Origin of the sequence: Halapricum hydrolyticum, assembly GCF_025517535.1 — an archaeon.
GTDB classification, from domain to species: domain Archaea; phylum Halobacteriota; class Halobacteria; order Halobacteriales; family Haloarculaceae; genus Halapricum; species Halapricum hydrolyticum.
In genome coordinates this window covers 1-54,930 of sequence record NZ_JAOPKC010000009.1, presented here as the reverse complement: position 1 = coordinate 54,930, position 54,930 = coordinate 1, and the positions used below count along the sequence as shown (strand labels likewise).

General features: G+C 64.8%; 56 protein-coding genes, 2 tRNA genes and 1 pseudogene (1 of these 59 only partly in view). 21 read left to right on the top strand and 38 right to left on the bottom strand.

Annotation, left to right across the window (positions count from 1 at the left end; genetic code table 11):
• From eno to moaA, 13 genes are all read right to left on the bottom strand, one after another.
• Nucleotides 1-160 carry the 5' end (the start) of a phosphopyruvate hydratase gene (gene eno / locus OB916_RS09540; RefSeq protein ID WP_315909063.1) on the bottom strand. 1,040 nt of this gene lie to the left of the window's left edge, so the window shows 160 of its 1,200 coding nt (coding positions 1-160); the start codon lies at nt 158-160; its stop codon lies beyond the left edge, outside the window.
• A complete protein-coding gene (locus tag OB916_RS09535) occupies nt 157-339 on the bottom strand; it encodes a DNA-directed RNA polymerase subunit K (RefSeq protein WP_229120856.1) in 183 nt (60 codons plus the stop codon). Before OB916_RS09535 ends, eno begins: the two co-directional genes overlap by 4 nt.
• Nucleotides 339-533, bottom strand: coding sequence for a DNA-directed RNA polymerase subunit N (locus OB916_RS09530; RefSeq protein ID WP_315909062.1), 195 nt, complete (start codon nt 531-533; stop codon nt 339-341). The genes OB916_RS09535 and OB916_RS09530 overlap by 1 nt, the downstream gene beginning before the upstream one ends.
• 12 nt (nt 534-545) lie before the next feature.
• Nucleotides 546-944 (bottom strand): 30S ribosomal protein S9, encoded by a 399-nt coding sequence (locus OB916_RS09525; RefSeq protein WP_315909061.1) that lies wholly within the window; start codon nt 942-944, stop codon nt 546-548.
• The gene (locus tag OB916_RS09520) at nt 938-1,375 is read right to left on the bottom strand and encodes a 50S ribosomal protein L13 (RefSeq protein ID WP_315909060.1); all 438 of its coding nucleotides are present in this window, start codon (nt 1,373-1,375) and stop codon (nt 938-940) included. Before OB916_RS09520 ends, OB916_RS09525 begins: the two co-directional genes overlap by 7 nt.
• Nucleotides 1,372-1,722: a 50S ribosomal protein L18e gene (locus tag OB916_RS09515; protein WP_315909059.1), complete on the bottom strand. Its 351-nt coding sequence runs from the start codon at nt 1,720-1,722 to the stop codon at nt 1,372-1,374. Before OB916_RS09515 ends, OB916_RS09520 begins: the two co-directional genes overlap by 4 nt.
• 18 nt (nt 1,723-1,740) lie before the next feature.
• Nucleotides 1,741-1,825: transfer RNA gene (locus OB916_RS09510), tRNA-Leu, on the bottom strand.
• Nucleotides 1,826-1,942: 117 nt separating this feature from the next.
• Nucleotides 1,943-2,692, bottom strand: a complete 750-nt coding sequence (locus tag OB916_RS09505; protein WP_315909058.1) for a DNA-directed RNA polymerase subunit D — start codon at nt 2,690-2,692, stop codon at nt 1,943-1,945.
• A 6-nt stretch (nt 2,693-2,698) separates the two neighbouring features.
• Nucleotides 2,699-3,085, bottom strand: coding sequence for a 30S ribosomal protein S11 (locus OB916_RS09500; RefSeq protein ID WP_315909057.1), 387 nt, complete (start codon nt 3,083-3,085; stop codon nt 2,699-2,701).
• Between the two features lies 1 nt (nt 3,086).
• Nucleotides 3,087-3,599 carry a 30S ribosomal protein S4 gene (locus tag OB916_RS09495; protein WP_315909056.1) on the bottom strand — a complete coding sequence of 171 codons (513 nt, stop codon included), beginning with the start codon at nt 3,597-3,599 and terminating at the stop codon, nt 3,087-3,089.
• On the bottom strand, nt 3,599-4,120 hold the full coding sequence (locus OB916_RS09490) for a 30S ribosomal protein S13 (RefSeq protein WP_315909055.1): 522 nt from the start codon (nt 4,118-4,120) through the stop codon (nt 3,599-3,601). The genes OB916_RS09495 and OB916_RS09490 overlap by 1 nt, the downstream gene beginning before the upstream one ends.
• A 17-nt stretch (nt 4,121-4,137) precedes the next feature.
• Nucleotides 4,138-4,220: transfer RNA gene (locus OB916_RS09485), tRNA-Ser, on the bottom strand.
• A 299-nt stretch (nt 4,221-4,519) separates the two neighbouring features.
• Nucleotides 4,520-5,533, bottom strand: a complete 1,014-nt coding sequence (moaA, locus tag OB916_RS09480) for a GTP 3',8-cyclase MoaA (protein ID WP_315909054.1) — start codon at nt 5,531-5,533, stop codon at nt 4,520-4,522.
• Nucleotides 5,534-5,670: 137 nt separating this feature from the next.
• On the opposite strand from moaA, the gene OB916_RS09475 reads away from it, so the two are divergent.
• The gene (locus tag OB916_RS09475) at nt 5,671-6,708 is read left to right on the top strand and encodes an Mrp/NBP35 family ATP-binding protein (protein ID WP_315909053.1); all 1,038 of its coding nucleotides are present in this window, start codon (nt 5,671-5,673) and stop codon (nt 6,706-6,708) included.
• Nucleotides 6,709-6,724: 16 nt separating this feature from the next.
• Here OB916_RS09475 and lysS read toward each other — a convergent pair whose 3' ends face one another.
• Both lysS and pyrH read right to left on the bottom strand, forming a co-directional pair.
• A complete protein-coding gene (gene lysS / locus OB916_RS09470) occupies nt 6,725-8,386 on the bottom strand; it encodes a lysine--tRNA ligase (RefSeq protein WP_315909052.1) in 1,662 nt (553 codons plus the stop codon).
• Entirely contained in the window at nt 8,379-9,077 is a 699-nt protein-coding gene (pyrH, locus tag OB916_RS09465) for a UMP kinase (RefSeq protein ID WP_315909051.1), read from the bottom strand. Before pyrH ends, lysS begins: the two co-directional genes overlap by 8 nt.
• A gap of 152 nt (nt 9,078-9,229) precedes the next feature.
• Between pyrH and OB916_RS09460 the strand changes: the two genes are divergently transcribed.
• The 3 genes from OB916_RS09460 to OB916_RS09450 all read left to right on the top strand — a co-directional run bounded on the left by OB916_RS09460 (nt 9,230) and on the right by OB916_RS09450 (nt 11,865).
• Nucleotides 9,230-10,054 carry a molybdopterin synthase gene (locus OB916_RS09460; protein WP_315909050.1) on the top strand — a complete coding sequence of 275 codons (825 nt, stop codon included), beginning with the start codon at nt 9,230-9,232 and terminating at the stop codon, nt 10,052-10,054.
• A gap of 247 nt (nt 10,055-10,301) precedes the next feature.
• The gene (locus OB916_RS09455; RefSeq protein ID WP_315909049.1) at nt 10,302-10,568 is read left to right on the top strand and encodes a DUF7123 family protein; all 267 of its coding nucleotides are present in this window, start codon (nt 10,302-10,304) and stop codon (nt 10,566-10,568) included.
• A 172-nt stretch (nt 10,569-10,740) separates the two neighbouring features.
• Entirely contained in the window at nt 10,741-11,865 is a 1,125-nt protein-coding gene (locus OB916_RS09450; RefSeq protein WP_315909048.1) for a site-2 protease family protein, read from the top strand.
• A 44-nt stretch (nt 11,866-11,909) separates the two neighbouring features.
• On the opposite strand, the gene thiL is transcribed toward OB916_RS09450, so the two are convergent.
• A complete protein-coding gene (thiL, locus tag OB916_RS09445) occupies nt 11,910-12,779 on the bottom strand; it encodes a thiamine-phosphate kinase (protein WP_315909047.1) in 870 nt (289 codons plus the stop codon).
• 89 nt (nt 12,780-12,868) lie between these two features.
• On the opposite strand from thiL, the gene OB916_RS09440 reads away from it, so the two are divergent.
• Nucleotides 12,869-13,900, top strand: coding sequence for a lysylphosphatidylglycerol synthase transmembrane domain-containing protein (locus tag OB916_RS09440; RefSeq protein ID WP_315909046.1), 1,032 nt, complete (start codon nt 12,869-12,871; stop codon nt 13,898-13,900).
• Here OB916_RS09440 and OB916_RS09435 read toward each other — a convergent pair.
• A complete protein-coding gene (locus tag OB916_RS09435) occupies nt 13,897-14,499 on the bottom strand; it encodes a hypothetical protein (RefSeq protein ID WP_315909045.1) in 603 nt (200 codons plus the stop codon). The genes OB916_RS09440 and OB916_RS09435 overlap by 4 nt on opposite strands.
• Nucleotides 14,500-15,003: a hypothetical protein gene (locus tag OB916_RS09430; protein WP_315909044.1), complete on the bottom strand. Its 504-nt coding sequence runs from the start codon at nt 15,001-15,003 to the stop codon at nt 14,500-14,502.
• Nucleotides 15,004-15,124: 121 nt separating this feature from the next.
• Between OB916_RS09430 and OB916_RS09425 the strand changes: the two genes are divergently transcribed.
• Nucleotides 15,125-15,370, top strand: coding sequence for a hypothetical protein (locus tag OB916_RS09425; RefSeq protein ID WP_315909043.1), 246 nt, complete (start codon nt 15,125-15,127; stop codon nt 15,368-15,370).
• Nucleotides 15,371-15,426: 56 nt separating this feature from the next.
• Here the strand turns inward: OB916_RS09425 and OB916_RS09420 are convergent, their stop codons facing one another.
• Entirely contained in the window at nt 15,427-15,600 is a 174-nt protein-coding gene (locus tag OB916_RS09420; protein WP_315909042.1) for a hypothetical protein, read from the bottom strand.
• 118 nt (nt 15,601-15,718) lie between these two features.
• Here OB916_RS09420 and OB916_RS09415 point away from each other — a divergent pair, with 118 nt between their 5' ends.
• From OB916_RS09415 to OB916_RS09385, 7 genes are all read left to right on the top strand, one after another.
• Nucleotides 15,719-16,318: a helix-turn-helix domain-containing protein gene (locus OB916_RS09415; RefSeq protein ID WP_315909041.1), complete on the top strand. Its 600-nt coding sequence runs from the start codon at nt 15,719-15,721 to the stop codon at nt 16,316-16,318.
• A 195-nt stretch (nt 16,319-16,513) separates the two neighbouring features.
• Nucleotides 16,514-16,735, top strand: coding sequence for a 4Fe-4S ferredoxin N-terminal domain-containing protein (locus tag OB916_RS09410; RefSeq protein WP_315909040.1), 222 nt, complete (start codon nt 16,514-16,516; stop codon nt 16,733-16,735).
• A complete protein-coding gene (locus tag OB916_RS09405; RefSeq protein ID WP_315909039.1) occupies nt 16,728-19,016 on the top strand; it encodes a molybdopterin-containing oxidoreductase family protein in 2,289 nt (762 codons plus the stop codon). Before OB916_RS09410 ends, OB916_RS09405 begins: the two co-directional genes overlap by 8 nt.
• On the top strand, nt 19,016-19,612 hold the full coding sequence (locus OB916_RS09400) for a 4Fe-4S dicluster domain-containing protein (protein ID WP_315909038.1): 597 nt from the start codon (nt 19,016-19,018) through the stop codon (nt 19,610-19,612). The genes OB916_RS09405 and OB916_RS09400 overlap by 1 nt, the downstream gene beginning before the upstream one ends.
• Nucleotides 19,613-19,617: 5 nt before the next feature.
• Nucleotides 19,618-19,932: a hypothetical protein gene (locus tag OB916_RS09395; RefSeq protein WP_315909037.1), complete on the top strand. Its 315-nt coding sequence runs from the start codon at nt 19,618-19,620 to the stop codon at nt 19,930-19,932.
• Nucleotides 19,929-20,894 carry a formate dehydrogenase subunit gamma gene (locus OB916_RS09390; RefSeq protein WP_315909036.1) on the top strand — a complete coding sequence of 322 codons (966 nt, stop codon included), beginning with the start codon at nt 19,929-19,931 and terminating at the stop codon, nt 20,892-20,894. The genes OB916_RS09395 and OB916_RS09390 overlap by 4 nt, the downstream gene beginning before the upstream one ends.
• Before the next feature lie 14 nt (nt 20,895-20,908).
• Nucleotides 20,909-21,601, top strand: coding sequence for a TorD/DmsD family molecular chaperone (locus OB916_RS09385; protein WP_315909035.1), 693 nt, complete (start codon nt 20,909-20,911; stop codon nt 21,599-21,601).
• Between the two features lie 53 nt (nt 21,602-21,654).
• Here the strand turns inward: OB916_RS09385 and OB916_RS09380 are convergent, their stop codons facing one another.
• From OB916_RS09380 to OB916_RS09365, 4 genes are read right to left on the bottom strand one after another with little or no spacing between them, the layout of a single operon-like run.
• On the bottom strand, nt 21,655-22,428 hold the full coding sequence (locus OB916_RS09380) for a TorD/DmsD family molecular chaperone (protein ID WP_315909034.1): 774 nt from the start codon (nt 22,426-22,428) through the stop codon (nt 21,655-21,657).
• 1 nt (nt 22,429) lies between these two features.
• On the bottom strand, nt 22,430-25,807 hold the full coding sequence (locus tag OB916_RS09375) for a molybdopterin-dependent oxidoreductase (protein ID WP_315909033.1): 3,378 nt from the start codon (nt 25,805-25,807) through the stop codon (nt 22,430-22,432).
• On the bottom strand, nt 25,804-27,078 hold the full coding sequence (gene nrfD, locus OB916_RS09370) for an NrfD/PsrC family molybdoenzyme membrane anchor subunit (RefSeq protein WP_315909032.1): 1,275 nt from the start codon (nt 27,076-27,078) through the stop codon (nt 25,804-25,806). Before nrfD ends, OB916_RS09375 begins: the two co-directional genes overlap by 4 nt.
• 2 nt (nt 27,079-27,080) lie before the next feature.
• A complete protein-coding gene (locus tag OB916_RS09365) occupies nt 27,081-28,115 on the bottom strand; it encodes a 4Fe-4S dicluster domain-containing protein (protein WP_315909031.1) in 1,035 nt (344 codons plus the stop codon).
• A gap of 232 nt (nt 28,116-28,347) precedes the next feature.
• Between OB916_RS09365 and OB916_RS09360 the strand changes: the two genes are divergently transcribed.
• Complete coding sequence (locus OB916_RS09360) at nt 28,348-30,249, top strand: bacterio-opsin activator domain-containing protein (protein ID WP_315909030.1); 1,902 nt, start codon at nt 28,348-28,350, stop codon at nt 30,247-30,249.
• On the opposite strand, the gene OB916_RS09355 is transcribed toward OB916_RS09360, so the two are convergent.
• Nucleotides 30,242-30,838, bottom strand: a complete 597-nt coding sequence (locus OB916_RS09355; RefSeq protein ID WP_315909029.1) for a DUF7110 family protein — start codon at nt 30,836-30,838, stop codon at nt 30,242-30,244. The genes OB916_RS09360 and OB916_RS09355 overlap by 8 nt on opposite strands.
• A gap of 358 nt (nt 30,839-31,196) precedes the next feature.
• Entirely contained in the window at nt 31,197-33,170 is a 1,974-nt protein-coding gene (locus OB916_RS09350; RefSeq protein ID WP_315909028.1) for an aconitate hydratase, read from the bottom strand.
• A gap of 214 nt (nt 33,171-33,384) precedes the next feature.
• On the opposite strand from OB916_RS09350, the gene OB916_RS09345 reads away from it, so the two are divergent.
• A complete protein-coding gene (locus OB916_RS09345; RefSeq protein WP_315909027.1) occupies nt 33,385-33,849 on the top strand; it encodes a deoxyuridine 5'-triphosphate nucleotidohydrolase in 465 nt (154 codons plus the stop codon).
• Nucleotides 33,850-33,866: 17 nt separating this feature from the next.
• Here OB916_RS09345 and OB916_RS09340 read toward each other — a convergent pair whose 3' ends face one another.
• Genes OB916_RS09340 through OB916_RS09330 form a run of 3 tightly spaced genes read right to left on the bottom strand, consistent with a single transcriptional unit; the run spans nt 33,867 to nt 39,417 of the window.
• Entirely contained in the window at nt 33,867-35,489 is a 1,623-nt protein-coding gene (locus OB916_RS09340; RefSeq protein ID WP_315909026.1) for an Ig-like domain-containing protein, read from the bottom strand.
• A gap of 2 nt (nt 35,490-35,491) precedes the next feature.
• Entirely contained in the window at nt 35,492-37,594 is a 2,103-nt protein-coding gene (locus OB916_RS09335) for a type II secretion system F family protein (RefSeq protein WP_315909025.1), read from the bottom strand.
• Nucleotides 37,591-39,417, bottom strand: coding sequence for a type II/IV secretion system ATPase subunit (locus OB916_RS09330; RefSeq protein WP_315909024.1), 1,827 nt, complete (start codon nt 39,415-39,417; stop codon nt 37,591-37,593). Before OB916_RS09330 ends, OB916_RS09335 begins: the two co-directional genes overlap by 4 nt.
• A gap of 457 nt (nt 39,418-39,874) precedes the next feature.
• Here OB916_RS09330 and OB916_RS09325 point away from each other — a divergent pair, with 457 nt between their 5' ends.
• The 3 genes from OB916_RS09325 (at nt 39,875) to OB916_RS09315 (ending at nt 42,509) form a co-directional block, all read left to right on the top strand.
• Nucleotides 39,875-40,159 (top strand): HalOD1 output domain-containing protein, encoded by a 285-nt coding sequence (locus tag OB916_RS09325; protein ID WP_315909023.1) that lies wholly within the window; start codon nt 39,875-39,877, stop codon nt 40,157-40,159.
• 67 nt (nt 40,160-40,226) lie between these two features.
• Nucleotides 40,227-40,616 (top strand): methylglyoxal synthase, encoded by a 390-nt coding sequence (locus OB916_RS09320; RefSeq protein ID WP_315909022.1) that lies wholly within the window; start codon nt 40,227-40,229, stop codon nt 40,614-40,616.
• A gap of 60 nt (nt 40,617-40,676) precedes the next feature.
• On the top strand, nt 40,677-42,509 hold the full coding sequence (locus OB916_RS09315; protein WP_315909021.1) for a flippase-like domain-containing protein: 1,833 nt from the start codon (nt 40,677-40,679) through the stop codon (nt 42,507-42,509).
• A gap of 111 nt (nt 42,510-42,620) precedes the next feature.
• Here OB916_RS09315 and OB916_RS09310 read toward each other — a convergent pair whose 3' ends face one another.
• Complete coding sequence (locus OB916_RS09310) at nt 42,621-43,598, bottom strand: phosphoadenosine phosphosulfate reductase family protein (RefSeq protein ID WP_315909020.1); 978 nt, start codon at nt 43,596-43,598, stop codon at nt 42,621-42,623.
• Nucleotides 43,599-43,739: 141 nt separating this feature from the next.
• On the opposite strand from OB916_RS09310, the gene OB916_RS09305 reads away from it, so the two are divergent.
• Complete coding sequence (locus OB916_RS09305; RefSeq protein ID WP_315909019.1) at nt 43,740-44,174, top strand: DUF7346 family protein; 435 nt, start codon at nt 43,740-43,742, stop codon at nt 44,172-44,174.
• Here OB916_RS09305 and rad50 read toward each other — a convergent pair.
• From rad50 to OB916_RS09290, 3 genes are all read right to left on the bottom strand, one after another.
• Complete coding sequence (rad50, locus tag OB916_RS09300) at nt 44,171-46,852, bottom strand: DNA double-strand break repair ATPase Rad50 (RefSeq protein ID WP_315909018.1); 2,682 nt, start codon at nt 46,850-46,852, stop codon at nt 44,171-44,173. The two genes, OB916_RS09305 and rad50, sit on opposite strands and share 4 nt — an antisense overlap.
• Nucleotides 46,849-48,147: a DNA double-strand break repair protein Mre11 gene (gene mre11, locus OB916_RS09295; protein ID WP_315909017.1), complete on the bottom strand. Its 1,299-nt coding sequence runs from the start codon at nt 48,145-48,147 to the stop codon at nt 46,849-46,851. The genes rad50 and mre11 overlap by 4 nt, the downstream gene beginning before the upstream one ends.
• A 73-nt stretch (nt 48,148-48,220) precedes the next feature.
• Nucleotides 48,221-48,487, bottom strand: coding sequence for a helix-turn-helix domain-containing protein (locus OB916_RS09290; protein ID WP_315909016.1), 267 nt, complete (start codon nt 48,485-48,487; stop codon nt 48,221-48,223).
• Between the two features lie 148 nt (nt 48,488-48,635).
• Here OB916_RS09290 and pan1 point away from each other — a divergent pair, with 148 nt between their 5' ends.
• Entirely contained in the window at nt 48,636-49,850 is a 1,215-nt protein-coding gene (pan1, locus tag OB916_RS09285; RefSeq protein ID WP_315909015.1) for a proteasome-activating nucleotidase Pan1, read from the top strand.
• Nucleotides 49,851-49,943: 93 nt separating this feature from the next.
• Here the strand turns inward: pan1 and OB916_RS09280 are convergent, their stop codons facing one another.
• Both OB916_RS09280 and OB916_RS09275 read right to left on the bottom strand, forming a co-directional pair.
• Nucleotides 49,944-50,315, bottom strand: coding sequence for a hypothetical protein (locus OB916_RS09280; RefSeq protein ID WP_315909014.1), 372 nt, complete (start codon nt 50,313-50,315; stop codon nt 49,944-49,946).
• Nucleotides 50,315-50,755 carry a DUF2240 family protein gene (locus OB916_RS09275; RefSeq protein ID WP_315909013.1) on the bottom strand — a complete coding sequence of 147 codons (441 nt, stop codon included), beginning with the start codon at nt 50,753-50,755 and terminating at the stop codon, nt 50,315-50,317. The genes OB916_RS09280 and OB916_RS09275 overlap by 1 nt, the downstream gene beginning before the upstream one ends.
• Nucleotides 50,756-50,841: 86 nt before the next feature.
• Here OB916_RS09275 and OB916_RS09270 point away from each other — a divergent pair, with 86 nt between their 5' ends.
• Complete coding sequence (locus OB916_RS09270; RefSeq protein WP_315909012.1) at nt 50,842-51,213, top strand: 30S ribosomal protein S8e; 372 nt, start codon at nt 50,842-50,844, stop codon at nt 51,211-51,213.
• A gap of 24 nt (nt 51,214-51,237) precedes the next feature.
• Here the strand turns inward: OB916_RS09270 and gcvH are convergent, their stop codons facing one another.
• The 4 genes and pseudogenes from gcvH to OB916_RS17090 all read right to left on the bottom strand — a co-directional run.
• Entirely contained in the window at nt 51,238-51,624 is a 387-nt protein-coding gene (gcvH, locus tag OB916_RS09265) for a glycine cleavage system protein GcvH (protein WP_315909011.1), read from the bottom strand.
• Nucleotides 51,621-52,700, bottom strand: a complete 1,080-nt coding sequence (gene gcvT, locus OB916_RS09260; protein ID WP_315909010.1) for a glycine cleavage system aminomethyltransferase GcvT — start codon at nt 52,698-52,700, stop codon at nt 51,621-51,623. The genes gcvH and gcvT overlap by 4 nt, the downstream gene beginning before the upstream one ends.
• Before the next feature lie 90 nt (nt 52,701-52,790).
• Nucleotides 52,791-54,752 (bottom strand): 3-hydroxyacyl-CoA dehydrogenase/enoyl-CoA hydratase family protein, encoded by a 1,962-nt coding sequence (locus tag OB916_RS09255; RefSeq protein ID WP_315909009.1) that lies wholly within the window; start codon nt 54,750-54,752, stop codon nt 52,791-52,793.
• An 86-nt stretch (nt 54,753-54,838) separates the two neighbouring features.
• Nucleotides 54,839-54,930 (bottom strand): annotated as a pseudogene (locus OB916_RS17090) (IS6 family transposase); the annotation flags it as partial.

The following is a 54,930-nucleotide window of genomic DNA, read 5'->3' as shown; positions in this document are numbered from 1 at the left end:
GGGCCGGCAGTTCGATCGCCTCGTGTTCGCCCGTGCTCGCGCCGCTCGGGGCGGCTGCGCGGCCGAACCCACCACTCTCGGTGGTGACGTCGGCCTCGACGGTGGCGTTCCCTCGTGAATCCAGTACGCGTCGCAATCGGATATCGGTGATGAGTGTCATGTGTGTTGTCCTCGGTTGACGGTGAAGGGAAGGACGCCAGCGTCGTACTCCTCGGCTGCGATGAGGATCGGCTGGGTCTGGTCAGTCTCGATCAGCACCGGCGCGCCGTGGGCGATCTGCAGCGCTCGTGCACCGATGATGCGAGCCTTCTCGTAGCGGTTGTATCGCTGTGTACTCATCATTGATACGGTGCGACGACGTCGACGAGGTCCTCGTGCGAGACGAGCATCCGCCGACAGCAGTGTCGTTCGACGCCCAGCTCGTCGAGCACCTCCTCGGGATCTTCATCGCCCTCGCGGGCGCGCTCTTTGAACTCCTCCCATTCGCCGCCGATGACGTTTCCACAGGTGAAACACCTGACCGGTACCATCATATTTGAATCACCTTAGCGGTAGGACTTCTGATAGCGCGCACAGGCACCAGGTCCGCCCCACTTCTTGGGTTCGGACTGGCGCACGTCGTTGACCAGCAGCGAGCGGTCGAACTCCATGAACGCGTCGCGCAGTTCCGCGTCGTTCGTGTGCTGGACGAGCCCGCGGGCGATCGCCGTTCGGGTGGCGTCCGCCTGCCCGGTCGTGCCGCCGCCCTCGACCGTCACGTCGACGTCGACCGACTCGCGCAGGTCGTCGTCGGCGATCCGGAAGGGCTCGAGCATCTTCAGCCGTGCCAGCTCCGGTTCCACCAGCTCGACGGGTCGAGAGTTGATCCGAACCCGACCCTCTCCGTCGCTCACGGTCGCGCGAGCGACGGCGGTCTTCTTCTTGCCTGATGTGTTCGTTACCATGTTACCTTGGCTCCAAGGCTCTTTGAGAGTTCGTCCAGTTCGACGAACTTGATGTTCGACAGCCGATCCAGCGACGTGCCCTCGAGGACTTCGCCCTCATCGTCGTAGGGGTTGCCCACGTACACGCGGACGTTCTCGAAGGCTTTGCGACCCTGCTGCTCCTTGTAGGGAACCATGCCACGGATCGCGCGCTTGAAGATCCCGTCGGGCCGCTTGGGATAGGCCGGCCCCTGATCGGAGCCGATATCGCGTCGCTTCTGATACTTCGCCACGACGTCGCCCTCGCGGCCGGTGATGACGGCGCGTTCGGTGTTGACGACGGCGATCGTCTCCCCATCCATCGCGCGTTCGGCGACCTGACTCGCCACACGACCCATGATGCAATCACGGGCGTCGACGATCACGTCGGCGTCGATCGTGTCTGCTTTCATCGAATCACCCGCACGTTGGATCCGTCGGGGTTGTTCTGTACTGCCTGTTCGAGCGAGACGGTCTCGCCGACCTGTTCGATCTTTGTCTCGGCCGAGCTAGAGAAGTCGACGGCTGCGACAGTGACGTCCTTTTGCAGGACACCACTGCCGAGCACTTTGCCTGGAACGACCACGGTCTCGTCTTCCTGGGCGTACCGTTCGATACGTCCCAGGTTGACTTCTGCGTGGGTGCGCCGCGGCTTCTCCAGCCGGTCGGCAACGTCGCCCCAGACATCTCCGCCCGACTGCCGGGCGGCCGACTTCAGATCGGCAATGAGACTACTGAGTCTCGGGTTACTCTTGCTCATAACGTCCCTCCTGAAAAGTGCAGGGAGCAGGATTTGAACCTGCGGACCCCTACGGGACAGCGCCCTGAACGCTGCGCCGTTGGCCAGACTTGGCTATCCCTGCTCGCATTAGTCTGTTTTTCGTGGCCCTTCAAACCCCTTTCGGTCCGGCGGTCCGTCGCGCTCGCACCGCTGGGGGCAGCGGACGGGTGCCGTGGGGGACGAAGGGCAGTTTTCATCGTTATAGCTGTACCGCTTCTTTCAGTTCCTCGGCGCGGCCGCGGATCGAATCGATCCCCGCCTGCACGAGTGTGTCGACGTCGAAGGAGCCGTCGGTCTCGACGTCGAAGACGAACGCGTTCTCGACGTCGTGAACCTCGACCTCGCTGTCAGGGTACCGCTCGGTGAGGTCGTTGTCGAACTCCTCGGTCGGGACCAGCTCGCCGCCTTCGGTCTCAATGACGCCACGGACGATTTCGGGTTCGTCGTCGCGGAACTCGTCTCGATCGCCGACCACCTCGACGCGCTGGAGGTGCCGGTATCCGACGGCCACGCCACCCTGATGCTTGGCGTGGTCCTGACCGTAACCGAGCACGGCGTCGGCCTCCAACTCCAGACGCTGACCGTCCTTGAGATCGATGATCGGCACGTCTTCCTCGGCCGGCTGCACCATGTCGTCGCTGGAGACGAGATCGCCGGAGTAGGCTGTCTCCGGGCCCTCGACGTCGAGCGCGAGCGTGACGGTGTCGTCCTCGTCGAACTCGCCGCCGAGCGGCGTCGTCAGCGGGATCAGTCCCAGCCGGAGCGCGAGCTGCTCGTCGAACATCACCGAGGAGTTCTCGATAAACCGGACGGTATCGATGCTAAACGTGGGCACGTCGGCGATCATCGCCCGGCGGATGCCGTTGGCGAACGCCGGCGTGACTCCACGGACGAGGAACCGCGCCTCGGTGTCGTCGCGCTCGATGAACGTTACGTCGTAGTCTGCCATTGTAGATTACCCGCTGGATTTCGGACTTCGCGTACCGTCGTGTGGAATCGGCGTGACGTCCTCGATGCGGCCGATCTCCAGGCCTGCCCGGGCCAGGGCGCGAATCGTCGCCTGCGCACCCGGACCGGGGTTGGTCTGGAGGTTTCCGCCGGGGCCGCGCACGCGGACGTGAACGCCCTCGACGCCCTGTGCCTGGGCGTCCTCGGCGACGGTCTCGGCCATCTGCATCGCTGCGTAGGGCGAGGCCTCGTCGCGGTTCTGTTTGACGACCGTCCCGCCGCTGGATTTGGCGAGCGTCTCCGCGCCGGTCAGGTCGGTGATCGTGATGATCGTGTTGTTGAACGATGCGTGCACGTGGGCGATGGCCCACTTGCTGTCGTCTTCGTCTGCCATGTTATTGTTCCTCCGCGCGTTCGGGGTGGAGTTCGTCCGCGAGTGGACTGTTCTCGTCGAAGGCGATCGCGCCCTCCTCCTCGACTGCGACCTTCTTCGAGGGGGTCTGGACCCGGGCACCGTCGACGGTGACGTGTCCGTGGACGATGAACTGCCGGGCCTGATCGGGCGTGTTGCCCAGTCCCTTCCGGTAGGCGACCGTCTGGAGCCGTCGTTCGAGCACGTCGGTCACGTCCAGCCGCAGGACGTCGTCGAGCGTGTCCTGCTCGCCGAGAATGCCCAGGCGCCTGAGCCGCGTGATGAACTCGCTGGCTTCCTCGTCGCCGCTGTCCGCACGGCCGAGCAGTTCTCGGGCCTCGCGGCGATAGCCGCGCAGTTCGGACTGGGCGCGCCAGAGTTCCTCTTTGTTCTTGAGACCGTACTGGCTAACCAGCCCGGTCTCCTCACCGATCCGCTCACCCTGGTAGGGGTGGTTCGGAGTCTCGTAGAACTTGGTGTTCGATCCGAGTGCCATTATTCTTCCTCAGCTGCGGCTTCCTCAGCCTGTTCTTCTTTGATCGCTTCGACGTTGACACCGATCGTCCCCTCGGTACGGCCCGTGGACTTGGTGCGCTGGCCACGGACTTTCTGTCCGCGCTTGTGGCGGACGCCCTTGTAGGAGTCGATCATCTTCATGCGGTTGATGTCCTGACGACGCGTGAGATCGAGCTCGTTACCGATCTCGTGGGTCGTCTCACCGCTGAAGAAGTCGTTGCGATGGTTCGCGAGCCACTCCGGGACCTCGTCGGCGAACCCTTCGACCAGTTCGACGATCTCGTCGATCTGCTCTTCGTCGAGGCGGCCGAAGGTTTCCCGGCGATCGACGCCCGCCTTCTGGGCGATGATCCGAGCGGCGCGGTGGCCGATACCGTTCATGTCTGTCAGCGAACGCTCGACCGACTTGGTGCCGTCGAGGTCCGTCTGTCCGATGCGGACGAAGTACTGGAGGTCCTCGTCGTCCTCCGGCACGTCCGCGTCTGGGTCTTCTGCACTCATGTGTGGGTTGGGTGAAGCGTCGTGGCGGGGATTCGAACCCCGGAGGCTTGACGCCACATGGTTAGCAACCATGCGCCTTGGGCCGCTTGGCTACCACGACTCGCTTGCAGTGTACTCGCGCCCTCTCGGACTCGGGGGCCGGTCCCCCTGCACGATTCGTACGTGACTGCTCTGTTGTGCCGGCATATAAGCCCAACGGATCGACCGCCGCGTGTCAAAACGGATCAACCGTCGTGGGGCGCTGTCGGACGGCGGCAAACCAGCCGCCGTCGGGCGCTGCATGTCGACGGCAAACCAGCCGTCGTGGGGCGCTGCATGTCGACGGCAAACCAGCCGTCGTGGGGCGCTGCATGTCGACGGCAGATCAGCCGTCGTCTAGCGCTGGCGGACGGCGACAGTTCAGTCGTCGTCTGCCGTGACCCGGCCGTGTTCGACGACAAGCGGTTCGCCGACGTACTCGTCGTTTCGCACCCATTCGCCGTCTTCCTCGACCATGAACTCCCCGTAGTAGGGCACGCGGTCGCCGACGACCTCGTGGAACGCGGCCCGGATCTCTGCTTCGGACAGTTCGCCCATCGGATGCACACGCGGACGGTTGAGACATCCCTTCAGCGAACCGTCGTGGGTGACGCGCACGCGATGGCAGCTTTCGCAGAAATCAGCGTTTTCGACCGGATCGACGACCTCGACCATTCCCTCACCGTCGCCGTCTTCGGCACGGACGAAGTACCGCTTGCGGTCGTGCATCTCCCGGGTTTCCACGCGGTCGGCGCGGTCGTCCAACCACTCGTGGACGCGGTCGACGTCGACCGCCCACTCGGGGTGGCCCGCGATCTCGGGCATGTACTCGATGAGCTGCAACCGCAGGCCGTCGCGCTCGGCGACCCGATCGACCAGCTGCGGGACGTACTCGACAGTGCCCTCGAAGACCACCATGTTCAGCTTGACCGGGTCGAGTCCGGCCTCCAGCGCGGCGTCGACACCCTCGACGACCCGGTCGTAGGCACCGCTTTTCGTGATCTCGGCGAACGCCTCGGGATCAACCGCGTCCTGGGAGACGTTGACCCGTTCGAGGCCGGCTTCCACCAGCCCTTCGGCACGACCCGGCAGGAAGGAACCGTTCGTCGTCAGCGAGACCTCCATGCCATCGGGCGCACGCCGGACGATCTCTTCGAGGTCCTCCCGCAACATCGGCTCGCCGCCGGTGAGCTTGACGGCCTCGACGTCCAGATCGGCGGCGACCGACAGCACGCGGACGACCTCGTCGGTAGTCATTTCCTCGTCCCGTGGTGCCATCGGTCCGCGGGTATCGCCCAGCCCCTCGTTGTGGCAGTACACGCAGTCGAAGTTACACCGGTCGGTCAGCGACATCCGGATCTCGGTCAGCTCGCGGCCGAACCCGTCGACGAGCATTACTCCTGTAGGTGTTCTCGGACGAGCGATTTAACTCCGCCGCCCAACGGGGCTTCGACGTAACTCCTATCGATTACCGTCACGACGAGCGGTCGTTGTCACAACCCTTATCGACAGTCCGGCGCCAACTCCGTGGCATGGACGAACAGGAGATACGCGATCGGCTCGCAACCGTCGAGGACCCGGATCTCGGCGACGACATCGTCTCACTGGGACTGGTCAACGACATTACGATCGATGACGACAGCGTCACGATCGACCTCGCACTCGGTGCGCCGTACTCGCCAACGGAGACGGCGATTGCCGAGAACGTCCGCGAGGCGCTCGCCGACCTCGACATGGAAGTCGAGTTGTCCGCGTCGATCGACCGTGGGCTCGAGCCCCACGAGCAGGTACTGCCGAACGTGACGAACATCATCGCCGTCGCCTCCGGGAAAGGTGGCGTCGGCAAGAGCACCGTCGCGGTCAACCTGGCTGCAGGACTGTCCGACCTCGGTGCCGACGTGGGCCTGTTCGACGCCGACATCTACGGTCCGAACGTCCCGCGGATGCTGGGCTCGGACGAGCGGCCCGAAGCGACCCCCGACGAGCAGATCATCCCGCCCGAAAAGCACGGCCTGAAGCTGATGAGCATCGATCTACTGATGGGCGAAGACGCGCCCGTGATCTGGCGCGGCCCGATGGTCGACAAGGTGCTCACGCAGCTGTGGGAGGACGTCCAGTGGGGCGATCTCGATTACATGGTCGTCGACCTGCCGCCGGGGACCGGCGACACCCAGCTGACGCTGCTGCAGACCGTTCCCGTCGCCGGGGCTGTCATCGTCACGACGCCACAGGAGGTCGCACTCGACGACGCCCGGAAAGGACTGGAGATGTTCGGCAAACACGAGACGCCCGTCCTGGGCATCGTCGAGAACATGAGTTCGTTCAAGTGTCCCGACTGTGGCTCCGAGCACGCGATTTTCGGCGACGGCGGCGGGGAAGCGTTCGCCGAGGAGATGTCGATGCCGTTCCTCGGACGGATCCCGCTCGATCCGGCGATCCGCGAGCGCGGCGACGCGGGCGAGCCGATTGTCTTCGGTGAGGGCGAGACCGCCGGCGCGTTCCGGTCGTTCGTCGAGAAGACCGCGAACAATCAGGGCTTCGTCAACCGGCGGCGCGCGTCCGAGAAGTAAGAGAAATCCGACAGTTCTAGCGTTCTTGCCGGAGCCGGTCGACGACGAACGACCGGTCCAGTTTCGCCAGGAACGGCCCGAGCTTGGGCCCTTCTTCGAGGTCGAAAAAGAGTCGATAGCCGGCGGCGAACAGATCGGCTACCTCGACGCCGTGGCGGTCGGCGGCCTCGTAGATCTCGGCCTGGATATCTTCGCCGTCGCCACCCGACTGGACGACGTCGGCCACGTCTTCCAGAGCCTCGGCGGTCGCCGTGTCGAACTCGACGTCGGGGATCGATTCGCGCTTGAGTTCGTAGTTGAACTCGTTGTCCGTCCGGCGGGCCCACTCGCGGGCGCGCTCGACCCGCGACAGCGCCTTCTCGACGGCCCAGTCGGGGGCGTCGTCGGGAATATGCCCCTCACGGCGCGCGATCTCCTCGCGGAGGTCGGGGTCGTCGGTCATCCCGAGTACCGCGGCGAACGTATAGGGGATGCGGATCCGCTCGGGCCGGGGCTCTTCGAGTAGCGGATACGCGCGCTCGGCGAGCTCGGCCTCCTGTTCGGCGAGTTCTGCGGCTCGATCGCCGTCCGTCTCGACCTCTCCGAAATAGAGCTGCTCGAAGCGGTCGAACTCGTCGACCAGCTGATCGAGACCGTCGATCGAGAAGTCCCGCGCTGTCGTCGGATCCTTGAGGAAGAAATACCGGAGTACCTCCGGCTCTAGCAGTTCCAGGACCTCTTCGACGGTGACGATGTTGCCCGAGGAGGAAGAGAGCGCCTCGCCGTCGAGAGTGAACCACTCGTAGACCATCGGCACCGGTGGCTCGGTGTCGAAGACGTTCCGGGCGATGTCCTCGCCGGAGGGCCAGGACCCCTCGGCGTGGTCCTTGCCGAAGGGCTCGAAGTCGACGCCGAGCACGTCCCACTGGGCGGGCCACTCGAAGCGCCAGGGGAGTTTCCCCTCACGAAGCGAGGCCGTCCCCTCGTGGCCACACCCCTCGATCGTCTCGTCGCCGGCCTCGACGTCCGCACAGACGTACTCGATCTCGCCGGCGTCGAGGTCGACGTTCGTGATCTCTTCTGTGAGATGTCCACACGCTTCACACTGTGCCTGGAACGGAACGTAGTCCTCGTCAATCTTCGCCTGGTACTCGCCGAGCACCTCGCGTGCGCGGTCCTGGTTCGCGAGGACGTGTTCGATGGCGTCGTCGAACGCTCCCGACTCGTAGAGTTCCGTGTTCGAGACGAACTCGATCGGGACGCCCAGTCGCTCTGCGTCCTGTTCGAGAATCTTCGTGAAGTGTGCTCCATACGAGTCACAGCAACCGAACGGATCGGGGATGTCGGTGTATGGCTTGCCGAGGTTCCGGCCGAGTGCCCCGGCGTCGACTTCGCCGAGCCCGACGATGTTCCCGTCCAGATCCGCGAGTCGTCGCGGGAGCTTGCGCAGACGATCCCGGTCGTCGCTGGTGAACACCTGCCGGACCTCGTGACCGCGCTCGCGCAGGACCTCGGCGACGAAATACCCGCGCATAATCTCGTTGACGTGCCCCAGGTGGGGAACGCCCGACGGGGAGACGCCGCCCTTGATCACGATCGGTTCGTCGGGGTCGCGCGACTCGATCGCGTCGGCCACGGCGTCGGCCCAGAAGACCCGATCGCTCGATCGACCGACTTCGTAGGGATCGAGTTCAGTCATGGTCCGGTGTGATTCGGGTTCCCTCGAAGTCGTCGTCCAGAACGGCCCGACCGACCGACCCGGGGTCCGTCCCGTCGAGTACGATGGCTTCGATCCCCGAGCGCTCGATCACCTTCGCTGCGAGCAGGTCGATCGGGGCGTTCGACCCGGCGGAGCCGAGCGACTCGCCGCGGGCGACCAGTTCGACCAGTTCGCCCGCGGTCATCTCCTCGTAGCGCTCGGCGTCGGGGTCCTCGTTCGGATCGGCGTCGAAGACGCCGGGGACGGAGGTCGCGAACACGAGCTGGTCGGCGTCGACGTATTCGGCGAGGGCCGCGGACACGGCGTCGGTCGTCTGGGCCGGCACGACCCCACCCATCACGACCACGCGATCCCGGTGGAGCGACTCGGCTGCTTCCTCGTAGTTCGTCGGCACTGTTGGCGATGCGAGATCCTCGTCCAGCGCCGCCAGCAGGAGACGGGCGTTCAGCCGCGTCGTGTCGATCCCGAGCTGGTCGAGTTCGCCCTCGTTGGCACCCAGCGATCGGGCCGCGCCGATGTACTCCCGGGCGGTCGGACCGCCGCCGACGACGACCCCGAGGTCGTGGCCCGCTGCCGCCAGCGATTCGACGACGTCGGCGTACTCCGCCACCCGCCCGGCGTCCAGATCCGGTACGAGCACGCTCCCGCCGATAGAGACGACTGTTTTCATTGGATCGGCGTAGCCGCGATGCGCTCTTAAGTATTGTCAAGCAGTCTCTGGACGTGCTCCCGTCTCGTGTCACCGAACACCACGGGAGGACATCGACGGCTGGCTGCAGCATGACCGCTACTGTCAAACCGTCGGCCCTCCTCTGGGAGCACATGCACGTACTGGGTGTCGTCGGCTACTCCGACACCGGGAAGACGACGCTGCTGGAGCGACTGGCCGAGCGACTGGCCGAACGCGGGCGCGTGGCGACGATCAAGCACCTCCACGAGTTCGACATCGACGTCGAGGGCAAAGACACTGATCGCCACCGCGCGGCCGGCGCTGACCGGACTTACGGGATAACCGACGACGGCGAGTGGTTCGCGACAGGGTCGGACCGGACGCTCCGGGACGCCCTCGAGGACGTCGCTCCGGAGTTCGACTACGCGCTCGTCGAGGGGTTCAGCGGGGCCGCGATCCCGCAGGTCGTCATCGGCGAGCGCGACCACGCCGGCGACGCGATCGCGACCGCGCCGGAGGCCGACGCGGTCGACGTCGACGACGTCGTCGACGCGCTTGAACAGACGGAGCCGTTCGAGACGCTCGAATCGCTCGTCTGGCGCGTCAAAGACGATCCCGCCGCTGAACGCGCCGGAGCGATCGCGACGTTTACCGGGCAGGTCCGGGCGAAAGACGGCCCCGAAGACGACCGTACCGAACACCTGGCCTTCGAGAAGTACGAGGGAGTCGCCGAGCAGCGACTTGCGGGTATCGAGCAGGACCTCGAATCCAGGGACAGCGTGCTGTCGGTTGAACTTCACCACCGGACCGGCACGATCGAGGCCGGAGAGGACATCGTTTTCGTCGTCGTGCTCGCAGGCCACCGCACGGAGGCGTTCGAGGCCGTTTCCGACGGGATCGACCGTCTCAAAGAGGACGTCCCGATCTTCAAGAAAGAAATCACCGTTGAGGACTCCTTCTGGGTACACGAGCGGTAATACCGGTTTTCGATTTTGCGAACACGGGGGTTTTCGGGTACTTCAGCCCGCGATCGTATGACGATAAAATCACAATAGGATGAAGATCAGAAACGCTAATGTGCTGTTTTAAAATGTCTCGGGGGTTTTGAGAGTGTTTTAAAACGTCCGGGAGATACCGGCCTGCGCTAAAATCGGCCGAACTCCATCAAAGCTTCCTGCGCTTATATGCACCCACAGACGATACGGGATGTTGAGGCGATTTCAAATGAGTGCGACGACACAGCCCTCCCCTGACAGTGCTGAGCCGGAGTCGACGGCGTCCAAAGAGGAACGTCTCCGGTCGTATCTTCGCGAGAAGGTGACCGAGAACGGCGAACTCTACTTCAAGAGCAAATTCATCGCCGACGAGGTCGGTCTCTCGCCGAAAGAGATCGGCGCGCTGATGGTCAAGCTCAAAGAGTCGGCGAGCGACATCGAAGTCGAAAAGTGGTCCTACACGAGCGCAACGACCTGGCGGATCGAGCCAGCCTGATGGATACGGATCGCTGTACGTCCCCTCCGCATCGACCGCCCAATGGCGGTCGGAGCGGTAAATCGCTACAGCAACCCGTCTGACATTGTGTCCCCGCGGCTGTCGCTCCTGCGGTATTCGCCGTTTCGAACCGTCGATATTTTATGAACCACTCCCCTGTCGATAGACAGGAATGTCGACGGTGCCGCCAGCGGACGCCCCGACGGCGGAGGACCTCGCGCCGGTCTTCGAGGTACTCGAGGTGCGCCACGAGGACGACCGGATACTCTACGTCGGCCGTCCGCGCGCACCGCTATCGACCGTCGAATCGGAGCTCGCACCGCTGTTTTACGAGCGCGGCTTCGACCTGCAGTTGACGGCCCGCTCGGGGGACGGGAACCCCGAGCACGTCCTGGTCGTCAGCGAGCGCTCGATCGGGATCGACGGCGTCCCTTGGAAGAACCTCGCCCTCGCGCTCGCGACGGTGCTGACGACGCTGTACGCGGGGACAGTCTGGTATCACGTGGACGTGACTGCCGACCCGCTGAACCTGTTGCGAGCCTGGCCGTTCTCGCTCGGGATCCTTACGATCCTGGGCGTCCACGAGTTCGGTCACTACCTCACCAGCCGGATTCACCGCGTCGACGCCAGTCTGCCGTATTTCATTCCGATCCCGCCCCCGTTCGGAACCGCCGGCGCGATCATTCGGATGCGTGGCCGGATCCCGAACCGGAAGGCGTTGCTCGACATCGGTGCCTCCGGCCCGCTTGCGGGCATCGTCGCGACCGTCGTCGTGACGGTGATCGGACTCTCCCTCGACCCGATCACGGTCCCCCGGTCGGTCGCGACGAGCGACGCCGCCCGGATCGAGTTCGCCGAGCCGCTGTTGTTGCGCGGGCTGGCGTGGCTGACCGGCCAGCCGATGTCGTACGCCGACCCGACGAAACAGCTCCATCCGCTGGTGTTCGCCGGTTGGCTCGGCATGCTGGTAACCTTTCTCAACCTCCTGCCGGTCGGACAACTCGACGGCGGACACGTCCTGCGAGCGCTGATGGGTCCACGCCAGGAGACCGTCGCTGCCGCGGTTCCGGCCGTGCTGTTCGGATTCGCCGGTGTGTTGCTGCTGGTCGGCGACGTCTCCGTCGAGGTCGGGATCTGGGTCGTCTGGGGCGTGTTCACGACGGTGCTGGCGTTTTTCGGCCCGGCGACCCCGATACGGGAGGAGCCACTCGACCGCAAACGGCAGGCGGTCGGTCTGCTCACGTTCGTTGTCGGGGTCCTCTGTTTCATGCCGGTGCCGTTCCGGATCATCGTCTGAGGTGACCGACGTTCGTCCACAGAGCGGAAATCGCTGTCGGAGCGTCACCCCTGATGGGTGTATCCGCGATCCGGCATCGGTTCCCCGTCGAGCGTAATTCCCTCCTCGACGACAGTGCCGATGCGGGTTAGCGGCGTCGGTGTCGCCGATTTCGCCTTCGGGAGGTGAGGTTCGGGGATCGTACAGACGAGTTCGAAATCCTCGCCGAAGAACGCACCGAGTTCGAGTCGTTCGTCCGGGCCGGCGACCGAATCGACGACGTCGTCGACGGGCAGCGGCGTTTCGACGGCCATGCCACAGGCGCTCGCCTCGGCGAGCTGGTGGAGCGAGCGGGCGAGTCCGTCGCTGGAATCCATCATCGCGCTGGCGTAAGGTGCCAGCGCGCGCCCTGCCTCGATCCGCGGCTCGAAGCGAAAGAGCTCGTTCGCCCGCTCGAGTTCGCCGCGTTCGAACAGCCTGACGGCCCCGGCGCTGCGTCCGAGCGTCCCCGTGACGCAGATCGCGTCGCCGGGCCGAGCCCCAGACCGCAATACGGGGTCGTCAGTCCGGCCGACGGCGGCCGTCGAGACGGTAAATTCCTCGTGGCTGTCGAGATCGCCGCCGACGTACTCGCTCCCGGCCCCCTCACAGACGTCGCGAGCACCGTCGACGAACGCCAGGATCTCCGCCTGCTCGAAGACGGGTGCACCGTAGACTGCGACGGCCGCCGTCGGTTCGGCCCCCATCGCGGCCACGTCCGACAGGGAGGCGCCAACGGCCCGCCAGCCCGCCGTGTATCGGGTCGTTCCCGGCGGGAAGTCGGTCGTCTCGTGCAGCATGTCGATCGTCACGACCAGCCCGTCGATCACGGCCGCGTCGTCGCCCGCGCGTGGGAGGCGATCGGCGAGCAAGCCCAGCATCGTCCGCTCGTCCATACACCCGGTTGAGTGTCGAGTGGCAAAAGCACCGGCGGTCGGGACCTCGATCCGGAGAGTTAAAGCCGCCGTCGGGCGTGCACCCGGTAATGAACGGCGACCGGTGGGTGACGGTGTTGCTGTTCGTCGTAGCGCTTGCAGTCTTGGGCGCGCTCGTCTGGGTCGCCGGGGTCGAGGAGACGCTTGCCGCACTCGGACGTGCCCGCCTGTCGCTCGTTGCGGTCGTCGTCGCCCTCACGGTCGTGTGGCTCGTCTCCTGGGGGCTGTCGCTGCACGTCGTCCTGCGTGCGCTCGGCGCGCCGGTGTCCGTCCCCAGGGCCGTGCTGGTGTTCACGGCAGCCATGTTCTCGAACAACATCACCCCGTTCGGGCAGGCCGGCGGAGAGCCGGTCAGCGCGCTTCTCATCTCCGAGGCAGCCGACAGCGAGTACGAGACCGGGCTCGCGGCGATCGCCAGCGTCGACACGCTCCATTTCGTCCCGTCGATCGGGATGGCGCTGATCGGGATCGGGCTGTTCGGGATGGAGGCGGTTGCGACTTCACGCGACCTGTATCTGTCCGTCGCGGTCCTGGTCGGCCTGTTCGTGCTCGTCATCGGTGCCGCTGTCCTGGTCTATCATTACCACCACCGGATCGAACAGATGCTCGCGACTGCCGTCACCCCGATCGTCCGCGCCGTCTCGCGGATGGTCCCCGGCCGGACACCGCCGGGGACACAGGCCGTCGAAAACCGGATCGGCAACTTCTTCGAATCGATCGACCGCATCGGCACCGACAGGCGGGCACTCGCACTCGCCGGTGGGTTTTCGACGGTCGGCTGGTTCACGCTCGGAGTAGCGCTGTGGACAGCAGCGATCTCGGTCGGTGCGTCGATTCCGCTGGCCGCCGCACTGGTCGCCGTCCCGATCGGCTCGATCGCCGGGGCGACGCCGCTTCCTGGCGGCTCCGGTGCGATCGAAACTGCGTTCGCCGCCATTCTTGTGTCGCTCACGACGGTTTCTAACGGGGGTGCCGTCGCCGCCGTACTCGTTTATCGGCTCGCGACGTACTGGCTTCCGACGATCGCCGGCGGCCTCGTCGCGGCCGCGCTCGGCGCAAAAAGCGCACAGGTTCAGTCCTAGCTCCGGGACGGCGAACGTCCCCTGCTCGCCACGGCCGCGAGTACGCCACCGAGGCCGGCGAAGACGATCGGGTACGCGATCCCGGCGAGGATCAGAGCGGCGAGGAAGTCCGGGCCGGCGGTCGCCCCGGCCGTCGTCACTTCGACCGCGATCGCCGTCACGGCCGCCGCGAGTGCGTATCCGGGGAGCGCCATCAGGCCGGACAGCCCGCCCCCGGAGACGTCGGTGTCTCCGTTCGCCATCCCGAGCAGGAAGCCACCGATCAGCAGCGTCCCGGCGGGGACCAGATACAGCAGGACGGTGAACCCGTTCTCGCCGCCGACGTACGACGCCGTTCGGCTACCGAGGACCGGCAGTCCCTGGAAGACGGTCTCGACGAAGTGTGCGTTGAAGAACACCCAGCCGACGAGTTCGAACGTGGCGGGCTCGCCGTCGAGCGCCTCGATGAGACGGTTGAGCCCCGAATCCCTGACGTCCGGGGCGACGACCAGATACGTGAGGATATAGCCCACGATCCAGGCCAGCGCGCCCGTGACGAACCCGATGATGGGCGACGGGTGGGACGACTGCGCCGTCGGAGCCGACGATCGGGCCGCCATCTAGCTCCCTCCGCCAGATACTTTCTCGGCGAACAGGTCCGCGGCTGGATCGAGCGAGGCGTACAGCCGGACAGAAATCGCCAGTAGCGATCCCAGTGCCGCCAGCAAGAACGCCATGTCGTAGATCCACAGGAGGCCGCCGAACAGCCCGGCGAAAAGCGGCGAAAGTCCCCAGTGGGTGATCAGTACGGCAGCGAGAACGACCAGCCAGTAGCCGATCGACGCCGCGTTCGCTGTCAGTTCTCCCCGGACTCTTGTCGCGACGAGCGTCGCCAGTCCAGAGGCCGTATAGACCAGCACGCCCGCGACAACGAGTCCGGCGATCGCACGGGCGAGCGCCTCGACGGAGACGTCTGTCCCCGGCAGTAACCGGTCGATACCCGGAAGCAGCGTCACGAGCGCCAGGACGAACACCGTCGCGACGGCACCGAACAGGAGCTTGCCGATAGAGCGTGCGGTTTCGCGGCTCGGTTCGAATCTGTCTTTCTCGAATGCGGGAACCATGTCTGCACCCGAGCGATCGGTCCCCAGGGACAAGTATCGGTGCGATACTCAATCCGGATTAACTCGAATTGCTCGCTCGTCGTCGGTGGGTTTTACGTCGTCGGGGACGGAGGCACTTCGTATGGACGACCAGCTTACGGCGCTCGAAACGGCGTTCGAAGACAGCGGCTACGACGTGATCGATGTCGCGCGAAACCGCAACCAGATCCGGATCGTCCTCGGCGAGGACCGGGCCGACGCGGAGCAGCTACGCTCGATCCCGGCCGAGGTCTTCGACGACGCTGATCTCCTCGGTGTGAACGTCACGACCGAATCGGTCGAGGGACAGGACGGAATGAATACCGTCGTCACTTGCCGCGTCCGGTAGCACTTCGTGCCGCGTCCGGTAAGCAGGCACGGGACTCTCGAAAGCAGCGACGACAATCAGCGAGGCGTCTCTAGTTCGAGACGCACCGTCTCGCCGTCGACCTCGGTATCGTAGCGGTGCAGTTCCAGCGGGTCGTCGGATTCCGCGACCGTGATCATCAGTGCGCCGTCCTGTGCGACGTCCCTCGTCTCGGGCGGGATCGCTGTCCGTCTCGGGCTCCGTCGGGACATGTGGGCGTGTTCCGAACAACTGAGAGAGCGGGAAAGGGATATTTTATCACCACTGATATTCTTCCCGGAGGCAGACTTGCCCGGAAGACACCGGACGGCGAGTTGCCCTCATCCAAAGATGGCCGTTCAGGAACACTCCGAAGAGCGAACGACGAAAGCGGTCCTCGAGATCTGCCCGAGCGAGCAGTGTCCACTCACTACAACTGGCGAGGACGTGATCGACGCGCAGATGCTGATCGCCAACGACGTCTGCCACTGCGAGTTCGCCGTCGAAACGACCGGCGACATCGCCGTCGAGCACTCGAGCCAGAACCATTCCGATCCCTGTAGCTGTCACGTGTTCGCGGAGTTCGACTGCGTGCCCACGATCGTCGGCGTCGAGCCGGATGGCATCGTGGTCAGTGTCTATCTCCCCGGCCACGACGTCATCTGGGAGCTCGTCACCGCCCTCAAAGAGGTCTCCGAACGGGTCGTCCTCCGGAAGATCATCGAGGAGCAGGGCACCACCGCCGAACGGACGCGCACGGTCGATCTGGAGACGATGACGGACAAACAGCGACGAGCACTCGAACTCGCCGTCGAGCACCGCTACTACGACCAGCCGAGCGAGGTCTCTCTGTCGGAGATCGCCTCGGAACTGGACATCTCCAAACAGGCACTGTCACAGCGACTCGCCACCGCCGAGCGACGAGTCTTCACTCAGCTGTTTCCGGACTGATCCGGGATCATCTTCCGGCCTGACACTTCTTTATCGAGGGTGCCACAATCCCGATCGCTGACCCGACTTGTCGCCGGACATGGCTGTTCCTGCGTCGGTATTTCCGGCTGTAAACGTCGACGTGCTGCCGATAGCATATAAACCCTTGCTCAGTCAAGAGCAATGTGGAAACGCCCTCATGTATTCTTTACTCCTATGTCTGAGTTGCCAGTAAAGAAATCGCGCGACGAACACCGAGGCGGCGCTTCCGAGTACGACCTGGAGCTCGGGCGTCGGATGGGCGAAGACGCCCGCCGAGTCGCCGCCGGAGAGATGACACAGTCGGAGTTCTACGCGAAGTACCACGAGGACGTCCTCGAAGAGTTCGGGGAAGACGAACGCGATCCCGGCTTGGAAGGGGAGGGTATCGATGGGTAGCCAGGATCTGACTGTCTCCCGCCGAACGTTCCTCAAGGGGAGCGCAGCCGGGGCGATCGGCGCGGCAGCCGGTTGCCTCGGTCGGTCGGCGGAGTCAGGTGACGTCACTTCACAGGGCGAGCGCAGCGTCGTCCACGGGAACTGCTGGATCTGTCGTGCGGAGTGTGGCCAGGAGATCACCGTCGAAGACGGACGGGCGATCGATCTCACGGGCGTGGACGGACACCCGAAAGCCAGTGCAGGCCCCGACCGAGAGGGCACGCTGTGCTCGAAGGGGATGGCCCAACTCGAGAAGACCTACAACCCGAACCGGATCACTCAGCCCCACATCCGCGAGGACGGCGAACTCCGGGCGGCCTCCTGGGAGGAAGCGCTCTCGTACGCCGCCGACGAACTCGAGACGTTCGCGGAGGAACACGGCTCCGAGAAGCTACTGCGCTACCAGGGATACCCGCTCGCGAAACACCCCTGGCACGATCTGTTCTTCAAGAACCTCTACGGCGCGCCGCTGAAGGTGGGTCGCAAGACCACCTGTCACGGGCCGTTCTCGACGTCCTGGGAGTGGATGTCCGGCTACGGTCGGGAGTGGCCCGACTGGCAGAACTCCGAGTACATCATCGCCTGGGGTCGCAACGTGATGGAGTGTTTCCGCGGTCAGTGGGAGCCCAAAGGCGTCATGGACGCCAAGGAGAACAATGACGCGACGGTCGTCGCTATCGATCCACGCTACACCAAGACCGCCCAGAAAGCCGATAAGTGGATCCCGATCGAGCCCCGGACCGACGGCGCGCTGGCGCTAGCGATGGGTCACGTCATCATTGAGGAAGAACTGTACGACGAGGCGTTCGTCGAGGAGTGGACCCACGGTTTCGAGGCCTACAGGGAGGCCGTCGCGGACAAGACCCCCGAGTGGGCCGCGGAGATCACCGGTGTCGACGCCGGCGAGATCCGCGAGATCGCGATCGGGTTCGCGACGGCGGCCCCGAGCGCGGTCGCGTTCCCGTGGACCGGGCTGGCTTACCAGGCGAACGGGTTCAAGAACTGCCAGAACGTCCATGCGCTGAACGGGCTCGTCGGCAACATCGACCGCCCCGGCGGCACGCGCCAGTGGTCGAAGGGCTTCAGCCTGGCCGACCCTCACGAGAAGCAGGGCATCGACGTCCCCGCGAACTACGAGGACAAGCCGACGCCGGACTACGACGACTACCCGTTCCAGAAACACGGGATCCGCGACGTCTCTCACAACCTCGTCCCCAAAGCGGTCGAACGCGGCGACATCAAGGGTTTCGTCAACAACTGGTCGTCACCGCCGAAAAGCGGCAACACCGACGAGTGGCTGCAGGCGCTCGACGACATGGACCTGGTCATCACCGTCGACGCGTTCTGGGACGCCGTCAGCAAGCGCGCCGACGTCGTCTTCCCGGGCGCGTCCCAGCTCGAACAGCCGTTCCTCAAGGGCGGTGGCGACAGTTCCTACAGCACGAGCGGCTGGGTAACCGCCTCCAGGCCCGCGATCGACCTGATCGGCGACTGCAAGCCGGACTACCAGGTCTACAAGCTGCTCGCCGAGGAGATGGGCTGGGGCGAGTACTTCCCCTGGGAGAGCGGTGCCGAGTACTGGGACGAGCAACTGGACGCCATCGACATGTCCTTCGACGAACTCGCCGATCAGAGCTACGCGATCGTCTCGGAGGTCGGCTACGAGCAGTGGAAAGACGGCGGGTTCGACACCGAGAACGGGCTGTTCAACTTCGATCTCGACGTCAAAGACGAGTACGCCGAACTCGCCGCGGAGATGGGTGCGAGCACGGCTCCGGAGTGGCAGCCCCCGGACGACAAACACTACGGTGAGACGACCGACGACGACTATCCGCTGTTGTTCACGGACGTGTTCGTCGAGCAGCTCAGCCGCGGCCACTGTCAGGCCCTCGAACGTTCCGTCGCGGCCTATCAGGAACGCTACGACGTCGAGGACTGGGACTACGACGGGAACGTGTTGCACATCAACCCGGTGGACGCGGGCGAGCGCGGCATCCGGACCGGCGACATGGTCCGCGTCGAGTCGGCCGACGATTCGATCGAACTGATGGCCCACGTCTACGAGGGTGCCCGTCCCGGGTGGGTCGCCACTGTCAACGGGTTCGGCGAAACGTCTTCGCACCCCGATGGGGCGGGTGCAAACAGTATGAAACTCAACAAAGAACGCCACGTCGAACCGGTAACGGGAATGACCGCACGGAATCACCCTGTCGAAGTCTCCAGGGTCGGAGGTGAGAACTGATGAGCGAAGAGTGGACCTTCTATTTCGATCCGAACAGCTGTATCGGCTGTCACGCCTGCTCGGTCGCCTGTGACGTCCGGAACGATCGGGAGAACGCCGACGACAACTGGCGAACGGTCAAACACGAGGGGACCGGCGAGTTCCCCGACTACGAGGAGACGACCGTGTCCATCTCGTGTATGCACTGCGGGAACGCACCCTGCGAGAAGGTGTGTCCGACGGGCGCGATCACCAAGCGCGACGCCGACGGTATCGTGACGGTCGACCAGGACAAGTGTATCAGCTGTCACTACTGTGGCTGGGCCTGTCCGTACGGGGCCCCGACGTTCGACGGCGAGAAGATGTCGAAGTGTCACCTCTGTCTCGGCGAGGGCGCAGGCGACGGTGCCGGGAAGCCGCCACGCGAGCGACCGAAGGCGGGCGGCACTACGCCCGCCTGCGTCGACAACTGCGTCACTGACGCGCTCCACGCCGGGCCCGTCTCGGAGATGATGGAACTCGCGTCGGACGCGGCCGTCCGGAAGTTCACACAGAACGACCGGCAGCTGATCGTCGAACCGACCGAGGAGGTCGACCCGGAGACGCTCGGTGACTGAGACCTATGCCAGACAGCGATACTATCCGGTCACAGCTCGTCGAAGCCGATCGGTGGCGGAGTCTGACAGCCGTGGTCGCCGCTGCCATCGGGACGGCGGCGGTGCTGGTGGCGTTCGACCAGCTTCCCGAGATCGTCAACGGCTGGGAGCCGATCGTCGGCGGCCACGTGACCCGGGAGACGGCTTACGACCAGTTCAACGCGATCTGGCTGGCGGTTCGAGCCGTCATGGGTCTGTACATCTCGTTCGTGTTCTTCGTCATCGCTGGCCAGTTGCTTGGCCACTGGCGCCGGTATGTGGTCGAAGGAGGTGAACCATGACGGCCCGGGCGACCGACACGGGCAGGGGCGTCATCGAGCGGTTCAACAGCGTCCAGGTCTACGTCCACGCTCTGCTGGCGATCAGCATCTTCCTGCTGTGGCTGACGGGACTGCCGATGACGTTCTACGAACCGCTCGGATGGCTCATCGATCTGTTCGGCCACTCGAACGTGGTCCTGATCCACGTCGTGGCTGGCGTCGGGTTGATCGCCGTCATGATATACTATGCCGTGTACATGGCACTCGGGCTGACGACCGGCAACACGACCCTTCGGCACGTCATGTTCGGCCTCGACGACGTCCGCGAGGTCCTCCAGCAACTGCAGTGGCTCGCCGGACTCGGCGCAGAGCCCGAATCGGGGAAGTACACGTTCCTGCAGAAGGCCGAGATCTGGATCATCGCCTTCGAGGTCGGCGTGATGATCGTCACCGGACTGGTCATGTGGTACATCGGCGTGCTCGCGTCGACGTCGCCCAACCTGGTGATGCTGATCGTCCGGGACGTCCACGCGATCGTCGCCGTGACGATGCTGATGGGCGTGACGTTCCACCTGTTCATGACCCACGTCAAGGAGTTCCCGATGGACCGGTCGATGTTCGACGGGACCGTCGGGATCGGCCAGGCGTGCCGGGAGTGGCAGTCCTGGGCCCGAGAGGAGATCGGCGCGTCGAGAGTGCCCTGCGAGGAACGGACCCACTCGTCGGTTCTGACGACGGGGATGATCGTCACCGTACTGCTGTTCGCTATCATCTGGACCGGGGTCATCCTCCAGTACGTCCTCTCACCGCTGCCGACCGGCCCGAGCCTGAGCCAGCACATCGCACCGAACGCGCTGCCGGGCGGGACGCTGGGACTCGTGTACTTCCTCGGGTTGAACCTCGCCGCGCTGGTCTGTATCGGCAGCGTCGTCGCGATCGGCTACGGGATCTACTCCCGATACGGCCGGACACAGCCTGCCTGACCGCCCACACAATGATGAACCAAGACACGCACGGCACGGCGGAGCTGGCACAGTTGTACTCGCTGCTATCGGAGTGTCTGAAACACCCGGACGAGGCGTTCTACGAGGACGTCGCGGCGGGTCGTTTCGACGCCGAACGCGAGCAGTTGACCTCGGCGCTCGGACTCGACGCCGACGCGGCCCCCTCGGCCGAGCACCTGCCGGACAGTCGGGCGGCCCTGGACAACCAGTACATCTCGCTGTTCGAGGCCTTCGAGACGCCCTACGCGCCGCCGATCGAATCGCCCTACAAGGAGTGGCACGAGGGCGCCGGCAGCGACGGACTGCTCGGGGGACCGCCCGCCGACGACATGCGCCGGAAGTACGCGGCGCTCGACGCCTCGCCTCCGGTCGCCTACCAGCCCGACCACCTGGCGCTGCTGCTAGAGTACGCCTCGCTGCTGGTCGAGAGCGCCGATCGAGACGTCTACGCGACGTTCGTCGACGAACACCTGGACTGGCTACCGGCGTTCCGTCACCGTGTCGAAGACGCTGCCGCCGACGCGCCGTTCTACCGTCGCAGCGTCGCGCTGGTCTGTGACGCCGTCGCTGCCGAGCGGGATCGCCTGGGCGTGACCGAACCCGATTCGGCGACTATCGCGACGATGCTCGAGCGCGTCGAACAGGGAACCGCAGGCATCGACGAGGAAAAAGAGTTCAGAGGGTGACAGCGACAGACGCGCGTCCACCGCGCAGTCGCCCGGTCTCGTTTTCGGCAGTACTACCGGCGGTCGAAGCCGTCAGGCTGCGTCTCGTCTTCGTTGCGGATTCGTGTCGTCTTCGTTGCGGATTCGTGTCGTCTTCGTTGCGGATTCGTGTCGTCTTCACCGCGGGCTCGCTTCGCGTCCCACGCGACGATCGTCCGCGTGAGCCGCGAGAGAGCCGCGAAGACTCCCTCTGCGCGGTCCTGGCCAGCGACAGCCTCGTCGAAGGCGTCGAGCCAGCCCATCGCCGCGAGCGTCTCGCGTTCGATCTCCTGGAGCGCGTCCCCCGCTGCGTCGTCGGCGTCCGCTCGTGCCGCTGCGAGCGTGGATAGAAACGACAGCTGCGCGGCGACGTGATCCGGGATGCCGTCGCCCCGTTCGGGCGTGAAGCCGAGTCGTTCGTAGCGACGGGCCATCCGCGCGGCGGGGTCGCCGTACAGTTCGCCCGCGCTCCCGGCCTCGTGGAACGCCGAGTCGGACTCGAACTCGTGACTCGGCTCGTCGGCGTGTGCCGAGGCAAACGGCGGCACGTAGTGCGGACCGGGCACGACGAAGAGGTTGTCGTAGCCGATCGACAGTGCCTCCGGATCGGGGTCGTCGGCCACCAGCGGGTCGACCTCGACCGCGACCGGCAGTACCGACGCCAACTCGTGAAAGGAGCCGTCGGCCATCGCCTCAGCCAGCGTCTCGATGTCGCCGTCGAACGCCGACGCGAGCAACTCGTAGACCGCGGCGCGGGCCCGCGTGAAGGCGACGTCCGGCCCGGCTCCGTCGGATGCAGTTGCGGCCATCTCAGTCCCTCCGGCGGACCTCGACGAAGGCGTCGTACTGGGCGTTGCTCCCGCCGACGGGGTCGCTCATCCCGATGTCGCCGAGGTCGTTGTCCAGCGGCTGGAGGTGGTTGATCGCGAAACCGGCGTCGCGCGGCCCTGCGATCCCGGCGTCGTCGGTCATCGGCTCGTCGAACTCGTAGGGCGTGTGGCCGTCGTCGCCTGCGGGCTGGCGCGTCTCGCCGTCGATCACCGTCTCGGTCGCGCCGTCCCCGTCGCGACCCCAACCCCACATCGCGCCGACGACGCCGGGCCGGATCCCTTCGGTGACCATCGCGGTCCCCTCGACGCTCCGGCGGCCGGCGTCGATCTCGATCGCATCGCCGTTGTCGATGCCGCGCTCGCCGGCGTCTACGGGGTTGATCCACAGCGGGTTCTCCGGGCGGGTCTCCCGGAGCCACGGGGAGTTCGTCGTGCGATGCATCCCCTGGGTCCGCGGCTTCCAGTTGATGAGATGCAGCGGGCGGTCTGGCTCGCCGTCGCTGACGATCGGTACCTCGACGCTGCCGTCGAAGTGCGTGACGTCCTCGACGCCAGGCAGCCCGTCGAATCGCTCGCCGGAGTAGGCGTCCTTGCCCTGGGGCGGGACTTCGCTGTAGAAGTTGACCCGACTGGCGAGTTTGTAGCGCATTTTGCCGTCCACGTACCCGTTCGACGGCTCGTAGCGATCGACGTAGTCGTAGTCGTGGCCGTGCTCGGCGAAGGCTTCCTCGTAGTTGACGACCGGCTCCTCGAAGCGGCCACCGCGGTTGAGGACGGTGACGGCCTTGCGCCACTCCTCGTTCCGCACGGCCTGCTTCCAGCGGTCGTAGTCGAACCGATCGCCGAGCCCCTTCTCGTGGGCCTGCCGGAAGACCGCAAGCTCCTCGTCGTCGGCGTCCGGGACCGGCCCCTCGCCGAGGTCGTCGAGCGTCGCGTCGCCCGGCAGGGAGATGCCCTCGATGTCCGCGTCGGCCGCGGGATGGTCCTTGGTGGCGTACGCGAGGTTCGTCACCAGCTTGAGATAGAAGTCCTCGGCCTGGTGGAGCGGCCACAACTCGCCTTCGGCGTCCGGGATCGCGTCCTCGCCGACGCCGGGGAAGTCCATCTCCTTCCAGATGTCGATCAGCACGTCCTCGGCCGGTCGGGCGTCGGGCACGACGTCGACTGTCGGGTGGCTGATCTTCTCGTCGGCGAGACGCTTGTTGGGGTAGGTGCCGAAGTTCTCCCACCGACCGAGGTACGTCGGTTCGGGCAGGACGTAGTCGGCGTACTTGCTTGTCTCGCCGATCACCGTGTCGAACGCGACCAGCAGCGAGATGGCGTCGGTGTCGGTCATCGCCTCGGGGATCTTGTCGCCCCCGGAAGCAGCCATGACGTGGTTCTCCGAGTACGGCCGGATAAAGAGTGCCTCGATGCTGTAGGGGTATCCCTTCCGGCGCTCGCCGCCGGCCTCGAACTCGTGACCGGCACTGGCGTACAGTTCCTGGACCTGGTGAGGCGGCGCGACCGGGAACCACGGCCGCTCGGCCGGGTAGCCGTCGTCGCGATCGAACAGCGAGGTGTCCTCGTAGTTGGTACCGGCCCGAAGGATCGGCAGCCCCCAGGGGGATTTCCCCTCCGGGACCGTGCCGAGTTCGTACCGGCCGTTCATGGTGTCGTAGCCAGCGTAGGGCGTGATCTGGCCGCCCTGCCAGTCGTAGTTGCCGATCAGGTGCTGGAGCGTGGCGATCGCACGGGTGTTCTGGAACCCGTTACTGTGCTTGGCCGGCCCTCGGTAGGACAGGATCGCGGCGCGCTTGCCGTGGCTGGTGAACTCGTCGGCCAGTTCGGCGATGTCGTCGGCACTGACGCCAGCCATGTCGGCGTACTCTTCGAGGGTGTGCTCGAAGACGCGCTCGCGGTACAGCGACCAGGCGCTCCGGTAGCGGTCGCCGTCGATCCTGATGTCGACGTCGAGTGCGCCGCGGTCGACCTCGCTGGCGGGCCGGACCTCGGCGGTCTCCGCGTCGACGACGACGTAGCCCTCGCCGTCCAGCCCGAGATCGCCCGCCCGGGCCTTCGGCTGGGCGTCCTCGTCGACGGCCACGAGATGCGTCGCGTCGCTCCAGGTGGGTTCGTCGTCGGCCTCGGCGGCCTCGCTGTCGGGATTGCGGAGGTACGCCAGATCGTGGCGGTTGTGTTCGATGATCCAGCGTGCCATGCCCAGCGCCAGCGCGGCGTCCGAGCCGGGATCGACCGGCACCCACTTCTCGGCCTTCTCGGCGGTCTTTGACATCCGCGGGTCGATCACGTCCATCCGCATGCCGTCCTGGATCGCGTTCGTCAACTTCGGCGCGAGCCAGGTCGGCCCCTTGTTGGCGACCATCGGGTTGGTCCCCCAGACGATGAGATACTCCGTGTTCTCGATGTCCGAGTACTGGCGCTTCTTGCCAGCGCCGTAGGATCGGACGTTGCCCAGCACGCTGGAGAACCCGCAGGTCCCGGCGTGGTGGTGGCTATTGATCGATCCGAGGCCCTGCTTCCAGAGCCGCGTCCGGATGAAGTTCCGGCGGAACCCGCCCACGTCGACGATCTGGTTTGCCTTCGGCCCGAGATCGGGGTGGTCGGTGTCGACCAGTTTCCCCTCGTATTTCTCGTCGAAGGCCGATTCGTCCATTTCGCCGTTCTGGACGGCCTCCCAGTCGTCCATGACTTCCCCCTGAGGAGCGTAGCCGTACATCTCCCGGAGCCCGTCGTGGCTGACGTGCTCGCCGTCGACGCCCTCGACGATCTCCTCGATTGCCTGCTCCCAGGAGATAGTCCGCCACTCCTCGGAGCCGCGCTCGCCGACGCGTTTCATCGGCTTGCGCACGCGGTAGGCGTCGAAGGCGGTCTGGATGCCGGCCTGGCCTTTCAGGCACATCCGGCCGCCCGAGAGCGACCATCGGTCGGCGTCTACGTCGCCCGTTCCTTCCAGATCGCCCGTCACGACGTCTTCGGGATCGCTGCCGTAGGGGACCTGCGAGAACGGCTGGGTGTTGAGGAACGAGTAAGGATTGCCCGCCAGCTTGCGGATCAGCGAGGCGTACTCCCCGTTCCCGCTGTCGTCGGCCAGCCGGACCTTGATCGGGCAGAAGGTGTTGCACTGCCCGCACGTGGTATACAGCACGTCGCCGGCCTCGTAGTCGCCGTAGTCGGTGCCGACGTAGTGCTGGGGGTCGTCCTCCCACAGCGAGGAGAGGTCGAGCCCGCTCATTGTGGCGCTCGTCGACAGCGAGACGGCGCCCATGCCGCCGACGGCGGCGACGAACTCGCGTCTGGAGACCGATGCGTCCGCTGTCGTGTCCGACTCGTCGTTCGAGGTGTCGTCAGTACTCATTTGTCATCACCGAGAGGTTCGAGGGGGAGCAGTTCGACGCCGAGCGTGTACAGCACGAGCCCGACGGCGACGATGCCTGCGCTGGTCGTCCACTCGACGAGACTCGGGAAGTACTCGCCAGCCGGTAGCCCTTCCATCACGGGGACGATCAGCGGCGGGACGACGATGTTGAACCGGACGCCGACGATCCCAATGACGACGCTCAGTGCGGCAAGCAGCATGAGCGCGGGCGTCCGGCGCCAGGACCGCTTCGAAAGGAGTGCGAGCGGGACTGCCCAGCCGAGACCGGCCATCACCAGCCAGAACGACCAGGCCATCTCGCCGGTCAGGATCAACAACCAGGTCTCGACATCGTGGGGGTGCAGGCTGTTGAGCGCGATCAGCATGTCGATCAGGAAGAAGGCCAGGTCGACGAGCACGAACGCGGCCGTCAGCTTCGCGAGCCGATCCAGCAACGACCGATCGAGATCCCCGCCGAGGACCTTGCTCCGGAGCACGTACAGGCCCATCACCAGCGCCGCCCCGCTGACGATCGCGGAGACGACGAAGATGATCGGGAACAGGCCGCTGTTCCAGTAGGGGCGGGCCTTCGCGACCGCGAACAGCACGCCCGTCCCGCCGTGGACCAGGAAGATCGCCAGCGGGATCCCCAGGATGCCGACGCGCTTGAGCCACGTCTCGTCGCGCTCGCGTGCGCGCTCGCCAGTATCGGTCCGTCCGAGGGTCAACGCGCGATACAGTGTCCCGCGCCAGCCGCCGACCCGTGCGGCCAGTCGGGCCAGATCGACCCGCATGGCGAAGTACAGCTCGGTCACGAGTACCGCGATGTAGGCCACGTAGGCGTGGACCTCCCACATCAGCGGCGAGGTGATCTGTCGCCAGATGAACGGATGGTACATCCGGTCCATCCGTCCCAGGTCGATCCAGACGAACAGTAGCGCGACGGCCATGCTGATCGCCGCCGCGAACAGCGCGTCGCGGTCGACCTTCTCCATGCCTTCCATGCCGAAAACGTTCGAGAGCGTGCTTACCAGGAACGCTCCGGCCGAGAGGCCGACGAAGTAGATGTAGAAGGCGACCCACGCGCCCCAGGGAGTAGTGCTGGTGAGGTTCGTGCTCGCCATGCCCTGCGTGATCCGCAGGTACACGGCGTACGCGCCCACGAGTAGCAATACTGCCAGCAGTCCGTACCAGCCGTACCGTATCCGGTCGCTCGTGAAGCCGAAGTCGGTGTCGAACTCCAGGCGACCGGTGTCTGTCTCTGTTGCCATGGTTACTTGAGGTAGTAGACGTTGGGATCGGTGCCGCCCTCTTCTTTGAGCTGGAAGGCCCGGTCGGAGTCGGCCATCTGTGCGACGTCACTTTCGGGATCGTCGAGGTCACCGGCATTGCGCGCGTCACCGACGCAGGTCTCGACGCAGGCCGGCTCCTCGCCGCGGTTCAGCCGGTGGTGACAGAAGTGGCACTTCCGGACGTTGCCGACGGGTTCGACGCGCCCTTCCTCGTGGCGGTCGATGCCGTACTCGGGGCTGGTGATCTCGTCGGCCTCCGTGATCTCGTCGTCGTAGGACTCCCCGAAGTCGAAGTACCGCGCGCCGTAGGGGCAGGCGATCATGCAGTACCGGCAGCCGATACAGCGCTCGTAGTCGATGTTGACCACGCCGTTGTCCATCTTGTAGGTCGCGCTGACCGGACACACCTGCACGCACGGGGGATTGGTACACTGCATACACGGCCGCGGGATGTTCGTCCGGGAGACGTTGGGGAATTCCCCGTGCTCTTCCTCCATGACGACGTTGTAGCTGACTCCCGGCGGCGTGCGGTTCTCGGCCTTGCAGGCGACTGTACAGGAGTCACAGCCGACGCACTTCTGGAGGTCGATCACCATTCCGTAGGTCGGGTCGTCCGAATCGCCGTCCACGTCGGCTGCCGCTGTCGATGCCTCGACGGCTTCTGACTCGTCGAGTTCCGCGGCGACCGAGTCCATCGATCCGACGGAACACGAGAGGCTCTCGGCGGCCGCTTCGTCGATCGTCTGGTCGTCGCTGTCGACTGCGGGGTTTGGCGTGACCTCGTAGGCCTCGCCGAACTCCGCGCGGGCGGCCTCGTCGTATTTCGCCCAGAACTGCTCGCTGGACAGTTCGCCGCGCCCGACGCGTTTGGCGTCCTCGGCCATCGCCAACCCGAGGTCGGTGCTGTGGTCGGCCTCCGCGAGGACCGACTCGGGGTCCTCGCGCTCGTTCTCGACCATCCGATCCACGTCCATCGCGTCTACGTCCGGAACGCCCGGTGTGTTGGACTGGCTCATCGGGGAACACCCGACCAGCCCGGTCGATGCTGTGACATACACCTATAGATAGCACGGACGCGGGGGAGAGCGTACCACCAATATCGCTTGGGCCGACGCCGGCCTTTATAACAGACGGCCCAATACAGCTCGGTCCCGGGAACTGAAAACGAGTGAGCGACATTTATCGGCGCGGCCCGGAACGATAGCGTATGGACTGGCACGCAACGGAACACAGACGGGGTGGTCAGCCGTGACCGACTGGCTCCCGCTGGGGATCGCGCTGCTCTCGGTCTCGCTTCGCGTCGTGGGCGTCGGCTACTCCGCGCTGTTGCTCTATCGGGTTCGTGACCTCCGATTCGGCTTTCTGACGCTGATGTTGACGCTGATGGCCGTCCGGCAGGCACTGACGCTAAGCGTCGCGAACCCCGGGATCGAGGAGCTCCCGGGGCTGATCGTCAGCGGTCTGGCGGTGCTGACTGTCTACTACCTCTCACAGTACGTCCGCCAGGAGGAGCGAACCAAGGCGCGCCTCACGGCGAAAAACGACCAGCTTCGCGGGTTCAGGAAGGCGATCCGCCACGTCGGGCACGGCATTTTCATCACCGACACCGACGGGACGATCGAGTACGCCAATCCGGCCGTCGAGACCCTGACCGGGTACGACCGCGACGAGGTCATCGGCGAGAACCCCCGGATGTGGAAGTCCGGCGAACACGACGGGGCGTTCTACGAAGCGATGTGGGAGACTATCGCGGACGGCGACGTCTGGGAAGGGGAGATCGTCAACGAACGCAAAGATGGCGAGCGGTGCTGGGTGGACATGACGATCGCGCCGATCACCGACGAGAGTGGCGACATTGAGCGGTTCGTGGCAGTCGACACCGACGTGACCGAACGCAAGGAGCGCCAGCAGCGCATCGAACACCAGAACGAGATGCTCCAGCGGTTGAACACCACGAACAGGATTCTCAGGGACGTCAACCAGGCGCTGGTGCAGGCCGAGAGCCGCGGCGAGATCGAGCGGGCGGTCTGTGCGGAGTTCGCCGACGCCGAGCCCTACAGCTTAGCCTGGATCGGGACGCGAAACATGGTCAACGACTCGCTACGCGCCAGCAGGCACGCCGGCATCGACAGCGACGCGATCGGGGCGATTGTGGACGCGCACAACCATAGCGATGCCGAAGACCTCCTGCGCGAGGCGATCCGGACCGAATCCCCACAGGTTCTCCAGGAGATCGACGATCCGGACCAGCGATGGCAGGCCGAACTCGCGAGTCGGGGCTATCGCTCGGTCGCTGCCGTCCCCCTGATCTACGACGGCACGGTCTACGGCGGTCTGGAAATCGCCTCGACCGAACCGTGGGCGTTCGAGGCGATCGATACCAGCGTGCTCGTCGATCTGGGCCGGACGATCGCCTACGCGATCAATGCGACCGAGAGCAAGCAGGCGCTGCTGGCCGACAGCGTCGTCGAGCTGGAGTTCCAGCTTTCGGGAACTGACGGGCTCGGGACGCTCGCGCGAGCGCTCGACGCCGACGCGACCCTGGAGCGTCTCACCCGCTCGCCCGACGGCCACCTCGTCGCCTACGCCACGCTGACGGGCTGTCCCCGAACCGACGTCGAGGCTGCCATCGACGACGTGCCGGCGATCGCCGACGCCGCGTTCGTCTGTGATCACGACGACGGCGGTCTCTTCCGGCTCGATCTGACCGACGAGAGCGTCGAGTCGACGTTCCTCGATCACGGCGGCGTCGTGACCAGCCAGACGGTCGAGGACGGATCGGGGCGACTGACGGTCGAGTTCCCACGGCGGACTGACGTCCGATCGCTCGTCGAATCAGTGACTGCCTCCCACGACGGCATCGACCTGTTGGCTCGCCGCGAGCACGAACGGTCCGTCAGAACCGACCAGGAGATCCGGTCACAGCTCGAGTCGGAACTGACGGACCGCCAGCTCGAAGCGCTCCGGACAGCCTATCTGGGCGGCTTCTTCGAGTGGCCGCGCGAGAACACGGGCGAAGACATCGCAGAACTCATGGGCGTCTCCCAGACGACGTTCCTCCAGCACCTCCGGACCGCACAGCGAAAGACGTTCGCGCTGCTGCTTGACGATAATGGCACCACACAGTCGGTGACAGCCCGACCTAGCTGATAAACTCGTTGTTGCGCCAGTCGACGCCGTTGCCGTCCTGTTCCTCTGCAGGGTCTTCCGTGACCGTGATCGTCGCGGGCCGGGGCTCGCCGTCGACGATCCGGACGGCTTCGAGTTCGTCGTCCTCGTTGACGACGATTGCCGTCAACGTCCCTTTCTCGGCGATCTTCGCGATGTTACGAAGCACCGTGAACATCGGGTACTGGACGGCAGTGTTCTGGAGGACGGTTTCCCGATCCCCTTTGAAACAGGCGTACTCGACCAGTTCGGATTCGATTTCTTCCTCTTCCTCTTCGAGCGCACCCCACTGCGGGCCGCCCCCGGTTCGCGACGGGCCGGGTCCGTCGAAGTCTTCCGGATCCTCTTCGTAGACGCGATTCTCTGTCACGCTGGCCTTCAACTGGGCTGTCGGCGTGTACTTGCTCATGCTGGTGTCGGTGGCGACAGCACTCAGAATGAGCGTGTTGTTTCGCCTAGTGATCTCTACGTCCTCGATCTCCTCCGGGAGATCTGGGTCCTCGAAGTACGAGTACACGTCTTCGAGCGGCAGTTCGAGTGTCGAATGGAGTCGGTATACGCGACTGGTCATAGTTGTGGGGGGGAATCGGCGGTCACAGTCGGCCGCCCGCGCTGGTGGTCGTCTCTACATAAGTTGCCGTCGCTTATATGGCCTACCCTTCCGGACAGAGCATCACGACGTATCACATAACCGCTACTCGTCGCTTCGGAACGCGACGTCCTGATGGTCGCTATCGCTGTCGGACAACCGTGTGCGGGGCGATCAAAAACCGACACGGCCGTTCTGACGCCGGTAACCTATTCCTGGCTGAATTGCCGTCGACACTACTCGTCTCCCGGCTGGACTGCCGGTCGACACTACTCGTCTCCCGGCTGGACTGCCGGTCGACACTACTCGTCTCCCGGCTGGACTGCCGGTCGACACTTCTTTAGTCGTCGGCGGGTGCGTCGGAACTCTCCTGCTCGTACTGCTTTTTGGTGTGCGACAGCTTGCCGCCGTCGGCGAGGATCTCGCGCTCGCGTTTGGACGCATCGAGATAGCCGGTCGCCTCCCAGTCGTCGTTGACGCGGATGGTGAACTCTTCCTGGCCCGAGCGGACTGCCTCGGCCACGTCGTCGACGATCTCGATGTTGTCGCCCTGCTCGATCTTCTCGTAGGTGTCTTCATCGATCTCCAGAGGCAGCAGACCGAAGTTGAACAGGTTCGCCTTGTGAATGCGGGCGAAGCTCTGTGCGAGCACGCCTTCGACGCCCAGGTACATCGGACACAGTGCCGCGTGTTCGCGCGAGGAACCCTGCCCGTAGTTCTCGCCGGCGACGAGGAAACCGCCGTCGCTCTCCAGGGCGCGGCTGGCGAAGCTCTCGTCGACCCGCGAGAGGGTGAACTCCGAGAGCTTGGGGATGTTCGACCGATACATCAGGATGTCCTGGGTGGCCGGGATGATGTGGTCGGTCGTGATGTTGTCGTCCATTTTCAGCAGGCTCGGCCCTTCCAGGTGTGCGTCGAGGGGATCCTTCAGCGGCACGTCGCCGATGTTCGGTCCCTTCACGAGCTCGTCGTCGACGGCCTCTTCCGGCGGGATGAGGTCAGCTTTCGAGCCGTCGTAGACGTCGGGCATCTCGAAGCCCGGCGCTTCCATATCGCCGAGTTCCTCGGCCAGATCGCGCGGATCGACGATTTCGCCCTTGATGGCGGCTGCGGCGGCGACCTCCGGCGAGCAGAGATAGACGTTGTCGTCTTCCAGACCCGAACGGCCCTCGAAGTTGCGGTTGAACGTCCGCAGGCTCACCGAATCGGAGGCCGGCACGTGACCGATCCCGATGCAGGCACCGCAGGTCGACTCCGAGAAGTTCACGCCGGCGGCCATCAGCTCAGAAGCCCACCCGTCGCGGGCGAGCATCTCCGAGGCCTGTTTCGAGCCAGGCGCGACGATCATCTCGGTGGTCTTGTCGACCTCGCGGCCCTCGAGCATCTTCGCTGCCGGAAGGATGTCCTCGTAGCCACCGTTGGTACAGGAACCGATGATGACCTGCTCGACGTCCTGTCCGGCGGCCTCGCGCACCGGCACAATGTTGTCCGGCATCGAGGGTTCGGCGATGAGCGGCTCCAGATCCGAGAGGTCGACGACGATCTCGTCGTGGTACTCGGCGTCCGCATCGGGGCCGATCTCCTCGTAGTCCTCGCCGCGACCCAGCCGTTCGAGGTAGTCTTTGGTCTTCTCGTCGGTCGGGAAGATCGAGGTTGTCGCGCCGAGTTCCGTCCCCATGTTGGTGATCGTCGTCCGCTCGGGAACCGAGAGGGTCTCGACGCCCGGACCCGTGTACTCCAGGACTTTGCCGACGCCGCCCTTCACCGAGAGCCGGCGCAGCAACTCGAGGATGACGTCCTTGGCGGTCGCCCACTCGGGGAGTTCGCCCTCCAGGCGGACGTTGACGACCTCCGGCATGTCGATGTAGTACGCGCCGCCGCCCATCGCGACGGAGACGTCCAGCCCGCCGGCCCCGATCGCCAGCTCGCCCAGCCCGCCGGGCGTGGGCGTGTGCGAGTCGCTGCCGAGCATCGTCTTGCCCGGGGCGGCGAAGTTCTCCTTGTGGACGTTGTGACAGATCCCGTTGCCCGGCCGCGAGAAGTGCGCGCCGAACTTTCCGGCCGCAGACCGGAGGAACCGGTGATCGTCCGTGTTCTTGAAGTCGAACTGATACGTCTGGTGGTCACAGTACTGTGCCGCCAGTTCCGTCTGGACGTCGTCCAGATCCAGCGCTTCGAACTGCAGCCACACCAGCGTGCCCGTAGTGTCCTGTGTGAGGACCTGATCGATCTCGATCCCGATCTCCTCGCCGGGCTCGAGTTCGCCCTCGACGAGGTGATCGGAGAGGATCTTCTCCGTGAGCGTCTGTCCCATAACGTCCAAGAGTCCGCCGCGGACAGACATAAATCCCGCGTGTTGGCGCGAAAACTGCCTGGTTCCCGTCTTGCGGTTTCGATAATTGATACGAATCGACGATGAAGGTCCGGGCAGGATCAGCGGGGTCGAGGTGGCCACTTGCCCCGAGCGGACCGACGGCGACGAGGTGGGAATCGGAGTCGTTTAGTCGCCGGTGGTCGCCTGTCTGGACATGTTCAGAAGTGGCCGGTTCGTGGCCGAACACCTCGACAGCGTCGCCTCAGAGCAGGTCCAGCCCAACGGCGTTGATCTGACGCTCGATACGGTCTTCGAGCAGGTCTCGCCCGGCCGGATCGGGACCGACGGCAAGGAGATCGGCGAGCGCGAGGAGATCGACGCCGACGACGGCGTCTACCACCTCTCGCCAGGCGGGTACGTCGTGCGATACGCCGACCGGATTCGCATTCCCGAGGATCACATCGGCTTTCTGTACCCGCGGTCGTCGCTACTACGCAACTCCTGCATGCTGGACACGGCGGTCTGGGACGCCGGCTACGAGGGCCGCGGTGAGGGGCTGCTGGAAGTCTATCACGATATCGAACTCGAAGCCGGCGCGCGGATCGCTCAACTGGTTCTCGCCGAGGCCGACCACGAGGGGACCTACGATGGGTCTTATCACGGCGAGAATATCGAGTGACGGTTATCGGAGTTCGATCACCGAACGTCGGCGAAGTAGTTGTTCACTGTCCCATCATCGAATAACACAGACAGCCCAATGAAATCGCCCTTCACCGCCGTCTTGTCTGCTTCAAACGCAACTGTCAGCTCGTCGCCGTCCGAGATGGTGAAGTCGGGGACGTCCGTGTAATCGGAATATACCCTGATCGAACCGGAAGTGACTGGTGCCGTGATGTTAAGTGCCGTCCCCACACCAGCATCGTCCGTTCGGAAGAACAGGAGGCGCATTTCGTCGAACGTCATGTTTCTGCCTGCATCGTTTTCGAACGTCACATTGACAGCGCGAGAATTGGCCCCGCCAGGAGACGAGACGTCCGTGAGCTTGACTCCATCGCTACCCGGATTGATCCTTGACACACCGTCGTCAGTCGTGTTCCTGGGTGGACTACCAGAACGATCCGTGTCGATGACGGTCAAGTGGAACGTGGCGTTCTCCAGTAGGTCGATCCTATCACCCGGATCCGTCCCGTCGCCTATCGATGTCCTGATCCGGACGTCCTGGTTTCCATCGACGTTCTCGGGAGCAATGTACCGGAATGTCGTCCGGCCGTCGCTACCAGTAAGAGAGGTATCCACGGGTTCAACCGTGCCCACCAGATCCGCGTTGGTCGGAGTCGTCGTCACCGGCACGCCGCTCACCGGATTGTTATACTCGTCGCGGACGGCGACGGTGAACCGGTGAGTCGTGTTCTCCGGAACGCTCGTCTCGTTGCCGGCGACGTCAGTGATGTACCGCGGACCCGGCTCCAGAGTAGCTGTCGGACCGACACGGACTTTTGCGATGCTCAGTTCGTACTCCGTGTCGTCTTCGAGGTTGATTCTGAGGCCGTCAGCACGCGCCTCGATCTGACTCCGGTTGATTTCGTCGACCGCGTCCGCGAACTCGTCGGGCGTGAGGTCCGTCGCAATGTCAATACTCAGGGTTTCACCCGGTGCGTTGCGAATCGTCACTGTTTCGGTCCGGGTGCTGACAGGGGCGATCTGGACCGACGTCGAGAGTCCACCGTAGGAGAGTGACCCGTCCAGCAGCGTCAGCTGAATCTGTCGGCCGTCGATGAAACTCGACCCGTCGTAGAAGTAGTGCTGACCGTCGTCGTACCCGGCGTGTAACATCGAGTGTTCCCAGGTGAGCGTTCCTGGATTGGCGAGTTCGTTGTAGTCCGGCCGGTAAGTGATCCCCTTCGTCGTGAACGTCTTCGACGAGCCGTTCCAGTAGTCGCCGACGTTGCCGACTGCGGTGGCGTTGTGGATCGTCAGCGACTGCGCGTCGGTCGTCTGTATCGAACCGGTCGCGGGGCCAGGGTTCAACAGAAAGAACCGGCTCGGATAGACCACACCAGTCTCGACAGAGACGGTGGCGCTACTCCCGGTCGTGCCGACCTGATAGAGCTCGTCCTGCAGCGTCTGGAAGTCCTGAGTGACGCGCTGGTCATGTTCGAATTCGACCTGCTTGTTCGCGGCCGGGACGGCGTTGAGCTGGATCAGCGCGATGACGAGAAACAGCAGTGCAAACACGAGAATCGCGCCGATCACTTCGGAGACGGCGCGGCTGTCGGTTCGGAACGGGCGATCGGACTGGGTGGAATGGGTCGGAATCATGATCAGATGAGCGCGAACGCCGCGATAGCGACGACGAGCAGGAGGATACTGTATTTCAGGCCGCTGAAGGCGTCGTCGGCGAGCTTGCCGGCGAGGACGCCACTACCCAGCGCCTGGACGACGGCGGCGTGCAGGAACAGCGCCTTGTACGACTCGACGGGGACGCTCGTCATCGACAGGGGCAGCCCCGACCCGGCCGTCGTGGGCGTGGTCGGTTCGGCCTGTGCCTCGGCTATCGGTGCCAGGTAGGCGGTGTCGAGCAACACCACGACCAGCAGGAACACCAGGAAGCCGATCACGACGACGGCGATGTAGGGGCTCAGCTCCTGGCGGCGCTCGCGGTCGAGCTTGAACCGCTCTTTGGTGTCTCTGGCTGCAATGCCCAGGACGGCCGCGACGTCGGTGCTCGATCGGACCCCCTCGGCGATCAGCGTCATCGTCCGGGACAGCTGCGGGACGCCGACCCGATCGGCGAACGCGCGCAGCCCCGATCGCGTGTCGTAGTTCCAGCGCAGGTCGTTGCGGAGCTTGGTCATCTCTTCGGACAGCGGGCCGCTGGACCACCGCGACGCCAGACCGAGCGCGTCGTCGATGGGGACGCCCATTCTGTTTGCGCTGGCCAGTATCGAGAGCGTGTCGGGAAAGCGAGTGGCGAAGTACTGCTCGCGGCGGCGCTTGCGCTCGTGGAAGGTCGACAGCGGCACGAGCACGACCAGGAGCGGCACGACGAACAGCCACGTCGTCGTCGGGATCGGCCGCTCGAGCATCGCGTCCCACGTCGGCGTCGCGACGCCGGTCGCGACGAAGACCGCGCCGACGAGCACGGCCAGCGGGAGCGTGACGAGCACGGACCAGACCGGCTTCGAGCGGAACGCGGCGAGCGGATCCGCGAACTTCGCCCGCAGCACCTGGCGTCGGCGGTGGGCGAGATAGCTCCCCTGTCGGGACTCCAGTTCTGCCGGCATCGCTGTTGCGGCGGACGGTCTGGGCTCGACGCCGGGGAGAGCATCCCGGACGACAGCCCACAGCAGCGCGAAGCCGGACTCGACCCCGCTGTCTTCCTCGTCGAAGTGGACGTCCGGCTGGACGTACGGTTCCGAAAGGGTATCCAGCAAGACCAGAAAGCCGATCATCGCAAGCGGGAGCATCACGTAGACGAGCAGCGTCAACTCCGTGAGAGTCTGGGCGCCGAGCAGACTCATCACGACCAGGATGACGATGACGAAAAGCGGCGCGGCGACGAACAGGACGACGAAGAACTCGCTCAAAAGCGCCAGCACTTCCAGGAACGACTGCTGTTCGTCCCGCGCGTCTTCGAGGTACGATTCGGACTCGTCCTCGAAGAAGACCGTGACGTCGCCTCCGGAATCGAGCACACCCAGGAGGTCGTCGAGGAACCGCTCGAAGTTCTCACTCGGGGTGAGGTTGCGGACGTTCCGCAGTGCGGTGTACATGTCGTTGCCGAAGAACTCCACCTCGCGGACGATCATCTCGGCCTCGTTCGCGATCTCGCCGTAGGTCTCTTCGGAGTCGGCGAGCACGCCGAAGGTTTCGAGTAGATCCATCCCGCCACGCGAGAGCGCGTACATGAAGACGATCGCGTGTGGCAGGGTGACGTCGATGTTCCGCTGGCGGGACGAAACGATCAGTCGCGGGTAGTGATATCGGACATACCAGGTTCCGAGCCCGAGCGTCGCGGCGAAGACGGTCGCGATCGCCGCACCGGCGAACAGTGACTTGTAGTCGGCGATGTAGTAGACGACGGCCCCGTCGTAGGCGAGGGGATTCGTGAGTCCTTCGACGGCGCCACTGGCGGCGAGCAGCCAGGCGACTGCGAGCCCGAATACGGCTCCGGCGGCTACGCCGCCCACCGCGTACCAGGCGCTCCGGGCGAGATAGACGTCGAAGCTCTGGCCGTACCGGGCCTGATTGAGCCGCTGCTGGAGGTCGAAATACCGGCGCGGACGAGCCTTGTAATAGCTCCGGAACCAGCCGTAGGTCTCCCGGAGTTCCTTCTCGTCCAGTCCGGGTGCCTCCTGCACGTACGGGAACTGCTGGAAGCCGAACTCGCTCTGTTCGGTATCTCCGCTGCTCTCCCGGCTCATAGCCGCTCCACCAGGTTTTCGATGCCCAGATCGCTCGGGTCGATCGTCGACGGGTCCGGCGCTCCGTTGGCGAGAGCGGCGCGATCGAGCGTGCCGGCCTCGATCGCTTCGAGCAGCGCGTCGGGGTCACGCGAGTATCGACGGATCGCGCTCGACACGGGACCGTAGCCGGTGATATCGTTGTCGAGCAGGTACTCGAGGACGCGCTGGCGGCGGTCGAACTCGCGGGTGAGATCACGGTCGCTCCAGCCACGATGGGCGGCGATGTCCTGCAGGAGGTGCGAGTCGGCGACCATTTCGTGGGTGTCGCTGGCCGGGTCCCGTCGGAACACCTCGCGGGTCTGGACGGCGTTCGGATCGTCGGGATCGGTCAGGATTTCGGTCACGGAGTCAGTCCGGCGGACGCGCTTGTTGTTGATGAACGTCTGTTCCTGGACGGAGACGACGTCCAGCTCCTGGACCATCTGGGCCGGGACGTTCAGCGGCGGGTTCCCCAGCCGCGAGAGCACAGTCTCGATCGAATCCGCGTGCAGCGTCGTATACGAGGTGTGACCGGTCGACATCGCCTGGAAGAAGGTTAGGGCGACCCGTTCTTCGGTGCGGATCTCGCCGACGAGCAAGTATTCAGGGCGCTGGCGGAGCGCGGCCTGCAGGAGCTGGTACATCGTGACTTCGCCCTGCCCTTCGGCGGTGACGGCGCCGCGCGTGATGCTCTGAATCCAGTTCTCGTGGGGGAGGTCGATCTCGCGGGTGTCTTCGATCGTGACGACCTTGCTGGAGGGCGGGACGAAAAACGACACCGCGTTGAGACTGGAGGTCTTGCCCGAGCCGGTCCCGCCGGCGAAGATCAGCGACTTGTTGTTCTCGATGGCCAGCCAGAAGTAGGCCATCTGCTGGATCGAGAACGTTCCCCAGTCGATGAGTTCGACCGGCGTGAACGGGATATCGGAGAACTTCCGGATCGTGAAGTTCGAACCGCGCGTGCTGACGTCGCCGCCCAGCGTGAGTTGCACTCGCGAGCCGTTCGGCAGTGTCGCGTCGATTAAGGGGTTCGAGATCGTCAGTTGCTTGCCGGCGCGCTGTGCCAGCCGGAACGTGAACGCGTCGAGCCGGTCGGCGTCGAGTCGCACGTTCGTCCGGAGGTCGCGGTACCGCCGATGGTAGACGAACACCGGGATGTCGTGGCCGTCACAGGAGACGTCCTCGATGTCGTCGTCGCGCATGATCGGGTCGATCGGGCCGAAATCGATGAAGTCCCGGATGAGGTAATACAGGAGCTTGTGGATCGTACCCGGTTCGATCGTCGCGGCCTGTTCGTCGATGAGCGTCCGTGCCTCGCGGCGGAACGCCGCTTCACGGTCGTTCTCCTCGAAGTCGCGGTACATCAGGTTGTTTCGGAGCAACTCGATGAGATCGCGCCGGACGTATCGCTCGAAGTCGTCGAGCACGGGCTCGACCACGTGGTAGCGGTGTTCGTTCTCTTCCTCGTCGTGCAGGATCGCGATGTAAGCGAACGGCTTGTGCACCCACTTCCACTCGAGTTCCTCGTAGCGGTCGAGATAACTGAAATCGAAGAAACGCGATACGATAAACTCCTCCGCGGGCGGTTCGACGCCTTCCTCGGCGTGAGCCGCGAAGTACGCCCTGACGTCCTCCAGGACCTCGGCGACCGTCGGGTGGTCGTAGAGGACGATCTCGCTACCGACGTCCTCCGGCAACGCGAGTTCGTCACTCAAGACGTCTTCGGCAGGGAGCTCCGTCACTGCCGTCGAGTCGCCGCTGGCCGCACCTCCGGTCTCCGCGAGTGAATCTCGTTCGCTCATCTATGACAATACGTATAGTAGTAATATAAACCAATCTGATAATAAACAGTCATTTGCATTATCAGATGAAACGTGCGAGAGAGACAGATGTAGCCGCGTGACTCATCGTCAGAGTAGGCGAAAACGACCAACAACACCACGTGTGCGACGCACAGATCCGGCTGTGTGACCCCATCTCGGTACGCTTGTCCTACTAAACCCTGGCAGGCGGTATGATCAGTGTACACCGATTCGGCGGGGATTACCTACCATCTTACTGATAGCGCTTATTATCACAATTCGAAGATTCCGCGGCGGTAATCGATTTCACAGGCGCAATCTATGGATTTCTATGATGTCATGACAATCACTGCCTGGACTGCACGGAAAGGCGGTCTCCAAACCCGGACAGGCAGGCTCTTTCTGAGTCTGAAACCGCTCGCGGACACTATATATCGAGCACGGGGTACAGAGAGGTATGAGCGCCGACGAGCCGTACATCGTTCGCGACGAGGACGGCGACGCGGACGACGCAGCGGCGTGGGTCGCCCCGGAGCCGGCATCGGACGTGATTACCGACGCGATCATCTCCGAGAGCGACCTCGAACGTGGCGACGTCGAACCGCTACGCGAGCACGTGGACTTCGAGACGCTCCGGGCCGTGTTGACGGGCAAACAGCGACCCCCGGAAGTGACGTTCTCGATCGGCGACTGGACCATCACCGTCGATCGGGACGGTGCCGTCGAAGTCACCGAAGAGTGATCAGACGCGACCGAACCGGCTCTCGAACGCGCGAAAGTTGTTTCACGGTGCGTCGAGACAGTGAACTATGACGCGCATCGCGCTGATCGCACACGACGACGAGAAGCCAGAGATGATCGACCTCGTCGAGAGCTACCAGTCGTATCTCTCGACGGTGGACATCGTCTGTACGGGGACGACGGGCCAGCGGATCGCCGAGGCGACGGGGCTGGAGGTCGAACGCAAGCAGTCGGGGCCGCTGGGCGGCGATATGGAGATCGGTGCCGAAGCCGCGAACGACCGGATCGACGGGATCGTCTTCCTGCGCGATCCTCTGACAGCACAGCCCCACGAGCCGGACATCTCGGCGCTGTTGCGGATCTGTGACGTCCACGACACGCCGCTTGCGACCACTCGGACGTCCGCGGAATACGTGCTCGAAGGCCTGGCACGCGAGGACGGGCACGAACTCGGATAGCGCAGGTCTCCCGGCGGCCACCAGAAGGTTCTTGCCGGACGTGACCGATCTAGACCTACAATGGATCGTGCGGTCGAGGTGAGCGTCGTCCTGCCCGCCTACAACGAGGCGGACACGATCGAGCGGACCGTCGAGGTCACGCTCGCGACGCTCGAGGAGTTTCTGCCCGCAGGCGCTTTCGAGGTGATCGTGGCGGAAGACGGCTGTGAGGACCGCACGCCCGAAATCGCCACCAGACTGGCTGCCGACGACGAGCGTGTGCGCCACGTCCACAGCGACCAGCGACTCGGCCGGGGCGGCGCGCTGGAGTATGCCTTCCGGCAGGCCCGCGGCGAGACGCTGGCGTACTTCGACACCGACCTTGCGACGGACATGTCTCATCTGGAGGAGTTGGTCGAAAGCGTTCGCAGCGACGGTTACGAGTTCGCGACCGGCTCGCGGTGGATCCCCGGCAACACTGCGGATCGGCCCCCAAAGCGCGGAATCCCGAGCAAGGGGTTCAACGCCCTCGTCCAGTTGCTGTTGCGCTCGGAGATAGAGGACCACCAGTGCGGCTTCAAGGCCTTCGATCGGGCGGCCCTGTTCGACGTGCTGGAGGAAGTCGAAGACGACCACTGGTTCTGGGACACGGAGGTACTCGTCCACGCCCAGCGTGCCGGATACGACGTCAAGGAGTTCCCCGTCGAGTGGACGCCGAAGGGCGATTCGAAGGTCGATCTCGTTCGGGACGTCTTCGGGATGGGCAGCCAGATTGTCCGCACCTTCTGGCAGGTATCGGTCTCACCACGGATCGACCGCCGGGTGAACGCCGCGGTCGGGACGGGACTGGTCGCCCTCGCACTGGTGTTGATGACGACGTATCTCGATCCCGGAGAGGTGTGGGCGAACATGCGCGAGGCCGACCTGCTCGTTGTCGGTGTCTCGGCGCTCGTGTACGTCCTTTCCTGGCCGCTTCGCGGGACGCGTTACCGGGACATCCTCGAACGACTGGGCTATCGCTCGGATCCGGGATTCCTGACGGGCGCGATATTCATCAGCCAGACCGGAAACCTGGTCTTTCCCGCACGGCTGGGTGACGCCGTCCGCGCCTACGTGATGAAAGCTCGTCGGTCGGTGCCGTACCCCTCGGGGTTCGCCTCGCTGGCGATCGAACGGGTGTTCGATCTGTTGACGATCGCGTTCCTGGCCGGCGTCGTCGTGCTGGGGATGGTGATGACGATGTCCCCGACAGAGTTGCAGACCGCCATCGTCGGCACGGAACTGTCCGGCGGTCAGGAACAGGCGGGCCGGACCGCGATGGTCGTCGCCGCGGGCGTCGGTGTGGCCGCCATCGTCGCGACCCTGGGGATCGTCTTCAGCGCCCGGAGCGACCGCAACTACGTCCGGGAGGCCGTTTCCAGGCTCAGCAGTGACAGTTACGCTGACTACGTCGCAGGTGTGATCGAACAGTTCGCGGGAGACGTCCAGACGGTCGCTAGCGACCGACGGGCGTTCGCGCTGGTCGGGACGACGAGCCTGTTGATCTGGACGATCGACGTGTTCACCGCGGTCATCGTGTTGGCGGCGTTCGGCGTCGAACTCACACCGTTCGTCATCGGCGTTGCCTTCTTCGCGGTCAGCGTCGGCAACCTCGCGAAGGTGTTGCCCCTGACGCCCGCCGGACTCGGGCTCTACGAGGGGGCGTTCGCGATCATCGTCGTCGGCCTGACGCCGATCGGGGGGGCACTCGCGATCAGCGTCGCGATCGTCGATCACGCCGTCAAGAACCTGGTGACGCTCGCGGGCGGGCTGGTCTCGATGGCCTGGCTCAACGTCTCGCTGACGAGAGCCGTCGAGGAAAGCGAAGCCTACAGCGGCGCGGAAAGCGACCGGAAACGCGTGACTCGCGAGTGATCGCCGAGAGTGTGATGGTCGAGAGCGCGAGAGGCCAGCCGCTCCACTATTGTCTGTCCTGATTTGTGGTCGAAAACGTCGACGAAGGCTGATGAACCGATCAGCGACGGCTCACATGTAGCCGAGGTCGCGCAGCCGCTCCATCAGGTCCTCTTTGTCCTGGGCGCGGCCGGCGCGCTCGGTGGTGTTGGCCATGTCCTGCAGCCAGGCAGGCTCCTCGGCGGACTTGTCCGTGCTGACTTCGCTGCCGAGAGATCGGAACCCGGCGAAGTACTTCGGGCTGACCGGCACGTCTTCCTTCTCGACGCCCTCGGGCAGGTCGTCCTGGCCCTGGGGCACGTAGCCGTCTTCCGGGAACCCTGCGACGGTGTCCGGGACGACGAAGTTCCAGAACGTCTCCCAGACGTCTGCCTCGGCGAACTGGAGGATCGGCTGGACGCGGTCGTGGGGCGGGTAGATGTCCGGATCGTGACGCGGCGAGAAGAACGTCTCGTCGGCGCGGGCCTCCTGTTCGTCCCAGCGGACGCCCGAGAGGACGGCGTCGACGTCGTGCTCTTCGAGCGTGTCGTTGAGCGCGACCGTCTTCAGCAGGTGGTTGCCGACGTAGGTGTCAAGCAGGAACGGGAACGTCTCCTCCTCGTACTCCAGCAGGTTCCGGACGTGGTGCTGGTTGTGCTCGCTGAGCGCGTCGATCGGGATGTCGTCACCCGGCTCCAGGCCGTTCTCGTCGACGTACGCGCCGACGTCCTCGTTGCGGGCCCAGATGACGTCCAGATCCCACTCGTCGGCCCAGTACTCGACGAAGTCGATGAGCTCGTCGAAGTGCTGGTAGTGGTCGATGAACACGACCGGCGGGACCTCCAGATCGAAGCGGTCGGCAACCTCCTTGACGAAGTACAGCGTCAGCGTCGAATCCTTGCCGCCGGTCCACATGACGACCGGATTCTCGTACTGCTCCAGGCCTTCGCGGGTGACCTCGATAGCCTTCTCAATCTTGTCTTCGATACTCTTGTAATCCTCGGGGTTCTGCCCTTTCCCGTCGGTGTAGTCGACGTCGAGATACTCGGGGAACTCGATGCGCTTCGACATTGTGTAATTAGATATAATTATATCGTGCTGTAAGTGTCTTTCGGGACTGTGTCGTCGACGGCTCTCGCTCGAACCGATCCCGGATGCAATCGCTTTGCCCCTGTCGAAATCGCTTTGCGCGTGCGTTTCGTTCGATCGACCATGCGGCTGGTCAGCGACGGAGAGGCCTACTGTATCCACCGGCGTTCGAGCGGCGGGGAGTGTCGGGTCAGAGAGCTGTCGGACGGAGCCGTGACGACCAGGCCGTGCTCGGAGCTGACGCCGGTCGATCCGGGCGGGTTTGCCGAGAGGTTCGACGTACCTATCGGCGTGTCGGGGCCGCGAGAGCGGTCCGGGCGGGCGCTCGCACTCCTGCTCGAACTGGCGATCGGCGGTGCCGCGTCGGTACGACAGCTGCTCGATCGGTTCGACGCATGCGAGAGTGAACTCCACGGGACTGCAACCGAGCTCCGCGCGGCCGGACTGATCGAGACGACGACTGTCCACGGCCAGCGGGGCTACCGGGCGACAGAAGCGACACGGGACGAGATATCGACGGGTGGCGTCCAGGTTCATTCGCCGCCGGATCTCGACTAGTCCGACCCGACGGATTCGGCCAGCACCGGCGAGTCGAGCCGTTCGACGTGCGATCGGTTGGTCGTGGGGTCTTTCTCGACGTGGACGAGGTCGTCTGCCGCGCCGATCAGTTCCTCGTCGTGGCTGACCACGACGATCTGCTCGACGCCGAGCTCGCGCATCTGCTCGATCAGCGCCACGAGCTGTGAGACGTGGCCCGAGTCGAGGAAGACGGTCGGTTCGTCGAGCACCAGCGGCGGCATCGGGGCTGTCCCCTCGATCCCCTCGGATAGCAGCCGGTAGATCGCGGTCCGCAGCGAGAGGTTGAACAGCGCTCGCTCGCCGCCCGAAAGCTGTTCGGGATCGAGCGTGTCGCCGTTCTTCTGGTGGATCGTCAGCTCGTAGTCGCCGCTCAGCTCGATCCGCGAGTAGGAGGCGTTCTGGTAGATCAGGTCGAACGTGTCGTTGAGCATCCGTTCGAGCGTCTCGACGTTTCGCCGGCGCAGCTCCGCCCGGAGCTGCCCGTACATCGATTCGAGTTGTTCGGTCTCCTCGTACAGCGACTCGAGACGTTCGACGACCGCCTCCAGTTCCTCGCGCCGTTCCCGGAGAGCTTCGAGTTCTTCGAGTTCCTGTTTGACGCCACCGATCCGACTCTGGAGGTCGTCACGGCGCTCCCGGAGCGACTCGAGTTGCCCGTCGACCTGTTCGATGTACTGCTCTGCGTCCTGCTTCTGGTCTCTGGCGGCCTCGACCTGTGACTCGTCGACCGCCTGTGCGAGTTCAGACCGGCGGTCGCGTTTCTCGGCGAGTCGCTCGCGACGCTCCTCGTTCGTCTCGGCGAGATCCGACCGACGCTCGCGCAGTCGCTCGATCTCGCCTTCGGCGTCTTCGATCGCCTTGAGCGCGTCGAGTGCCCGCTCGAGTCGCTGTCGGCGCTCCCTGAGGTCGGTCCGGCGTTCGTTGATGGTGCCGATCTGCTCGCGTGCCTGTTCGGCCAGCGCCTCGGCCTCCTCGGCATCGTCGCGCGCTTCCTCTGCCTCTCCTTCGAGTTCGGCCGCCGACTCCCGGAGTTCGCTCACGCGCTCGCGGTCGTCCTGGAGATCCTCGGCCTGTTCATCGAGCAGTTGCTGGATCGTTTCGCGGCGTTCGCGCAGGCGGTCGATCTCGTCTTCGGCTTCGAGGAGTTCTTCCGCCCGATCGAGACGCTCGGTCAGTCGATCACGCCGATCCCGGAGTTCGGCACGCTCCGCTTGCAGTTGTTCGAGTTCGTCTCGCTGCTCGTCGAGCGACTCCACGTGCGGTGACCCCTCGACGTCCTGGCCACACTCGGGACACTTGCCCGCCTCCAGTAGCGACTCGGCCTCCTCGATCGATTCGCGCTGCTGGTCGATCTCGGCCGACAGCTCCGCCAGTTCGTCCCGGACGCTGTCGAGATCGGCGTCGATCTCCTCGCGGTGCTCTTCGGCCGCCCCCACATCGATCGGCGCGTCCGCAAATTCCTCCCGAAGCTCCTCGATCCGGTCCTCGAGGTCGCTCACCCGCTCGCGTCGCTCTTCGAGCTTCGACTCGGCCGATTCGATCTCGGCCGCCAGTTCGTCGGCTCGCTGTCGCTTCTCGGCTGCCCGCGACTCCAGCGAGTCGGCCCGCTCGCGGGCGCTTTCGGCGTCGCTCGCACGCTCGCTGGCTTCGAGTCGATGCTCTTCGAGGTCGTCCCGGAGCTCCTCGTCGCGCTCGTCCAGCTCTGTGAGTCGTGCTTCGACGGTCGCAGTCGTCGCGTCGGCGTCGAGCTCGGACTCGGCGAGCGCCGTTCGGGCCGTCTCCTCGCGGTCTTCGATCGCCGAGCGCAACTCGGAGACCTCCGACTGAAGCGACTCGCGCTCGCGTTCGGTCTCGGCGATCGTGTCCTCCAGCTCCTCGATCTCCGACTCGACGGTCTCCAGTTCGTCACGTTTCTGTTCGTACTCTTCGAGGACCGCCTCGGCCTCTTCGAGGGTTTCGACGGCCGTCTCGCGCTGCTCCTCGTAGCGGTCGATCTCGGATTCGACCTCCTGTAGCTCCGTCTGGAGGTCGTTCAGCGTCCCGTGCAGGTCTTTCTCCTCTTTGGCTTCGATCTGCTCGTCGAGCTGTGCCAGCGCTCCCTGCTTGTCGTCGCGGACGCGGCCGACCCCGACGCGAGCGTCGCTGGCACGCGAGCGGTACCCCTCGAGCTTGCCCAGTTGCAGGAGTTCGTCGATCATGTCCTGGCGCTCGTCCGGGGTCGCATTGATGAGCTTGTTGACCTCGCCCTGGCGGACGTACGCGCAGTTGACGAACGCCTCGTGGTCCATCCGGAGCAACTCCGCGACGCGCTCGCCGACGTCTCTGGCCCCGTCGTAGGTCGCCTCCGGCCCCTCAAGCACGCACTCGGCGGTCGTCGGGCGGTCGCCGGTCGCCCGGACCCGGCGCTTGAGGTGGTAGTCGCCGCCGGCGTGGGTGAACCACAGTTCGACGATCGTCTCCTCGGCCCCCGTCGTGACCACGTCCTCCAGCGTCGCGTCGAGCGCGCGGGCCCCATACAGCGCGAAAAACGCCGCTTCCAGCAGCGACGTCTTGCCGCTGCCGTTGACACCGTGGATCACCGTCACCCCCGGGTTCAGGCGCAAGTCGGCGTCCCCGTAGCATTTGAAGTTCTTCAGAGCGATCCGCGTGAATTTCATAGGTACTCCTCCATCGTGGCCTGCCCGTCGCCGTCGGCAGACTGTGCGTCCTCAGCAGTGTCTGCGTCGGGTGTGTCCTCAGCCGATCCGACGTCAGGTGCGTCGTCGGACGATTCGGCGTCGGGTGTGTCGTCGCCGGCGTCGGATGCGTCCTCAGCGGTGCCCGCGTCGGGTTCGTCGTCGGCCGCCTCGAACGCGCCGGGGTCGGCTTCCTCGACGATCTCGGCGACGCGTTGCTGGACGCGGTCGGCGACGTTCGAATCGGCGACCTTGCTGGCCCGGACGGTCTCGTCGATGTCCCGCGCGGCCGGGCTCAGCCCCAGCTCGCGGATCCGTTCGCTGACGGCGTCGTCCGGGTCGGCGAACGAGACGGACACCTCCTGGGCCGGTTCGATTTCCCGGCGGTCGTTGACGCGGGCGACCAGCGCGCCCGCCTCCAGCGCGACCGTCTCGATCTCCGCGGGAGTGATCGGCTCGCCGTCGCCCTCGATCGTCACGATGACGACCGACTCTTCCAGTTCGTGTTGCAGGACGCGCTTGCGGACCCGATCGTACCCTTCACCGTCTTTGAGTTCGACGTCGACGAAGACGAACTCTCGGGTCGGCAGCCCGCGTCGTCGGATGTCGACCCCGTCGTCGAAGGTGACGAGATTGTAGCCGCGGTCCTCCCGCTCGGAACCGCTCGTGCGCTCGGTCGACCCGCAGTATGTCAGCCACGTGCCGTCGACCTCCGCCCGCTTTGGCGTGTGGTCGTCGCCGAGCAACATCGCGTCGAAGGCGACGGACGACTCGGCGAGCACCGTTTCGGCGTCCCAGTCGCCATGGTCGAACGGCTGGAAGAGCCCGTGGGCGACCAGCGCCGCGTACTCGGCGTCGTGTGGCTCGAAGTCGTACGCCAGCGAGGACCGCTGGGATTTCGGGACGTAATCGAGCCCGTAGAAGGCCGTCTCGCCGATCGTCACGGGTTCGGCCCCTAGCCGGGTGGCCAGCCCGAGCGACTCGAACAGGTCCAGCCACTGGGCGTCGCGCTTGGTCTCGTGGTTACCGACGATGGCGAGAAACGGGATCGACGCGTCCTCGAGCGTTCGCAGGACGGACAGCGTTCCCATGATGTCGGCCAGTCCCGGGCGCCGGTCGTGGAACAGGTCGCCGGCGTGGACGACCGCGTCGACGTCCTCGGCGACGGCGTCCTCGACCACCTGTCGGAACGCAGATAGAAAGTCCTCTCGACGGGCGGGTTCGTGGTACTGTTGATACCCGAGGTGCGTGTCGCCCGTGTGGATCACCCGCGTCATCGACTGGCCGTAGGCCGTCCCGTCCTAAAGGGATTCCGAGACCAGGCTGAAAGTAAAATCGACCGCCGTATTTTTACTCGATCTGGAGGGAGTAGACGCGCTTGCGAGCGTCGGTAAAGGAGAACCGGGCGTCGACGACGCCGATATCTTCCAGGCGGTTCAGGGCGTACCGAACCGTCCGGCCGGGCAACAGCGTCTCCTCGGCGAGCTGGCTCTGGGTCAACTGTCCGTTGTACTCCAGGACCTTCGCGACGAGTTTCGCACTCGGGGGGAGCTCTCGAACCGCGTCCCAGTCGTTGTCCTGTGGTGCGTCCGTGGATACCGTCTCGGTCGTGCTCATCGTACTCCGAACGAGTGGATACAAGGTAATAATATTTTCTCTTCTAAAATATGCGCATCACTCATTCACCGATAGTCCTGATCGGCGGCGTGGCATCGCTTGACACCACCCGAAACCTCTTATGAACACATCCACTACCCAGGGGGTAATGACGGACACCGTCGACGACGTTAGTCTCCCGTACGACGACGACGCCTCCCAGCAGGAGAAAATCGAGGCCCTGCAGGAGCGTCTCGAAGTGCTGGAGGCCCAAAACGAGGAGATGCGGGACAAGTTGCTCGATGCCAACGCCGAGAACAACAAATACCAGCAGAAGCTCGAACGACTCACCCACGAGAACAAGAAACTCAAGCAGTCGCCGCTGTTCATCGCTACCGTTCAGGAGATGACCGACGAGGGCGTCATCATCAAACAGCACGGCAACAACCAGGAAGCGCTGACCGAGGTCACAGAGGAGATGCGGGAAGACCTCGAGCCGGACGCCCGGGTCGCGGTCAACAACTCCCTGTCGATCGTCAAGTCCCTGGACGACGAGACCGACGTCCGTGCTCGCGTGATGGAAGTCGACCAGAGCCCGGACGTCGGCTACGAGGACATCGGCGGTATCCAGGAGCAGATCGAGGAGGTCCGCGAGACCGTCGAGATGCCGCTGAAGAACCCCGGCATGTTCGAGGATGTCGGGATCGACCCGCCCAGCGGTGTCCTCCTGTACGGTCCGCCCGGCACGGGCAAGACGATGATGGCCAAGGCCGTCGCAAACCAGACTGACGCCACGTTCATCAAGATGGCCGGCTCGGAGCTGGTCCACAAGTTCATCGGCGAGGGCGCGAAACTCGTCCGGGACCTGTTCGAACTGGCCCGCCAGCACGAACCCGCCGTCATCTTCATCGACGAGATCGACGCGATCGCGAGCAAGCGGACCGAATCGAAGACCTCCGGCGACGCGGAGGTCCAGCGGACGATGATGCAACTCCTCTCGGAGATGGACGGTTTCGAGGACCGTGGTGAGATCCGGATCATCGCCGCCACCAACCGCTTCGACATGCTCGACCGGGCGATCCTCCGGCCCGGCCGCTTCGACCGCCTCATTGAGGTGCCAAAGCCCGACGCGGAGGGTCGCGAACAGATCTACCGGATCCACACCCGCGAGATGAACCTCGCCGAGACCGTGGACTTCGAGTCGCTGGCCGAGGAGACCGGCGCGGCCTCCGGGGCGGACATCAAGGCGATCTGTACCGAAGCCGGGATGTTCGCGATCCGCGACGACCGCTTGGAGATCGTCGAACAGGACTTCTACGACGCCTGGGAGAAGATTCAGCAGGAAGCCGATGACGACGAAGACGTCTCGCGGACGTTCCACTAGATTCTTTCGCGTCTCTGTTTTCGTTGCGCCGGTCTGGTGTTGTGTTCCACCTGCAGTGGTCACGCGTTGTCTTCCACGGCTGCGACGAAGTAGTCACGCGCCGTGCTCTACGGCTGCAGCGATCACGTCGACCGCGGGCTTGACGGCCGCACCGCTTTCGACCTGCAGCACGGCCATGTCGTCTTCACGCCGGGCGGGAACGCCGGCGTTCCCGGCAGTCTCGATCACTGCGTCTGTACCGACCGAGACGGTCACCCGGACGTAGTCCGGGAAGAGCGAGGCGGTTCCGACGTCAACCTCGTCGACCGCGATCCCGTATGCCGGGGTGCCGTCCTCGCTCGGCGTCGCGTCGCGGTCGGCGTCGATCACCTCGACGCGTGCCAGTGGCCCGGTCTCGCGGGCCGACAGTTCCGACGCGAGCAGTTGCGCGATTCGCTTGCCGTCCGTGATGCGCTCTTCGACCATCACAGATCCCCCCGCACCCGCTCGACGTGGTCGTCGACGGACAGGCCCTGTCGGCGAGCGTAGACGACTGCGGCCGTCTCGAGAGTTACGCCGAGGTCGCTCTGCAGCCCGTTGATCGCCGCGACCGCTTCCCGCTTGTCGGCTCCGGCTTCGACGACCGCGTCGAGGATCCGCTCGAAGGTCGTCCGCTGCTGGAGAATCGATTCTTCGGGCGTGAACCCCTCGGGGATGGTCACCGTGCCGACGTCGAACGTCGCGACCAGCTCGTCGTCGTCGGGCTCGAGGAGCCCTTCGCTCGCCGCGACGTCGATCAATCGCTTGGCCTGATCGGGCGAGAACCAGTCCCGATCCAGCGACAGCGCGACGACGAAATCGCTACGGCCGAGCCGATCGGTGCCCGCCTGGACGAACGGTGCGCCGACAGCTGTCCGAAGACTCATCACGCGTTGGTGGTGGCCCCGTGGTGTAAATACTACCGTTTCTGCGAGTCGAGAGGTTCAAGTATCCGCTGGTGTTTCTCTCAGGTATGAAATTCCAGGGCCGTTCGACACGCAAGCGAACCGGTGGCCGCCGTCGCCACTCCCGAAACAAGCGCAAGTACGAACTCGGCGACGAACCGACCGAAACCGAACTCGACGACCCGTCGCTGAAGACGATCGACGCCCGCGGGAACACGACGAAGGTCCGGGCGCTCAGCACGAACGTCGCCAGCGTCGCCGACGGCGATACGGTCGTCGAGGCGGAGATCGAAAACGTCGTCGAGAACCCCGCGAACCTGAACTACATCCGTCGAAACATCATCACGAAAGGCGCTGTCATCGAGACCAGCGAAGGCGAGGCACGCGTCACGTCTCGCCCCGGACAGGACGGACAGGTCAACGCTGTTCTAATCGAGTAGTCGGCGCGAATTCCGCCGTCTCGCTCACGAGTCGATCTCGTCGGCGTACGCCTCGGCAGTGAGCAGCGACGCGAGTTCGTCGGGATCGGCCAGTTCGACCTCGACGAGCCAGCCGTCGCCGTACGGGTCTTCGTTGATCAACTCGGGCTGATCGAACAGGGCTTCGTTGACTGCCGTGACCTCGCCGGCGACCGGGGCGTAGACGTCCGAGACGGCTTTGATACTCTCGACGACGGCGAAGTCGTCGCCGGCGTCGATCTCCTCGCCCTCGTCGGGCAGTTCGACGAAGACGACGTCGCCCAGTTCGTCCTGTGCGACATCGGAAATGCCGATTCGTGCGGTGCCGTCGGTCGTGCGGACCCATTCGTGGGAGTCGAGGTATCGCAACTCCTCCGGGATATCGAAGCTCATCTATCGATGAATGGCGTGGTCCTGATACGTGCCTTCTTCGGTTCGTCCCTGACGACGACGCGAACGACGGTGTCCGGATCCGCGTGTGCAACGTCGACGTAGGCCAGCCCGATCGGCTCACCGAGCGTCGGACTCATCGTCCCACTCGTGACGTGTCCGATCTCCTTGCCGCCGGGCGTCGTGACGGGCTGTCCGTGTCGCGGGACGCCCCGGTCGATCAGCTGTACGCCCCGGAGTTTCGATTCGGGGCCTTCTGCGGCGACTCCCTCAAGCGCGTCGCGACCGACGAACTCCGTGTCGAGTTTGACGGCGAAGCCGATCCCCGCCTCGTAGGGCGTTCGCGGCTCCGTCTCGGGGTCGAAGTCCTGTCCGGAGAGGAGATAGCCCATCTCCAGGCGCAGCGTGTCTCGGGCACCGAGCCCGCAGGGCTGTACGTCGAAGGCGTCCCAGACGGTCGTCGCAGCCGCCTCCGGAACCAGGATCTCGAAGCCGTCCTCGCCGGTGTATCCCGTGGCCGCAACCAGACAGTCCGCGCCGGCGACATCGGCGCGTTCGATCTCGAACCGGTCGAGCGTGTATCGCGCGTCAGTCACCTCCTCGAAGCGCTCTGGCGCGTCCGGTCCCTGGGCCGCGATCATCGCCCAGTCGGTCGTCGCGTTGGTGATTTCGGCGTCGAGATCGAATTCGGAGCGAATCCACCGGCACCGCTCGGCCATCGCCTCGTCGTTGCCGGCGTTGGGCACGAACAGGTACGTCTCGCCGTCGGGCAGGCGATAGACGACCGTGTCCTCGAGCATGATCCCCTCTTCGTCGGTGATCGCGGCGTACTGTGCCTCCCCGGGATCGAGTGCGGTCACGTCGCTGGTCGTGAGCCGCTGCAAGAGTCGTTCCGCGTCGGAGCCGGTGACCTCGATCTGGCCCATGTGCGAGACGTCGAACTTGCCGACTGACTCGCGGACGCGCTCGTGTTCGGACCGGATCGAATCGAACTCGACCGGCATCTCCCACCCGCCGAAGTCGGTGAAACTGGCGTCCCGGTCCGCGTGGCGCTGGTAGAGTGGCGTCTGACGACCCATACCGTCAGCGGCGGCGGGGACAGAGGTAACTCTTTGGACCAGGGACGGAACTAACTCGCCGGACCTGGAAGCGGGAGGCAGTCGTCGGGACTACTGCCCTTCGAACTCGGGATCGCGGTCCTGCTGGAAGGCGGCCAGCCCCTCCCAGACGTCGTCAGTGGTGAACAGGTGCCCGAATGCAGCGGCCTCGACCTCCAGGCCGGCGCCGGTGTCGTCGCGACCCGCGTGCATCGCGCGCTTGGTGAACTTCTGGGCGATCGGCGGGCCGGCGGCCAGTTCCCGGGCCAGTTCCCGGGCCCGCTCCTCGAAGGACTCGTTTTCGACGACCTCGTTGACGAATCCGTAGTCGGCCATCGTCTCGGCGTCGTAGTCGTTGCGCGCGGTGAAGATGATCTCCTTGGCGCGCCCTTCGCCGACGATCGCGCTGAGTCGCTGGGTGCCGCCCCAGCCCGGCAGGAGGCCCAGGTTGTGTTCGGGCTGGCCGAACTGCGCGCGCTCGCTGGCGACCCGCAGATCCGCGCCCGTGGCCAGTTCCATCCCGCCGCCGAGACAGTAGCCGTCGATCGCCGCGACGACCGGCTTGGGACACTCCTCGAACGCGCCGGTGACCTGCTGGCCGTACCGGGAGATCTCGGTTGCTTCCAGCCCGCTGCCCGGTGCGGCCGAGGCGGCGTCGAATCCCGCCGAGAACGCCCGGTCGCCCGCACCGGAGACCAGCAACGAGCGAACGTCGTCGTCTTCCTCGAGAGCCTCGACCGCGTGTTCGATCTCCTCGAGCATCTGGACGGTGATCGAGTTCATCCGGTGGGGTCGGTCGATCTCGATGTGGCCGACGCGTCCGTCGATCTCGACGCTGATCTGCTCGTAGGCACGACCGCTCGCCTCGCCTTCGTCGTCCGCGTAGAAGCCGCCGTTGTCAGCGATCTCGCGGAGCCCGTCGCTGACTTCGTAGCGCGGGTGTCCCGTTTCGGCGTGTCGTCCTTCCAGCGTCTCGACGAGCGTCTCGACGCCAGCCGCGTCGGCCAGCTTGCCCGGGCCGTCCGGGAACCCGGCCCCGAGCATCATCGCCTCGTCGATGTCCTCGATCGGTGCGACGCTGTCCTCGATCAACTTGGCTGTTTCGTTGGCCAGCACCGCGAGCAGTCGGCGTTCGATTGCTCCCTCGCCCGCGTCGGCCGGGATTTCGACGCCTTCGTCGTGGTCGTACCACCCTTCGCCGGTCTTCTCGCCGAATTTCCCTTCGTCGATTTTCTCCGTGAGCAACGGACACGGTTCGTATGCCTCCCCCAGCTCGGAGTTGAGGTACTCCAGCACGTGATGTGCGACGTCGTTGCCGACCCGGTCGGCGAGTTCGAACGGTCCCATCGGGATGCCGATGTCGTACTTGCCCGTGCTGTCGACGGTCCTGATGTCGGCACCGCCCTCGTTGACGGCCCAGCACGCCTCGTTCAAAAGCGGCGTGAGGATCCGGTTGACGACGAAACCGGGACTGTCCTTCCGCACCCTGATCGACGTTTTGTCGAACGATTCCGCCAGGGCTTCGACCGTCTCCAGCGTCTCCTCGCTGGTGTGTTTGCCGGTGATGACCTCGACCAGTTGCATCCGCACGGGCGGGTTGAAAAAGTGCATCCCACAGAACTGCTCGGGTCGATCTGTCATCTCCGAGAGGTCAGTGATCGAGAGGCTGGACGTGTTCGTCGCGAAGATCGCCCGGTCCGGGGCGTACTCCTCGAGTGATCCGTAGACCTCGGTCTTGATGTCCATGACTTCCGGGACGGCCTCGATGACGACGTCGGCGTCCCCGACGGCCGCCTCCAGGTCGACCAGCGGCGTGATCCGATCCAATACTACCTCGGGATCCTCATCGAGTCGGTCTTTCTCTGCCAGCTTCTCTACTGACCACTCGATGTTCTCGTAGCCGTCCTGCACGAGGTCCTCATCGATGTCACGCAACGCGACCTCGTAGCCTGCAAGCGCTGCGACCTCGGCGATCCCATGGCCCATGCTTCCGGCGCCGAGCACCGCGACCCTCGTGATGTCGTCGACGTTCATAACGTGCGTCCCCTGTCGTGGCACACGAATGAAGGTTTCCTTCCCGGAAAATCATTAATTATAGATAGCGGACTACTCCGGTCGCGTTAACTTTGGCGTGAGTTGTGATAGACAGCGAAGGCTTCGAGCCACTCTTCAGCTGTCTCTAGCTCGACATGGCTGAAACTATTTGCAAACG

Excerpts from the sequence above, each read along its gene's own strand:
- OB916_RS09535 (WP_229120856.1), bottom strand. The coding sequence starts at position 339 with ATGAGTACACAGCGATACAACCGCTACGAGAAGGCTCGCATCATCGGT.
- OB916_RS09530 (WP_315909062.1), bottom strand. The coding sequence starts at position 533 with ATGATGGTACCGGTCAGGTGTTTCACCTGTGGAAACGTCATCGGCGGC.
- OB916_RS09525 (WP_315909061.1), bottom strand. The coding sequence starts at position 944 with ATGGTAACGAACACATCAGGCAAGAAGAAGACCGCCGTCGCTCGCGCG.
- OB916_RS09520 (WP_315909060.1), bottom strand. The coding sequence starts at position 1,375 with ATGAAAGCAGACACGATCGACGCCGACGTGATCGTCGACGCCCGTGAT.
- OB916_RS09515 (WP_315909059.1), bottom strand. The coding sequence starts at position 1,722 with ATGAGCAAGAGTAACCCGAGACTCAGTAGTCTCATTGCCGATCTGAAG.
- OB916_RS09505 (WP_315909058.1), bottom strand. The coding sequence starts at position 2,692 with ATGGCAGACTACGACGTAACGTTCATCGAGCGCGACGACACCGAGGCG.
- OB916_RS09500 (WP_315909057.1), bottom strand. The coding sequence starts at position 3,085 with ATGGCAGACGAAGACGACAGCAAGTGGGCCATCGCCCACGTGCACGCA.
- OB916_RS09495 (WP_315909056.1), bottom strand. The coding sequence starts at position 3,599 with ATGGCACTCGGATCGAACACCAAGTTCTACGAGACTCCGAACCACCCC.
- OB916_RS09490 (WP_315909055.1), bottom strand. The coding sequence starts at position 4,120 with ATGAGTGCAGAAGACCCAGACGCGGACGTGCCGGAGGACGACGAGGAC.
- moaA (WP_315909054.1), bottom strand. The coding sequence starts at position 5,533 with ATGCTCGTCGACGGGTTCGGCCGCGAGCTGACCGAGATCCGGATGTCG.
- OB916_RS09475 (WP_315909053.1), top strand. The coding sequence starts at position 5,671 with ATGGACGAACAGGAGATACGCGATCGGCTCGCAACCGTCGAGGACCCG.
- lysS (WP_315909052.1), bottom strand. The coding sequence starts at position 8,386 with ATGACTGAACTCGATCCCTACGAAGTCGGTCGATCGAGCGATCGGGTC.
- pyrH (WP_315909051.1), bottom strand. The coding sequence starts at position 9,077 with ATGAAAACAGTCGTCTCTATCGGCGGGAGCGTGCTCGTACCGGATCTG.
- OB916_RS09460 (WP_315909050.1), top strand. The coding sequence starts at position 9,230 with ATGCACGTACTGGGTGTCGTCGGCTACTCCGACACCGGGAAGACGACG.
- OB916_RS09455 (WP_315909049.1), top strand. The coding sequence starts at position 10,302 with ATGAGTGCGACGACACAGCCCTCCCCTGACAGTGCTGAGCCGGAGTCG.
- OB916_RS09450 (WP_315909048.1), top strand. The coding sequence starts at position 10,741 with ATGTCGACGGTGCCGCCAGCGGACGCCCCGACGGCGGAGGACCTCGCG.
- thiL (WP_315909047.1), bottom strand. The coding sequence starts at position 12,779 with ATGGACGAGCGGACGATGCTGGGCTTGCTCGCCGATCGCCTCCCACGC.
- OB916_RS09440 (WP_315909046.1), top strand. The coding sequence starts at position 12,869 with ATGAACGGCGACCGGTGGGTGACGGTGTTGCTGTTCGTCGTAGCGCTT.
- OB916_RS09435 (WP_315909045.1), bottom strand. The coding sequence starts at position 14,499 with ATGGCGGCCCGATCGTCGGCTCCGACGGCGCAGTCGTCCCACCCGTCG.
- OB916_RS09430 (WP_315909044.1), bottom strand. The coding sequence starts at position 15,003 with ATGGTTCCCGCATTCGAGAAAGACAGATTCGAACCGAGCCGCGAAACC.
- OB916_RS09425 (WP_315909043.1), top strand. The coding sequence starts at position 15,125 with ATGGACGACCAGCTTACGGCGCTCGAAACGGCGTTCGAAGACAGCGGC.
- OB916_RS09420 (WP_315909042.1), bottom strand. The coding sequence starts at position 15,600 with ATGTCCCGACGGAGCCCGAGACGGACAGCGATCCCGCCCGAGACGAGG.
- OB916_RS09415 (WP_315909041.1), top strand. The coding sequence starts at position 15,719 with ATGGCCGTTCAGGAACACTCCGAAGAGCGAACGACGAAAGCGGTCCTC.
- OB916_RS09410 (WP_315909040.1), top strand. The coding sequence starts at position 16,514 with ATGTCTGAGTTGCCAGTAAAGAAATCGCGCGACGAACACCGAGGCGGC.
- OB916_RS09405 (WP_315909039.1), top strand. The coding sequence starts at position 16,728 with ATGGGTAGCCAGGATCTGACTGTCTCCCGCCGAACGTTCCTCAAGGGG.
- OB916_RS09400 (WP_315909038.1), top strand. The coding sequence starts at position 19,016 with ATGAGCGAAGAGTGGACCTTCTATTTCGATCCGAACAGCTGTATCGGC.
- OB916_RS09395 (WP_315909037.1), top strand. The coding sequence starts at position 19,618 with ATGCCAGACAGCGATACTATCCGGTCACAGCTCGTCGAAGCCGATCGG.
- OB916_RS09390 (WP_315909036.1), top strand. The coding sequence starts at position 19,929 with ATGACGGCCCGGGCGACCGACACGGGCAGGGGCGTCATCGAGCGGTTC.
- OB916_RS09385 (WP_315909035.1), top strand. The coding sequence starts at position 20,909 with ATGAACCAAGACACGCACGGCACGGCGGAGCTGGCACAGTTGTACTCG.
- OB916_RS09380 (WP_315909034.1), bottom strand. The coding sequence starts at position 22,428 with ATGGCCGCAACTGCATCCGACGGAGCCGGGCCGGACGTCGCCTTCACG.
- OB916_RS09375 (WP_315909033.1), bottom strand. The coding sequence starts at position 25,807 with ATGAGTACTGACGACACCTCGAACGACGAGTCGGACACGACAGCGGAC.
- nrfD (WP_315909032.1), bottom strand. The coding sequence starts at position 27,078 with ATGGCAACAGAGACAGACACCGGTCGCCTGGAGTTCGACACCGACTTC.
- OB916_RS09365 (WP_315909031.1), bottom strand. The coding sequence starts at position 28,115 with ATGAGCCAGTCCAACACACCGGGCGTTCCGGACGTAGACGCGATGGAC.
- OB916_RS09355 (WP_315909029.1), bottom strand. The coding sequence starts at position 30,838 with ATGACCAGTCGCGTATACCGACTCCATTCGACACTCGAACTGCCGCTC.
- OB916_RS09350 (WP_315909028.1), bottom strand. The coding sequence starts at position 33,170 with ATGGGACAGACGCTCACGGAGAAGATCCTCTCCGATCACCTCGTCGAG.
- OB916_RS09345 (WP_315909027.1), top strand. The coding sequence starts at position 33,385 with ATGTTCAGAAGTGGCCGGTTCGTGGCCGAACACCTCGACAGCGTCGCC.
- OB916_RS09340 (WP_315909026.1), bottom strand. The coding sequence starts at position 35,489 with ATGATTCCGACCCATTCCACCCAGTCCGATCGCCCGTTCCGAACCGAC.
- OB916_RS09335 (WP_315909025.1), bottom strand. The coding sequence starts at position 37,594 with ATGAGCCGGGAGAGCAGCGGAGATACCGAACAGAGCGAGTTCGGCTTC.
- OB916_RS09330 (WP_315909024.1), bottom strand. The coding sequence starts at position 39,417 with ATGAGCGAACGAGATTCACTCGCGGAGACCGGAGGTGCGGCCAGCGGC.
- OB916_RS09325 (WP_315909023.1), top strand. The coding sequence starts at position 39,875 with ATGAGCGCCGACGAGCCGTACATCGTTCGCGACGAGGACGGCGACGCG.
- OB916_RS09320 (WP_315909022.1), top strand. The coding sequence starts at position 40,227 with ATGACGCGCATCGCGCTGATCGCACACGACGACGAGAAGCCAGAGATG.
- OB916_RS09315 (WP_315909021.1), top strand. The coding sequence starts at position 40,677 with ATGGATCGTGCGGTCGAGGTGAGCGTCGTCCTGCCCGCCTACAACGAG.
- OB916_RS09310 (WP_315909020.1), bottom strand. The coding sequence starts at position 43,598 with ATGTCGAAGCGCATCGAGTTCCCCGAGTATCTCGACGTCGACTACACC.
- OB916_RS09305 (WP_315909019.1), top strand. The coding sequence starts at position 43,740 with ATGCGGCTGGTCAGCGACGGAGAGGCCTACTGTATCCACCGGCGTTCG.
- rad50 (WP_315909018.1), bottom strand. The coding sequence starts at position 46,852 with ATGAAATTCACGCGGATCGCTCTGAAGAACTTCAAATGCTACGGGGAC.
- mre11 (WP_315909017.1), bottom strand. The coding sequence starts at position 48,147 with ATGACGCGGGTGATCCACACGGGCGACACGCACCTCGGGTATCAACAG.
- OB916_RS09290 (WP_315909016.1), bottom strand. The coding sequence starts at position 48,487 with ATGAGCACGACCGAGACGGTATCCACGGACGCACCACAGGACAACGAC.
- pan1 (WP_315909015.1), top strand. The coding sequence starts at position 48,636 with ATGACGGACACCGTCGACGACGTTAGTCTCCCGTACGACGACGACGCC.
- OB916_RS09280 (WP_315909014.1), bottom strand. The coding sequence starts at position 50,315 with ATGGTCGAAGAGCGCATCACGGACGGCAAGCGAATCGCGCAACTGCTC.
- OB916_RS09275 (WP_315909013.1), bottom strand. The coding sequence starts at position 50,755 with ATGAGTCTTCGGACAGCTGTCGGCGCACCGTTCGTCCAGGCGGGCACC.
- OB916_RS09270 (WP_315909012.1), top strand. The coding sequence starts at position 50,842 with ATGAAATTCCAGGGCCGTTCGACACGCAAGCGAACCGGTGGCCGCCGT.
- gcvH (WP_315909011.1), bottom strand. The coding sequence starts at position 51,624 with ATGAGCTTCGATATCCCGGAGGAGTTGCGATACCTCGACTCCCACGAA.
- gcvT (WP_315909010.1), bottom strand. The coding sequence starts at position 52,700 with ATGGGTCGTCAGACGCCACTCTACCAGCGCCACGCGGACCGGGACGCC.
- OB916_RS09255 (WP_315909009.1), bottom strand. The coding sequence starts at position 54,752 with ATGAACGTCGACGACATCACGAGGGTCGCGGTGCTCGGCGCCGGAAGC.